Annotated in this window: 33 protein-coding genes, 1 tRNA gene and 1 riboswitch; of the genes, 15 read left to right on the forward strand and 19 right to left on the reverse strand. The window is 66.6% G+C overall.

Annotated features, from left to right (window positions below; translation table 11 throughout):
* Positions 1–161: 161 nt before the first annotated feature.
* From N0K08_RS02595 to N0K08_RS02610, 4 genes are all read left to right on the forward strand, one after another.
* Positions 162–1,211, forward strand: coding sequence for a bifunctional riboflavin kinase/FAD synthetase (locus N0K08_RS02595; RefSeq protein WP_261498420.1), 1,050 nt, complete (start codon positions 162–164; stop codon positions 1,209–1,211).
* Positions 1,212–1,313: 102 nt separating this feature from the next.
* Complete coding sequence (gene ileS, locus N0K08_RS02600; protein WP_261498421.1) at positions 1,314–4,166, forward strand: isoleucine--tRNA ligase; 2,853 nt, start codon at positions 1,314–1,316, stop codon at positions 4,164–4,166.
* Positions 4,166–4,678 carry a signal peptidase II gene (gene lspA / locus N0K08_RS02605; protein ID WP_408642888.1) on the forward strand — a complete coding sequence of 171 codons (513 nt, stop codon included), beginning with the start codon at positions 4,166–4,168 and terminating at the stop codon, positions 4,676–4,678. The genes ileS and lspA overlap by 1 nt, the downstream gene beginning before the upstream one ends.
* Before the next feature lie 110 nt (positions 4,679–4,788).
* Positions 4,789–6,444, forward strand: coding sequence for a Na/Pi cotransporter family protein (locus tag N0K08_RS02610; RefSeq protein WP_261498423.1), 1,656 nt, complete (start codon positions 4,789–4,791; stop codon positions 6,442–6,444).
* A 128-nt stretch (positions 6,445–6,572) separates the two neighbouring features.
* Here N0K08_RS02610 and N0K08_RS02615 read toward each other — a convergent pair whose 3' ends face one another.
* The 15 genes from N0K08_RS02615 to N0K08_RS02685 form a co-directional block, all read right to left on the reverse strand.
* Entirely contained in the window at positions 6,573–7,385 is an 813-nt protein-coding gene (locus N0K08_RS02615; RefSeq protein ID WP_261498424.1) for an NUDIX hydrolase, read from the reverse strand.
* Positions 7,382–8,362, reverse strand: coding sequence for a quinone oxidoreductase family protein (locus N0K08_RS02620; RefSeq protein ID WP_261498425.1), 981 nt, complete (start codon positions 8,360–8,362; stop codon positions 7,382–7,384). Before N0K08_RS02620 ends, N0K08_RS02615 begins: the two co-directional genes overlap by 4 nt.
* A gap of 63 nt (positions 8,363–8,425) precedes the next feature.
* Complete coding sequence (locus N0K08_RS02625) at positions 8,426–11,089, reverse strand: putative bifunctional diguanylate cyclase/phosphodiesterase (RefSeq protein ID WP_261498426.1); 2,664 nt, start codon at positions 11,087–11,089, stop codon at positions 8,426–8,428.
* A gap of 96 nt (positions 11,090–11,185) precedes the next feature.
* The gene (locus tag N0K08_RS02630; protein WP_261498427.1) at positions 11,186–11,983 is read right to left on the reverse strand and encodes an SDR family oxidoreductase; all 798 of its coding nucleotides are present in this window, start codon (positions 11,981–11,983) and stop codon (positions 11,186–11,188) included.
* A gap of 54 nt (positions 11,984–12,037) precedes the next feature.
* The gene (locus N0K08_RS02635) at positions 12,038–13,342 is read right to left on the reverse strand and encodes a DUF3422 family protein (RefSeq protein ID WP_261498428.1); all 1,305 of its coding nucleotides are present in this window, start codon (positions 13,340–13,342) and stop codon (positions 12,038–12,040) included.
* Between the two features lie 54 nt (positions 13,343–13,396).
* Positions 13,397–15,118, reverse strand: coding sequence for a methyl-accepting chemotaxis protein (locus tag N0K08_RS02640; RefSeq protein WP_261498429.1), 1,722 nt, complete (start codon positions 15,116–15,118; stop codon positions 13,397–13,399).
* Between the two features lie 176 nt (positions 15,119–15,294).
* Positions 15,295–15,387: riboswitch (cyclic di-GMP riboswitch) on the reverse strand.
* Positions 15,388–15,645: 258 nt separating this feature from the next.
* Positions 15,646–17,157 carry a tripartite tricarboxylate transporter permease gene (locus tag N0K08_RS02645; RefSeq protein WP_261498430.1) on the reverse strand — a complete coding sequence of 504 codons (1,512 nt, stop codon included), beginning with the start codon at positions 17,155–17,157 and terminating at the stop codon, positions 15,646–15,648.
* Positions 17,158–17,170: 13 nt separating this feature from the next.
* A complete protein-coding gene (locus N0K08_RS02650; protein WP_261498431.1) occupies positions 17,171–17,659 on the reverse strand; it encodes a tripartite tricarboxylate transporter TctB family protein in 489 nt (162 codons plus the stop codon).
* Between the two features lie 193 nt (positions 17,660–17,852).
* Entirely contained in the window at positions 17,853–19,667 is a 1,815-nt protein-coding gene (locus N0K08_RS02655) for a GspE/PulE family protein (RefSeq protein ID WP_261498432.1), read from the reverse strand.
* A 90-nt stretch (positions 19,668–19,757) separates the two neighbouring features.
* Positions 19,758–20,093 (reverse strand): FlxA-like family protein, encoded by a 336-nt coding sequence (locus N0K08_RS02660; RefSeq protein WP_261498433.1) that lies wholly within the window; start codon positions 20,091–20,093, stop codon positions 19,758–19,760.
* Positions 20,094–20,123: 30 nt separating this feature from the next.
* Positions 20,124–20,891 carry a spermine/spermidine synthase domain-containing protein gene (locus N0K08_RS02665; RefSeq protein ID WP_261498434.1) on the reverse strand — a complete coding sequence of 256 codons (768 nt, stop codon included), beginning with the start codon at positions 20,889–20,891 and terminating at the stop codon, positions 20,124–20,126.
* The gene (locus N0K08_RS02670; RefSeq protein WP_261498435.1) at positions 20,888–21,523 is read right to left on the reverse strand and encodes a DNA-deoxyinosine glycosylase; all 636 of its coding nucleotides are present in this window, start codon (positions 21,521–21,523) and stop codon (positions 20,888–20,890) included. The genes N0K08_RS02665 and N0K08_RS02670 overlap by 4 nt, the downstream gene beginning before the upstream one ends.
* 40 nt (positions 21,524–21,563) lie before the next feature.
* A complete protein-coding gene (locus N0K08_RS02675) occupies positions 21,564–22,379 on the reverse strand; it encodes a TatD family hydrolase (RefSeq protein WP_261498436.1) in 816 nt (271 codons plus the stop codon).
* Positions 22,380–22,389: 10 nt separating this feature from the next.
* Positions 22,390–23,073: a lipoprotein-releasing ABC transporter ATP-binding protein LolD gene (gene lolD, locus N0K08_RS02680; protein ID WP_261498437.1), complete on the reverse strand. Its 684-nt coding sequence runs from the start codon at positions 23,071–23,073 to the stop codon at positions 22,390–22,392.
* Positions 23,066–24,319, reverse strand: a complete 1,254-nt coding sequence (locus N0K08_RS02685; protein WP_261498438.1) for a lipoprotein-releasing ABC transporter permease subunit — start codon at positions 24,317–24,319, stop codon at positions 23,066–23,068. The genes lolD and N0K08_RS02685 overlap by 8 nt, the downstream gene beginning before the upstream one ends.
* A gap of 75 nt (positions 24,320–24,394) precedes the next feature.
* Here N0K08_RS02685 and N0K08_RS02690 point away from each other — a divergent pair, with 75 nt between their 5' ends.
* The 4 genes from N0K08_RS02690 (at position 24,395) to N0K08_RS02705 (ending at position 28,766) form a co-directional block, all read left to right on the forward strand.
* Entirely contained in the window at positions 24,395–25,429 is a 1,035-nt protein-coding gene (locus N0K08_RS02690) for a phosphoglycerate mutase (RefSeq protein ID WP_261498439.1), read from the forward strand.
* Entirely contained in the window at positions 25,426–27,147 is a 1,722-nt protein-coding gene (gene recJ / locus N0K08_RS02695; protein ID WP_261498440.1) for a single-stranded-DNA-specific exonuclease RecJ, read from the forward strand. The genes N0K08_RS02690 and recJ overlap by 4 nt, the downstream gene beginning before the upstream one ends.
* Before the next feature lie 86 nt (positions 27,148–27,233).
* The gene (locus N0K08_RS02700; RefSeq protein ID WP_261498441.1) at positions 27,234–28,094 is read left to right on the forward strand and encodes a 3',5'-nucleoside bisphosphate phosphatase; all 861 of its coding nucleotides are present in this window, start codon (positions 27,234–27,236) and stop codon (positions 28,092–28,094) included.
* 36 nt (positions 28,095–28,130) lie between these two features.
* Positions 28,131–28,766, forward strand: coding sequence for an L-threonylcarbamoyladenylate synthase (locus tag N0K08_RS02705; RefSeq protein WP_261498442.1), 636 nt, complete (start codon positions 28,131–28,133; stop codon positions 28,764–28,766).
* A 19-nt stretch (positions 28,767–28,785) separates the two neighbouring features.
* Here the strand turns inward: N0K08_RS02705 and N0K08_RS02710 are convergent, their stop codons facing one another.
* Positions 28,786–30,039 carry a methyl-accepting chemotaxis protein gene (locus tag N0K08_RS02710; RefSeq protein ID WP_261498443.1) on the reverse strand — a complete coding sequence of 418 codons (1,254 nt, stop codon included), beginning with the start codon at positions 30,037–30,039 and terminating at the stop codon, positions 28,786–28,788.
* A gap of 453 nt (positions 30,040–30,492) precedes the next feature.
* On the opposite strand from N0K08_RS02710, the gene N0K08_RS02715 reads away from it, so the two are divergent.
* From N0K08_RS02715 to N0K08_RS02735, 5 genes are read left to right on the forward strand one after another with little or no spacing between them, the layout of a single operon-like run.
* A complete protein-coding gene (locus N0K08_RS02715; RefSeq protein ID WP_261498444.1) occupies positions 30,493–31,161 on the forward strand; it encodes a site-2 protease family protein in 669 nt (222 codons plus the stop codon).
* A 37-nt stretch (positions 31,162–31,198) separates the two neighbouring features.
* A complete protein-coding gene (locus N0K08_RS02720; RefSeq protein ID WP_261498445.1) occupies positions 31,199–32,500 on the forward strand; it encodes a tryptophan--tRNA ligase in 1,302 nt (433 codons plus the stop codon).
* A 16-nt stretch (positions 32,501–32,516) separates the two neighbouring features.
* The gene (locus N0K08_RS02725) at positions 32,517–33,239 is read left to right on the forward strand and encodes a response regulator transcription factor (protein ID WP_261498446.1); all 723 of its coding nucleotides are present in this window, start codon (positions 32,517–32,519) and stop codon (positions 33,237–33,239) included.
* A gap of 54 nt (positions 33,240–33,293) precedes the next feature.
* Positions 33,294–35,075: a FecR domain-containing protein gene (locus N0K08_RS02730; protein WP_261498447.1), complete on the forward strand. Its 1,782-nt coding sequence runs from the start codon at positions 33,294–33,296 to the stop codon at positions 35,073–35,075.
* 14 nt (positions 35,076–35,089) lie between these two features.
* A complete protein-coding gene (locus N0K08_RS02735; RefSeq protein WP_261498448.1) occupies positions 35,090–37,438 on the forward strand; it encodes a CHASE2 and HATPase_c domain-containing protein in 2,349 nt (782 codons plus the stop codon).
* A gap of 219 nt (positions 37,439–37,657) precedes the next feature.
* Here N0K08_RS02735 and N0K08_RS02740 read toward each other — a convergent pair.
* Both N0K08_RS02740 and N0K08_RS02745 read right to left on the reverse strand, forming a co-directional pair.
* Positions 37,658–37,734 (reverse strand) — tRNA-Arg (locus N0K08_RS02740).
* 78 nt (positions 37,735–37,812) lie between these two features.
* Positions 37,813–39,288: a CYTH and CHAD domain-containing protein gene (locus N0K08_RS02745; protein ID WP_261498449.1), complete on the reverse strand. Its 1,476-nt coding sequence runs from the start codon at positions 39,286–39,288 to the stop codon at positions 37,813–37,815.
* A gap of 213 nt (positions 39,289–39,501) precedes the next feature.
* Here N0K08_RS02745 and N0K08_RS02750 point away from each other — a divergent pair, with 213 nt between their 5' ends.
* Positions 39,502–40,905: an MATE family efflux transporter gene (locus N0K08_RS02750; RefSeq protein WP_261498450.1), complete on the forward strand. Its 1,404-nt coding sequence runs from the start codon at positions 39,502–39,504 to the stop codon at positions 40,903–40,905.
* Positions 40,906–40,945: 40 nt separating this feature from the next.
* Entirely contained in the window at positions 40,946–41,662 is a 717-nt protein-coding gene (locus tag N0K08_RS02755; RefSeq protein ID WP_408642889.1) for a metallophosphoesterase, read from the forward strand.
* On the opposite strand, the gene acs is transcribed toward N0K08_RS02755, so the two are convergent.
* The gene (gene acs / locus N0K08_RS02760; protein ID WP_261498480.1) at positions 41,659–43,599 is read right to left on the reverse strand and encodes an acetate--CoA ligase; all 1,941 of its coding nucleotides are present in this window, start codon (positions 43,597–43,599) and stop codon (positions 41,659–41,661) included. The two genes, N0K08_RS02755 and acs, sit on opposite strands and share 4 nt — an antisense overlap.
* Between the last annotated feature and the right edge of the window lie 3 nt (positions 43,600–43,602).

Genomic DNA, 43,602 nt, shown 5'->3' on the forward strand with positions numbered 1-43,602 from the left:
CTCCTTTGCAATCACCATCGCCAAAGGGAAAGCGGCCCTACCCAAGCCTAGCAAGCGGTCCGGGCCGTCCAGTCTCTGGCAATATACTCTCTTTCCATTGAGAATCAGTAGCCTGCGCTGGATGGGCATGTGCACGTCGCTATCAAAAATAAAGCATATTGATGAAGATTTTTCGTGGCTTCCACCATTCCGGACGTGAACCGGCCTGCGCCCTGACGATTGGCAATTTCGACGGTGTGCACCGCGGCCACCAGGCCATGCTGTCCCTGCTCGCAGGCGAAGCCCGGCAGCGCGGCGTGGCCACCTGCGTGCTGACCTTCGAGCCCCATCCGCGCGATTACTTCGCCCAGGTGCTGAGCCAGCCCGCTCTGGCGCCGGCGCGCATCTGCACGCTGCGCGACAAGCTCACGGACCTGGAGCGCTGCGGCGTCGACCAGGTGGTGGTGTTGCCGTTCAACCACGCGCTGGCCAGCCAGTCGCCGCAGGCCTTCATCGACGAAGTGCTGGTGCAGGGCCTGGGCGCACGCTATGTGCTGGTGGGTGATGATTTCCGCTTTGGCGCCAAGCGCGCGGGCGACTACGCCATGCTGGACGCGGCCGGCCAGCGCGCCGGCTTCGATGTCGCGCGCATGAACAGCTACGAAGTCCACGGCCTGCGCGTGTCCAGCTCGGCCGTGCGCGAAGCCCTGGCCGCGGGCCACATGGAGGCCGCCGCGCGCCTGCTGGGCCACCCCTACACCATCTCCGGCCATGTGGTCCACGGCCGCAAGCTCGGCCGCCAGCTGGCCGAGTCCAGCGCCGGCGCCAGTGACGGCTTTCGCACGCTCAACCTGCGCTTTTCCCACTGGAAGCCCGCGGCCAGCGGCATTTTTGCGGTGCGGGTCCACGGCCTGGGCGAGCAGCCCGTGCCCGGCGTGGCCAACCTGGGCGTGCGCCCCTCGCTGGACCCGAATGACGTCAATGGCGGACGCGTGCTGCTGGAAACCCATTGCCTCGATTGGCCCGACCACCTCGGGGCTGAAGGGGCATACGGTAAAATCATCCGCGTGGAACTTCTGCATAAACTGCACGACGAGCTGAAGTACGACAGTCTGCAAGCCCTGACCGCGGGTATCGCCAAGGACTGCGACGACGCACGCGCGTTGTTTTCCGCGCTGCCTGCACCCACTTACACCGAAACCCGTCGCCAGACCACGCGCGACCGAATTTGACGCGCACTCTGCGCTGCCGGGCATGTCGCCTGCGCTCCGTTTCCGCCCCGCTTTCCATGTCCGGGCCACTTCCCCGGGCAATGCTTCGCTTTGAAGGTTTCCATGTCCGATCAAGCCAAAAACACTCCGCCCGCTGCTAACCAATACCGCAGCACCCTGAACATGCCCGACACCCCGTTCCCGATGCGGGGCGACCTGCCCAAGCGGGAAGCGGGCTGGACCCAGGAATGGGAAGACAAGGGCATCTACAAGAAGCTGCGTGACGCCCGCTGCGGCGCGCCCAAGTTCATCCTGCACGACGGCCCGCCGTATGCCAACGGCCAGATCCACATCGGCCACGCCGTCAACAAGGTGCTCAAGGACATGATCGTCAAGAGCCGCCAGCTCGAAGGCTTTGACGCGCTTTACGTGCCCGGCTGGGACTGCCACGGCCTGCCCATCGAGAATGCCATCGAAAAGCTGCACGGCCGCAACCTGCCGCGTGACGAAATGCAGGCCAAGAGCCGCGCTTTCGCCACCGCGCAGATCGCCCAGCAAATGGCCGATTTCAAGCGCCTGGGCGTGCTCGGCGACTGGGACAACCCCTACAAGACCATGAACTTCGCCAACGAGGCCGCCGAACTGCGCGCCTTGAAGCGGGTCATGGAGCGTGGCTATGTCTACCGCGGCCTCAAGCCTGTGTACTGGTGCTTCGACTGCGGCTCGTCGCTGGCCGAGTTCGAAATCGAATACGCCGACAAGAAGAGCCAGACGCTGGACGTGATGTTCCCCACGGCCGAGCCCGAGAAGCTCGCCGCGGCCTTCGGTCTGGCCCGGATCGACAAGCCCGCCGCCATCGTCATCTGGACCACCACCGCCTGGACCATCCCCGCCAACCAGGCGCTGAACGTCAACCCCGCGCTGGAATACAGCCTGGTCGACACCGAGCGCGGCCTGCTGATCGTCGCCAGCGCGCTGGTGGAGAAGTGCCTGGAGCGCTGGGCGCTGACCGGCAATGTCGTTGCCACGGCCCTGGGCGAAAAGCTCGACCACCTGAACTTCCGCCATCCGCTGGCCGACGTCGACGCCGGCTACGACCGCCTGTCGCCGGTGTATCTCGCCGACTACGCGACCGCCGACGACGGCACGGGTATCGTGCACTCGGCGCCCGCCTACGGCGTGGATGACTTCAACTCCTGCGTGGCCAACGGCCTGGCCTACGACGACATCCTCAATCCCGTGCAGGGCAACGGCGTCTACGCGCCCGAACTGCCGCTGTTCGCGGGCCAGCACATCTGGAAAGCCGCGCCGGTCATCATCGAGACGCTGCGCGAAGCCGGTCGCCTGCTCGACAGCCAGACCATCAGCCACAGCTACCCGCATTGCTGGCGCCACAAGACGCCGGTGATCTACCGCGCCGCGGCCCAGTGGTTCGTGCGCATGGACGAAGGCGAAGGCGTGTTCACCAAGGACAAGGCCCCGGGCACGCTGCGCGAAACCGCGCTGGCCGCCATCGAGCAGACCCAGTTCTACCCCGAGAACGGCAAGGAGCGCCTGCGCGCCATGATCGCCGGCCGGCCCGACTGGTGCATCTCGCGCCAGCGCAGCTGGGGCGTGCCCCTGCCCTTCTTCCTGCACGTGGACTCGGGTGAACTGCATCCGCGCACCATGGAAATCATCGACCAGGCCGCGGCCATGATCGAAGAAGGCGGCATCGAGGCCTGGAGCCGCGTGAGCACCGAGGAAATCCTCGGCGCCGAGGAAGCCGCCCAGTACACCAAGAGCACCGACATCCTCGAAGTCTGGTTCGACTCGGGCTCGACCTTCTGGCATGTGATGCGCGGCACCCACCCCGCCATGCACCACGACAGCGGCCCCGAAGCCGATCTGTACCTCGAAGGCCATGACCAGCACCGCGGCTGGTTCCACTCGTCGCTGCTGCTGGCCTCGGCCATCTACGGCCGCGCGCCCTACCGCGGCCTGCTGACCCACGGCTTCACCGTCGACGGCCAGGGCAAGAAGATGAGCAAGTCGGTGGGCAACACCGTCGCGCCCCAGGACGTGTCCAGCAAGCTGGGCGCGGAAATCATCCGCCTGTGGGTGGCTTCCACCGATTACTCGGGCGACCTGGCCATCGACGACAAGATCCTGGCCCGCGTGGTCGATGCCTATCGCCGCATCCGCAACACGCTGCGCTTCCTGCTGGCCAACGTCAGCGACTTCGATCCCGCCAAGGACAGCGTGCCTTTCGAGCAGATGCTCGAAATCGACCGCTACGCCCTGGCGCGCGCGCACCAGTTGCAGACGGAAATCCTCGGCCACTACCAGGTCTATGAATTCCACCCGGCGGTCGCCAAGCTGCAGCTGTACTGCTCGGAAGACCTGGGCGGTTTCTACCTCGACGTGCTCAAGGACCGCCTGTACACCAGCGCGCCCAAGAGCCTGGCCCGCCGCTCGGCGCAGACCGCGCTGTGGCAGATCACCCATGCCATGCTGCGCTGGATGGCGCCTTTCCTGTCGTTCACGGCCGAGGAAGCCTGGAAGATCTTTGGCGACAGCGAAACCATTTTCCTGGAGAAGTTCTGCGACCTGCCCGCGGGCGACGCGGCGCTGCTGGCCAAGTGGGCGCGCATCCGCGAAATCCGCGATCTGGTCAACAAGGACATCGAAGCCGTGCGCACCACGGGCCAGGTCGGCTCGTCGCTGCAGGCCGAAGTCACGCTGACGGCCGAGCCCGAGGACCTGGCCTTGCTGGCCAGCCTGGGCGACGACCTGAAGTTCGTCTTCATCACTTCGGCCGCGCAGGCGGTGGCCGGTTCGGCCCTGCAGTCGAGCGTGAGCCCGAGCACGCATGAAAAGTGCGAGCGCTGCTGGCATTACCGCGAAGACGTGGGCGTCAACCCTGCCCACCCGACGCTGTGCGGCCGCTGCGACAGCAACCTGCATGGTGCCGGTGAAGACCGGGCTATCGCCTGATGCGCCCCGCCGCTCCCATGCTTCCCACCACGCGCGCGGCCATCTGGCCGTGGCTGCTGTGGGCGCTGCTGCTGATCGTGCTCGACCAGGTCAGCAAGCAGTGGATCCTGCAGGTCTACCAGCTCGGTGATGGCACGCCCATCACGGGCTTCTTCAACATCGTGCGCGCGCACAACACCGGGGCGGCCTTTTCCTTCCTGGCCGGCGCCAGCGGCTGGCAGCGCTGGCTGTTCACCGCCATCGGCGTGATCGCCACGGCGGTCATCGTCTGGCAGTTGCATGCGCACCGCGGCGAGCGCCTGCTGGGCTTTGCGCTGGCCAGCATTCTGGGCGGCGCCATCGGCAACGTGGTCGACCGCCTGATGCATGGCTATGTGGTCGATTTTCTCGACTTCTACTGGGGAAGCGCGCACTTTCCGGCCTTCAATGTGGCCGACATGGCCATCAGCGTAGGCGCCGTGCTGCTGGTCGTCGACGAGCTGCGACGGATGAAGAAAAAAAGCGCGCCCTGAGAGACTAGCGGGGGTGCCCTTGGCCCCCCGCCCTCAGCGCAGCAGGGCATGGCAGCATTCACTCTTGTTGCACAGGCACAACAATCGCGCTATAGTGTCTGGTTCTGCCCATGAAACACTTACTCAACCTTTTGGCCGCCGTCGCACTGCTGGTGTGGGGCACCCACATGGTTCGAACCGGGATCTTGCGCGTCTTCGGGGCGAATCTGCGCAACCTGCTTGCCCACAGCATGGGCAACCGCTTCACCGCGATGCTCTCGGGGATTGGTGTGACTGCCCTGGTGCAATCGAGCACCGCTACCTCCTTGATGACCTCGTCCTTCGTCGGACAGGGTCTGATCACTCTGCCTTCGGCCCTGTCCGTGATGCGCGGTGCCGACGTCGGCACGGCCATGATGGCGGTGCTGTTCGCCACCGACCTGTCCTGGCTGTCTCCGCTGATGATCTTTGTCGGCGTGGTGCTGTTCATCACCAGACAGGACAGCACGCCGGGGCGCATAGGCCGCGTGCTGATCGGCCTGGGCCTGATGCTGCTGGCCCTGCGCCTGGTGGTCGAAGCCACCGAGCCACTGGTCGAATCGGCCGTGATCCGCACCCTGCTGGGCTCGATGACGAGCGACATCTTCATGGAGCTGATCATGGGCGCGGTGCTGGCCGTGATGGCCTACTCCAGCCTGGCCATCGTGCTGCTGATCGCGGCCATGGCCAGCTCGGGTGCCGTGCCGCTGGATGTGGCCCTGGGCCTGGTGCTGGGCGCGAATCTGGGCAGCGGCCTGGTCGCCGTGCTGACCACGGCCAAGTCCAGCTCCGAAGTGCGCCAGGTGACCGTGGGCAACCTGCTGTTCAAGATGATGGGCGTGGCCCTGGCCGTGCCTTGCGTGGGCCTGTGGATGACCCATGTCCAGCCCCTGCTGGGCGATGGCGCGCGCAACGTGGTGCTGTTCCATCTGGCCTTCAACGTATTCAACACGGTGTTCTTCATCGGCATGACGGATATGGTCGCCAAGTGGGTCATCGCCTTGATTCCCAAGCCCGAGCCCGGCGCAGGCAGTCCGCTGCGTCCGCGCCACCTCGACCCTTCCGCACTGGCCACGCCGTCGCTGGCCATTTCCTGCGCCGCCCGCGAAGCCTTGCACCAGGCCGACGTGGTCGAAGCCATGCTGATCGGCATGCACCAGGTGGTGATCAATGACGACCTCAAGCTGTCGGCCGAACTGCGCCAGCTCGATGACACCGTCGATGAGCTCTATTCGGCCATCAAGTACTACATGACCAAGATCTCCCGGGCCGAGCTCGACGAGAAGGAGGGTCAGCGCTGGACCGAAGTCATCAGCTTCACCATCAACATGGAGCAGATCGGCGACCTGATCGAGCGGGTGCTGCAGGACATCGAAGAAAAGAAGATCAAGAAAGGCCGCCGCTTCTCGGCCGCCGGCACGCAGGAAATCAACGACCTGCATGCCCGCCTGCTCGACAACCTGCGCCTGGCGATGAGCGTCTTCCTCACCGGCAACGTGCGCGAAGCGCAAAAGCTGCTGGAAGAAAAAGCCCGTTTTCGCGACCTGGAACTGGCCTATTCGGCATCGCACCTGGCGCGCCTGGCGGACAACACCATGCCCAGCATAGAGACCAGCTCGCTGCACATCGACTTGATCAGCGAACTCAAGCGCATCAATTCGCTGCTGTGCTCGGTGGCCTACCCCATCCTGGAATCGGCCGGAGCCCTGGCGCCCAGCCGGTTGCGCGAAACGCCGGTGCCGAAGTAACCCCCCCTGAGCGGCTTCGCCGCTTCCCCCCGGGGGGACGACACCATCGCTGCGGGGCGGCCCTTGCTCGGTGTCCCCTTGCTAGGACACGCCAGTTTCTGAGGCCAGAGGCGGTGCCTGCACCATGTTCACCAGCCCCAGAAGCCCGCCCAGACCAGGCCGGCTTCGGGGGTGAACTGCTCATTGGCCGCCCAGGCCTGAACGACTTCGGGGGCCAGCAGTGCAAAGCCCTGGACTTCGCCGTCCTGGTTGTCCGGTGCCACGCCGTCGGGCACGGTCACCACATACCAGTGGATGCGCTCGTGGATGTAGCCGCAGCCATCGCCTTCGTCGCTGGGCTGGGCCAGCTCGAAGAATCCCCCGTAGCGCAGATCCTCCAGGGCCGCCAGGCGCAGGCCGGCCTCTTCCCAGGTCTCGCGCGCGAGCGCGGTGTCCGGGCTGTCGCCGGCCGAGACCATGCCGCCCATCAGCGTGTCCCAGCGGTTGGGAAACATCGCCTTGTCGGCCGCACGCTGCTGCACCCAGAGCCGTCCATCCGGCGCGACACCGACCAGGTGCACGGCCTCGGTGGGAACGCCGAGCACGCGCACCGCGCCACGCTCCACGGTCGCAATGCACTCGCCTTCGGGGTTGCGCACCGCCAGTTGTTCATTGCGCCACGGGCCGCAGCGCCCGTCAGCGCGCAACACCTGCGCCAGCCGATTCAGCGCCAGCGTGGCACTGTCGCCGGCTTCGGCTTGCAGCCACCAGCTGGCATCGCGCTGCACGACATCGATGCCCATCGCCTGCAGATTGTCCAGGCCCAGATCGAGCAGCAGCCCGCGCTGCACCGACCCGACGGCCTGGCCGGCGACGTACAGCACTTCGCGCGGCTGCAGCGGCGGCGCGCAAGCGATGGCGCGGGAACGCGCGACCCAGTCAGGAACGGATGCCGTATTCATAAGGTGAGAATGGTCGAGCCCGTGGTCTTGCGCGCTTCCAGGTCGCGGTGGGCCTGCTGCACGTCACGCAGCGCATAGCGCTGGGCGATATGGATCTTGACGGCGCCGCTTTGCACCACGGCGAACAAGTCGTCGGCCATGGCCTGGCAGGATTCGCGCGTGGCGATGTGGTTGTAGACCGTCTGGCGCGTGACGTAGAGCGAGCGCGCCGCCAGCAGCGAAGGCGCGAACGCCGGCACCGGGCCCGACGCATTGCCAAAACAGACCAGCAGGCCAAAAGTGCGCAGGCATTTGAGCGAGCCTTCCCAGGTGTCCTTGCCCACCGAGTCGTAGACGACTTTCACGCCCTGGCCTTGCGTGATCTCATGGACCCGTGCGGCAAAGTCCTCGCGCCGGTAGTTGATCGCATGGGCTGCGCCATTGTCCAGCGCCAGCTGGCATTTCTCGTCGCTGCCGGCGGTGGCGATCAGGCGCAGGCCCAATGCCTTGGCCCATTGGCAGGCAATCAGGCCGACGCCGCCAGCCGCGGCGTGAAACAGCACGAAGTCCCCCGCCTCCAGCCCTTCCACCGGGCGCGATTTCTTGAGCAGGTATTGCGCCGTCAAGCCCTTGAGCATCATCGCCGCGCCGGTCTCGAAACTGATGTCGTCGGGCAGGCGGCATACGCGGTCGGCCGGCATGACCCGGACTTCGCAATACGCGCCCGGGGGATTGCTGGTGTAGGCCGCGCGGTCGCCGACCTGCAGGTGCTGCACGCCAGGCCCCACGGCTTCGATCACGCCGGCCGCCTCCATGCCCAGGTTCAAAGGCATGGGCAGAGGGTAGAGACCGCTGCGCTGGTAGACATCGAGAAAATTCAGCCCCACCGCCTTGTGCCGGATGCGCACTTCGCCGGCGCCGGGTGCGCCGACGGCGACTTCGACCAGCTGCATCTGCTCGGGACCGCCGGGCTGCGCAATTTGTACCGCCATGTTCATTGCATCGTCTCCTGGAAAAAATCGACTGAAAGACCAGCCTGCATCCTGCCATGGAACCGGCCGTCAGCTGCGCACCACCGACGCCTTCAGCAAGGCATCGAACGCAGCGATGGGCAGGGGCGGGCTGAACAGATAGCCCTGGAAAAACTCGCAGCCATAGGCCGCCAGCAGGTCCTTTTGCACCGGCGTCTCCACCCCTTCGGCGATCACGTCCAGCCCCAGGTTGCGGGCCATGCCGATGATGGTCTGCACGATCACGCCATCGGTGTGCTGCGTGCCCAGATGGCGCACGAACGACTGATCGATCTTGAGCTGCTGCAGCGGCAACTGCGTCAGATAGGTCAGCGACGAGTGGCCGGTGCCAAAGTCGTCCATGGAAAAATGCACGCCCTGGGCGCGCAGCAGTTGCATCTTGGCGATCGCGCCCTGCACATCCTCGATCACCAGCGACTCCGTCAGCTCGAGCTTGAGCAGATGCGGCTGCACGCCCGTGGCCTGCACCACGTCCATCACCTGCGGCACAAAGTCGGCCTGGCGGAACTGGCGCGCGCTGACATTCACCGCCAGCTGCAACTGTTGCAGGCGCGGATCGCGCTGCCACAGCGCCAGCTGCTCGCAGGCCGCGCGAATCACCCACTGGCCCAGCGGCACGATGATTTCACAGGCTTCGGCGACCGCGATGAACTCGCCTGGCGATACCAGGCCGTGCTCGGGGCGCTGCCAGCGCAGCAGCGCTTCGGCGCCCAGCACTTCGCCTTGCAGCGTGTACTGGGGCTGGTAATACAGGCAGAACTGCTGCTCGGCCAAGGCCACGCGCAGATCCGCTTCCAGATCCACGCGCTGCTGGATCTTCTGCTGCATCTCGGGATCGAAGAAGCACAGGCCGTGGCCATTGCGCGCCTTGATCTGGTACATCGCGATATCGGCCTGCTTGAGCAGCTCGATCGGCGGCTGGACCTGCGGGCCATACAGCGTGGCCCCTATGCTGCAGGCGCTGCGGTGCACATAGCCGCCCAGGCCATAGGGCTGGCTCAACTGGCGCAGTATCTTCTCGCCGACATGCCGCGCCCAGGCGGCCGCCTCGCTGCGGTCCGACGACAGGCGGGTCAGCATGACCACGAATTCGTCTCCACCCAGGCGGGCCACCGTATCCGAAGAGCGCAGCACGCTCTGCAGCCGCTGTGCCACCTGCTGCAGCAGCAGGTCGCCGACCTCATGGCCCTGGGTATCGTTGAGCATCTTGAACTGGTCCAGGTCCAGGAACAGCAAGGCCCCCACCCAGCCTTCGCGCGCGGCCAGTGCCGTGGCCTGGCCCAGCCGGTCCAGCAGCAGGCGGCGGTTGGGCAGGCCTGTCAGCGGATCGTAGAAGGCCAGGTTTTCAATTTCGGCGCTGGCTTCGCGCATCTCCGTCACATCGTGGCAGGTGATCACCCAGCCACCGTCGCGCGTGACACGGGCGGACATCTGCACCCAGCGGCCCGTGGGCAGCTTTTGCTCCAGCGGATGCTCCGGATAGTCCAGCAGATGCCGGTACACGCGCTGGTCCTGCGGACCATACTCTGCAGCGCTCATTCCCGCGCCGCCATCGGCCTGGAACAGGCTTTCCCATGCAACGCCCGGTATCAAGGCGCTGCACTGCCAGGGGAACATTTCCTCATAGCGGCGATTCCACTGCACCACGCACCGCTGGCTGTCGAGCAGCAAAAAGCCGCTGACCATGCTGTCCAGCGCCTGGTCGAGCGTGGCCTGCGCCTGGCTCACCTGCCGCTGCGCCGCCTGCAGACGCCGCAAATGTCTTTGCACCAGCAAACCGACTCCGCCCAGCAGCAGTGCAAACAGCAGCACGCCGCCGGCCAGCCAGGCACAGGCCTGGTACCAGTCCTGGTAGACCGCCGTCATCGGCAGGCTGGCCGTGATCCACAAACTCCCATGGGCCAGCGGATGGGACACGACCATCGCCGGGACCTGGCTCACGCGCGCGGGGGCGAGGAGCACGCCGGGCGCCGGCCTTGGCGCCGCCCCGCGTGTGGCGAGGGCACGCTCGGGAATGCTCAACAGGGTTTCACCGCTGCCGCGCTCCAGCGTGATTTCCAGTCCATCCAGGTTTCCGCCCTGCTGAAGCACCGCGCTGACCGCAGTCCAGGGCACTTCGGCCACCAATGACCAGCCCCGGTCGGTCGCATAGCTGCGCAAGACCTGGCCCACATACAGGCGGCGCCCGCCGGGTCCTGGCGCCAGCTCGGCCCAGTCGGCGGCCACGCTGGCATTCCTGCGCGCGGCCAGGTCCTGCAACCAGCTGGGCGGGAAGCGACTGTTCTGTCGCTCGGCACGCAACAAATGGCCGGCCGCCACCAAGACCTGCCCCCGGTCATCGACGATGAACAGCGAACGCACCATGGCGTTTTGCTGCATGGCGCTTTCCAGCACTTCGGCCACGGAAAGCCTCTCGCGGCGGGTGTTGTCTTCGCTATGGGTCAGTGCCAGCAACTCATCGCTGGAAGTCAGCAGACTGCTGATGGACGAAAAACTGCGATTGGCCGCGACTTCCGCGCCGAGCACAAAGCGCTTGAGCCGCATCTCGGCGTCCTCGGCCGTGGCCTGGCGCAAAGCGCTGGCCAGCCATACCGCGGCCACGCAGATCAGCCCCAGCAGCAGGCCTACCAGCGCCCAGGCCGTCTGACGCAGCCGTGAAGACGGCAGGCCGGCCAGGGGGCTGGTTTGCTTCATGCGGCCGCCTCCCGCTTGCGGCCAGCAATGCTCGCCGCCCGCTGCCTGCACACAGCCTGTTCACGGTGAGGTCCGCAAGAGGCCATGTGCCTGCTCTCAGAAGCTGCCCGGGTACAGGCCGCCGTCCACCAGCACGTTCTGTCCGGTCATGTAACCGGAGTGCACGCTGCACAGGAAAGCGCAGATGGCACCGAACTCCTGCGGGTTGCCGAAGCGGCGCACCGGCACCTGGCTCTGCTGGCTTTCACGCACGGCATCCAGGTCCTTGCCCGTCTTGGTCGCTGCCACCTGCAAGGTGGTCTTCAGGCGATCGGTGTCGAACTTGCCGGGCAGCAGGTTGTTGATGGTCACGCCCTTGCCGGCAATCGCGCTGCGCGCCACGCCAGCGACAAAACCGGTCAATCCGCTGCGCGCGCCGTTGGACAGGCCCAGGATATCGATCGGTGCCTTCACGGCGCTCGACGTGATGTTCACGATGCGGCCGAAACCACGTGCCGACATGCCGTCGACCGTGGCCTTGATCAGCTCGATGGGCGTGAGCATGTTCGCATCCACGGCCTTGAGCCAGGCGTCGCGGTCCCAGTCGCGGAAATCGCCAGGCGGCGGGCCGCCGGCATTGGTCACCACGATGTCGAAGTCAACGCCCGGGCCGCCGGCCACAGCCAGCACGGCCGCACGGCCTTCGGGCGTGGTGATGTCCGCCGCGGCCGCGATCACTTTGCCTGCACCGGGCAGGGCCGCGAGGCGCTGGGCCGCTTCGGCCAGCACTTCGGGGTTGCGCGCGTTGATCACCAGATTCACACCTTCGGCCGCCAGCGCCTGCGCGCAGCCATAGCCCAGACCCTTGCTCGCGCCACACACCAGCGCCCACTTGCCTGCAATACCTAAATCCATGAAAACCTCCGTCTGCGATGGGAAAACCGGGGCCAGCCCCGGCGGAAAAATGTCTCAGGCTCGGGCGTGGAACAGACGGTGGTGCAGCCTGCGCAGCGACCACCATACGCCCAGCGCCACCACCGGAATCGCCACTGCCGCCGAAGATTCGGGCGACCAGGGCCAGCCGATTTTCTGCGCGCCTTTGGCCAGGTAACTGACCAATCCGACAATATAGTAAGTGATGGCCGCCACCGACAGGCCTTCGACGGTCGACTGCAGCTGCAGTTGCATGCCCTGGCGGTGGTTCATGGTGCCCAGCAAGGCCTGGCTGCTTTGCTGCTGCTCGATTTCCACCCGGGTGCGCAGCAGGTGGCTGACCCGCGAAACACGTTCCGACAGCGCATTTTGCCGTCGCGTGGCCCATTCGCAAGTGCTGCGCGCGGGCGAAAGCCGGCGATCCATGAACTCCTGGATGGTCTGCAGGCCTGGCAGGCGCGACTCGTTGATGTCCTTGATGCGCCGGTCGACCAGTTCGAAATATGCCAGGCTGGCCGAAAAACGCGAGTGCGTGGCGGCGTATTCGCTTTCCACCTGGGCGGCCAGACGGGTCAGGCGATCGAGCAGCAAAGGCTCGCTGTCACGGTCGGCCAGGCGGATGGCCTGGGCCAGTTCGGCGAGGTCGCGCTCGGCCGTGGCCAGCACGGCCGCCGCATGGCGCGCGGCCGGCAGGCCCAGCAGCGCGGCCATGCGGTAGGTTTCGATTTCCAGCAGGCGCTGCACCAGCCGGCCCAGGCGCCGCGGCGACAGCTGCTCGCCGGCAAACACCAGCATGCGCGAGCAGCCGTCGGCATGGATGGAAAAGTCGGTGAACAGCTGGGCGTTCGCATCGGCCACGCCACTGGCCACGACGTTTTCCTCGTGCAGCATGTGGCGCACCAGGCGCTGGCTGTCCACCGTGTCGGCATTCAAGGCCCACAGGTGCAGGCTGCTCAGGCACTGACCGGGCAAGGCAGCCAGCCACTCCTGCGGTACCTTGCCCAGGGCGGTGCGCGGCGCGCGCGCATCCAGGCCGGACGCGGGGTCCAGCGCGATGGTGAAGGTCCATGAAACGAATTCAGTGTGCAGTTCCCAGCGCAGGCGAAAAGCGCCGAGGTCGCAGCGCAGATGGGTAATGCTGTCATCGGGCTGGGACTGGTGGTGGTCGCGCAGCAGCCGCGCCACATGGGCCCGGCTGGCTTCGCGCTGCGCGGCATCGGCCAGCATCACGATCTGGGTGATGGCCAGCGGGGCGGCCATCACTTCGGCCGGGCGCGCATGGATTTCATTGTGCAGCTGCACCCGCTGGGGGTGCTGTGCAAAGGGGGTCGGAGCAAGCATGCAAACCTCGTTGTACGAGGTGTGTATTGTGGCCTGTCCAGCCCCGGCCAGCGCTTAAAAGGCTTCCCAGTCGTCGCTGCCGGCCCGGGCCGGCGCAGGTGCCGCTGGCGTAGGCTTGGCCACGGGCAATGCCGGGGCGGCGCTCGCCTTCGCCGGCGTCGCACGTGGAGACTGCACGCGCGCTGCCTTGCCTGCGGGCGCGAGCGCCGGAGCAGGCCGGGTCACCGACGTCTGGCCGACCTTGAAAACCGCCACCACGTCGGCCAGGCGTTGTGCCTGCTCGCTCATGGCCGTGGCCGCAGCGCTCGACTCTTCCACCAGGGCCGCGTTTTGCTGCGTCATCTGGTCGAGATTGGTCACCGCCTGGTTGACCTGGTGAATACCGTCGCGCTGCTCGCCAGCCGAGGCCGTGATTTCGCTGATCAGGTCGCTGACACGGCGCACGCTGTGCACGATGTCGTCCATGCTGCGGCCGGCTTCGCTGACCTGGGCCGATCCCGCCTGGACATTCTCCACGCTGGTATCGATCAGGCCCTTGATTTCCTTGGCGGCTTCGGCGCTGCGCTGCGCGAGGCTGCGCACTTCGCTGGCCACCACGGCAAAGCCCCGGCCCTGCTCGCCCGCGCGCGCCGCTTCCACGGCGGCGTTCAGCGCCAGGATATTGGTCTGGAAAGCAATGCCGTCGATCACGCCGATGATGTCGGCGATCTTGCGGCTGCTGTCGGTGATCTGCTGCATGCTGGCCACCACGGAATTGACCACGGTGCCGCCGCGTTCGGCGGCTTCGGCGGCCGTGGCGGCCAACTGGTTGGCTTCGCGGGCCGTGTCGGCCGACTGGGTGACCGTGGCAGCGAGCTCTTCCACGCTGGCCGCGGTTTCTTCCAGGTTGGCCGCGGTCTGCTCGGTGCGCGCCGACAGATCCTGGTTGCCGGTGGCAATCTGGCCCGCGGCCGAAGACACCGATTCCACGCCCGTGCGCACTTCGCCCACGACGCTGCGCAAGCGCTCCGCCATGCCGCCCATGGCGTCGAGCAGCTCGCCAAATTCGTCCTTGCGGTCATGGCGCACGGTCGCCGTGAGATCGCCGGCGCTCAACTGGCGGGCCAGATCCACCGACTGGCGCAAAGGCTGGACAATGGAACGCACCAGCATCGCGGCCAGCACCATGGCGACGGCGACCACCAGCAGGGAGATGGCCAAGCCCACCAGCGCGGTGTTGCGGCTGTCCGCGTCGGCTTCGGCAATGCTCGCATCGCGCTGCGATTCCTGCAGCGTGACAAAGGCTGCCAGCGCTTCGCGGTAGGCATTGGCCTTGGGCAGAAAGTCATTGAACGCGAAATCGCGGCGGGCCGTATAGGCATCCGAAGCCCGCACATCGGCTAGTTGCTCCAGCACCTTGTCCATGTCCGCGCGCGCGGCATCCACCTTGTCGAGCGCAAGCTTGTCCTGCGGCGTGCTCAGTACCTGCTGGATCTGCTGCTTGACCTGGGCGGCTTCGGTGACGCTGAGCTTCACACGCTCGGTGAACAGCTTTTCGATGTGCTCTTCATTGGTGGCAACGCTGGCCAGCGTGCGCTCGATGTAGTCGCCCATCACGCCGCTCCACTGCACGGCGCGCCGGATCTGGGCTTCGTACACGCTGACGTCCTGCAAGGCCTGGTGCATGGCGCTGTTCATGCGCGACTGGGTCAGCAGGCTGGCGGCCAGCATCAGGGCCAGCATGCCCAACAGGGTGGCCCATAGCTTGGACGCTACGCGGATATGGTTCATCTTCATGGTGTTCTCGTCTTTCGTCTCACGCGCGCTGCGCATCAGGCAGCACCACGCAACCGGCCCCAGGCCAGTGCAGACGTCGAAGACAAGGAAGTCGCCCACCCCAGGCGCTGGCATGCCAGCAGGGGGAGCCCCGCGCACGGGAGCCGCAGCGCACACAGCGCCCCGCCTTCCATTCGTTTTGCAGCCTCGCAATCGTGGCCTCTGGAATGCAGGCGGTAGACCGATGGCTTTGCGACTCCGCCTTTCGAACGGGTGTGCCTTTGTCAAAACGAAAATTCTAGGGGTAATCACTGATTCCCCGGACGCCACGCGCAATGCCCCAGGCATGCGCAGAGGCATCATTCGTAACTCTTGACACTTTTTGAAACAACCTGGGTAAATCTGGTGGCTGATGCGGAATGCACTGGATTTCTTGGCAGGTCGCCTTGGGGCTGGGGCGGTTTCAGGGCAAAAAAAACGGCACCCGAGGGTGCCGTTTTTGGATGCTGTTCCACGTTCCGTCAGGAGCGTGGAGCCAGGTCACATCGTCATTCTTCGACGAATGCTTCCTCGCGGCGGTTCTTCACCGCAGGCATCAACACGATGACCAGCAGCAACACGGCAGCGATCAGGAAACCAGCGGAGATGGGACGGGTCACAAACACGCTCCAGTCACCACGCGACAGCAGCAGAGCGCGACGCAGGTTTTCTTCCATCATTGGACCCAGGATGAAGCCCAGCAGCAGCGGTGCGGGTTCGGTGCCCAGCTTGTGGAACACATAGCCGACGAAACCGAAGATACCAACCATCCACACGTCGAACTCGCTGTTCTTCGTGCCGTACACACCGATCGCGCAGAACAGCACGATGGCGGGGAACAGCCAGCGGTAAGGAACCGTCAGCAGCTTGATCCAGATACCGATCAACGGCAGGTTCAAGATGATCAGCATCAGGTTGCCCAGCCACATCGAAGCGATCAGGCCCCAGAACAGTTCCGGGTTGCTCGTCATCACCTGGGGACCAGGCTGGATGTTGTGGATCGTCATCGCGCCCACCATCAGCGCCATCACGGCGTTCGGGGGGATGCCCAGCGTCAGCAGGGGAATGAACGAAGTCTGCGAACCGGCGTTGTTGGCCGACTCAGGAGCACACACGCCACGGATGTTGCCTTGACCGAAAGGAACTTCGCCCGGCTTGAGCTTGGTCTTCTTTTCGATGGTGTAGGCAGCAAAAGCCGACAGCATGGCACCGCCACCAGGCAAGATGCCCAGTGCCGAACCCAGGATGGTGCCGCGAATCATGGCGGGCCACATGCGCTTGAAGTCTTCCTTCGTAGGCATCAGACCCGTCACCTTGGCGGTGAACACTTCGCGTTCGTCTTCTGGCTTGGACAGGTTGGCAATGATTTCGCCGTAACCGAACACACCCATGGCGATCACGACAAAGTCGATACCGTCGGTCAGTTCAGGAATGTCGAAGCTGTAACGTGCCACGCCGGAGTTCACGTCGGTGCCGACCATGCCGAACAGCAGACCCAGCACGATCATGGCGATTGCCTTGAGCAGCGAACCCGAAGCCAGCACCACAGCGCCGATCAGGCCCAGGGTCATCAGCGAGAAGTATTCAGCAGGGCCGAACTTGAAGGCGACTTCCGTCAGTGGAGGAGCGAACGCAGCCAGAATGATCGTGCCCACGCAACCAGCGAAGAACGAACCGATACCAGCCGCGGCGAGTGCAGGACCCGCTCGGCCTTTTCGCGCCATCTGATAGCCGTCGATCACCGTCACCACCGAGGAGGATTCTCCAGGCAGGTTCACCAGAATCGCAGTCGTCGAGCCGCCGTACTGGGCGCCGTAGTAAATACCGGCCAGCATGATCAGCGCCGCCACCGGAGGCAGGGCGTAGGTCGCAGGCAGCAGCATGGCGATGGTCGCCACTGGGCCGATGCCCGGCAAGATGCCGATAAGAGTGCCCAACAAACAGCCGATGAAGCAGTAAATCAGGTTTTGGAAGGTAAAGGCAACGCCGAAGCCGAGTGCCAGATTGTCAAGAAGTTCCACGAACGATGCTCCCTTAACCCGTGATGAAGCTAGGCCACACGGGGAACTGCAAATTCAGCGCCCAGACGAAAGCCACATAGCTGCCCACTGCCAAACAGGTTGCCAGGATGGCCACTTCCTTCACATTGAAGGTGTAGCCCGCCAGGCTGGCAATGAACACCAGGCCGTAGATCGCAACGATCAGACCGAACTGCGGAATGCCCAAGGCAGGAACACCCACCAGCAAGACGCCGAAAGCGAAGTTGGCAGCCAGGATGAAGAAGACTTGCTTCCAGGCCCACTTGCCGATCTTGTCGCCATCAGGCGTTTCCACGATCAGACCCTTGGCGCCGATTGCGATGCCCAGAATGGACATCAGCACGCCAAGAATCATCGGGAAATAACCAGGACCCATGCGGGCACCCGTACCAATGTTGTAGTCAATCGCACCGATCGCAAAAGCGAGGCCGATGGCCAAGAACATCAGCCCGGAAAAAAAGTCTTTTTGACTCTTGATTTTCACAAAAATGTCTCCTAGACGGAAATCACGATGGCGCGATTGTGCAGCCTCAATAGTTGTGTCCGGATGTGGATTCCACCTACAAAGGCGATTCCTTACGGCCTACCTTCCGACCCTAGAAATCGGGCTACAGCCCGCATGCAGCCTGGGTTTCGGAAATTTCAGCAGGCCTTTTCGCGCAGACCATCAAGGGTTTTCACTGAGCGAGCGTAGGCGTGCCGGCGACGACTTCGGACAGCGTAGTCATGCCTTCGGCCACGCGCAGCGCACCGGCCAGGCGCAGCGGGCGCATGCCGTCGGCCACGGCCTGGCGGCGCAGGTCGTCGATGGAGGGCGCGACATGGATGCGCTCCTTGAGCGCTTCGCTGACGGTGAGCAGCTCGTACAGGCCCGTGCGGCCACGAAATCCCGTCATGCGGCAGTCCGTGCAGCCCACGGGCTGGAAGGGGCGGTAGCCGCCGTTGAGCTTCCAGGGTTTGACGGCTTCGACCAGGCTTTCCGCGCCCGCCTGGTCATCGGGCTGCTTGCACTGTGCGCACAGCGTGCGCACCAGCCGCTGGGCCAGAACGCCCAGCAAGGTGGCGTTGATCAGATAAGAGGGCACGCCCAGCTCCATCAGGCGACTCACCGCGCTGGGCGCGTCGTTGGTGTGCAGCGTGGAGAACACCAGATGGCCCGTGAGGGCCGCCTGCACCGCCATTTCGGCCGTCGCCAGGTCGCGGATTTCGCCGACCATGATGATGTCCGGGTCCTGGCGCATCAGGGCCCGCAGGCCTTCGGTGAAGCCGAAATCGAGCTGCGTCTGGACCTGGGTCTGGTTGAAGCTGGGCTCTATCATTTCTATGGGGTCTTCCACCGTGCTGACGTTCACGGCTTCGGTGGCGATGCGCTTGAGCGTGGCGTACAGCGTGGTGGTCTTGCCCGAGCCCGTCGGGCCCGTCACCAGGATGATGCCGTGGGGGCTGCGCACCAGGGACTCCCAACGCTGGGCGTCGTGCGGCGAGAAGCCCAGAGCCGCCAGGTCCTTGACCGCATTGTCGGGATCGAAGATCCGCATCACCATTTTTTCGCCGAAGGCCGTGGGCAAGGTCGACAGCCGCATTTCCACTTCATCGCCGCGTGGATTGCGGGTCTTGATACGGCCGTCCTGGGGGCGGCGCTTCTCCATCACATCGATGCGTCCCAGCAGCTTGATCCGCGCCACCATGGCATTGAGCACGCCCATGGGCAGGTGGTAGACCGGGTGCAGCACGCCGTCGATGCGAAAGCGGATCACGCCCTGCTCGCGCCGGGGCTCCAGATGGATGTCGCTGGCGCGCTGGTCGAACGCGTACTGCCACAGCCAGTCCACCACCTTGACCACGCCCTGGTCGTTGGCATCGAGCTGCTTGTTGGCATTGCCCAGCTCCACCAGCTGTTCGAAGCTGACGGTGCTGGCTGCGCCGCCACTTTTTTGCGCCGCGCGCACCGACTTGGCCAGCGCGAAGAACTCGACCGTCAAACGCTTGATTTCCAGCGGGTTGGCCATCACCCGGCGCACCTTGCGCCTTGCCTGGCGCTGCACTTCGGCCACCCAGTCATCGACCAGGGGCTCGGCCGTGGCCACCACCACTTCCTCGGCCGTGACCTGCACCGGCAGCACCTTGTGGCGCTCGGCGTAGCTCGCGCTCATGGTTTCAGCCACCCGGCCGGCATCGACGCGCAGCGGATCGATGCGCAGATAGGCCAGGCCGCAGCGCTGCGCCACGTACTGCGTCAGCGCTTCGACATCCAGCGGCGGCGCGCCATCGGCACGCTCCATGGCCACATGGGCCAGCCGCACCAGCGGGTGCAGACTGCTTTCGGCCTGCGAGCAGCGCAGTACCGTGCGCTCGGCCTCTTCAGCCGAGATCACGCCGTCGGCCTGCAGCCACTGGACGATGCGGCGCCACTGCAGCGGCCCGGTTTCAGGCGGCGTGGCGCCTGCCTGGGCCTTGGCGTTTGCGGGGGAAGAAAGCGAAGAGGAGGACATGGGGCAGCCAGGATGTTCCACGGCGCCGGGGACAGTCCGCCGGCGCCTGGCCTCCCACTGTAAACGCAGCCGCGCCTGCGCGCGACGCTGTCAGGCGAAGGTATCGACCTGCGAACCCAGGGTCGTCGCCGCCCGGGCGCGCTCGCCCGTGGCCGGCTCGACCGGCGCGGGAGGCTCGGAGCGCATCTTTTGCTCCTGCGCTTGCTGCTGTGCGCGCTGCAAGGCACCGATCTGGGCCTGCACCGCCATCATTTGCGCCTGCAGCAGTTCCTGCTGCATCTTCTTGGTTTTGGCATCCACATCGGACGTGGCCAGCGACTTGAGCTTCTGCGTCAAGGATTTGAGCTGCGTCTGCAGTTGCGCTATCTGGCTGGCCGTGTCGCGAGCACTGCTGGCCGGCATGGAAGAAGAAGAGGAGACTTGCATGCTCAGCATTGTGCCCGTATACGTCCTCGCTCAGCGCTTGACCACGGGTTTGAAGCCGCGGGGCCACTTGGCGGCGGGCAGATCCCAGCGGGCCTGGATCATTTGCGCGCGCTCGTCGAGCACGGCACGCGTGGGGCGCGAAGCCGTGCGCTGGGCCAGCACCACGGTATTGCCTTCGCGCGTGGGCTTGAAGGCCCACAAGGCGTCTTCGCCAAAGGCTTCGGCCATCTTTGCCAGGCTTTTCTCAAAGCTCGACGAGCGCCCGAACAGGTTCACCGTCATGCAGCCGTCTTCGGTCAGCAGCGCCCGGCAGTCGGCATAGAACTCGGCGCTGTCGAGCACCGGCGCGGCCGCGTCGTGGTCATACAGGTCGACGGCCAGCGCATCCACCTGGTTTTCCCAACCGGGGCGGCGGATTTCCTCGGCCGCGTCGGCCAGCACCACCTGCAGGCGCGGGCCGTTGTGCGGCAGCTTGAACCAGCTGTGGCACACGGCGATCACCTGGGGATTGAGTTCGATGGCCGTGGTCTGCATGCGCAGTTTCTTGTGGCAGAACTTGGTGATCGCACCGGCCCCCAGGCCCAGCTGCACGGCGTAGCGCTTGGTCACGCTGGCCGGATCGACAAACAGCAGCCAGGCCATCATGCGCTGCACGTACTCCAACTCGAGCGCGAACGGCTCCTTGATCCGCATCGAGCCCTGGATCCAGGGCGTTCCCAGGTGCAGATGGCGCACTTCACCATCGTCCGAGACACTGACTTCGGGCAGCTCTTCGCTGTCGGTTTTATTGCGGCTCACTTCGTCACCAATCCAAAAGCGGCCAGGGCATCGTGCCAGGCCATCCGTTTACGTTCAAAACTCCAGGCCGCATTCGCAGGGCTGGTCGAAGGCAGCTTGAAGGCCTGCAAGGGCACGCTCGCCCCTGGCGGGTATGCCCCAGGCGGGTATGCCCCGGCCTCGTTCAGCGCTGCCAGGGCTGCGCCCGCATGGCGAAAGCTCTCGGCGCCGTTGTGCGCCAGGCCCCGCAATTGCGGGCAGCGCGCGCGCAGCGCGGCGAAATCGTTGACCTGCGGGCGGCGTATGGCCGCGTCCAGGCTGCCCTGGCGCTCGCAGCTGTCATACACGTCCCACAGGCCCAGCCCGCGCTCCAGCAACCAGGCACAGCGCCCGGCGTAGTCCTGCGGCCCCGGCTGGGGGTGCGCCGGCCACAGCGCCTGCAACAGGCGCCAGAACTGGTTTTGCGGGTGAGCATAGTACTGCTGGACGGCCAGCGAGGCCACGCCCGGGAAACTGCCCAGCACCAGCAACTGCGTCCGCGGCCCGACCACCGGCGCCAGCCCCTGCAGGCGGGCATCCGCGCCCTGCACCGGAGCCGACAAGGCAGGCGCAGTTGCGGGAGACAGGTGAGGGGTCACGGACATGGCCTGCATTCTGGCCCGAAACCAGTCCTGCACGCTGGGCAGGCAGTATTCAGAGCAAGGCGGCCAAGCCCGGCAGAGCGGCGCAGGCATTGGCCGTCGTGGCCTGGGCCAAGTCTTCTACAGGGATGCCGCGCAGTTCGGCGATGACCGCCGCAATGCGCGGCAGCTCGGCCGGGCTGTTGCGGCCCTGGGGCTGGCCGGCGGAGCGTTGCTCGGCCGTGGCATAGATCCAGTGGGGCGGGATGTCGGGGGCGTCGGTTTCCATGACCAGCGCCGACAGCGGCAGCTCGGCCGCGAGCCGGCGCAGCTTGAGGGCGCGCTCATAGGTCACGGCACCGCCAAAACCCAGCTTGAAGCCCAGGTCGACAAAGGCCTGGGCCTGTTGCGCGCTGCCGTTGAACGCATGGGCGATGCCGCCGCGAACGGGCGCAGCGCGCAGCACCTGCAGCAGGCGGTCGCTGGACTGGCGCACATGCAGGATCACCGGCAGGTCGAAGCGACGCGCCAGCTGGATCTGCGCACGGTAGATCTGCAGCTGCTGTCCGGCATCCAGCCCGGGCACGAAGAAATCCAGCCCGATCTCGCCCACGGCCAGCAGCCGCGGGTCATTGCGCTGCGCGGCCAGCGCCTGGGCCAGATGGTCGATATCGTCCGCGCCCGCCCGGGGCGTGAACAAGGGGTGAATGCCCAAGGCATAGCTGTCGCCCTGGGCATGGGCCAGGTCGCGCACGGTCTGCCAGTTGCCGCGCTCCACGGCCGGAATCACGCAGTGGCCCACGCCCGCGCCGCGGGCCGCGGCGCGCACCGCCGCCCGGTCGGCGTCGAATTCCGACGCGTCCAGGTGGCAGTGGCTGTCTATCCACATGGGCAAAGCCTCAGTTCAACTGCCCCTGCACCAGGCGCACCACCCGGTCGCACTTGGCGGCCAGCGATTCGTCGTGCGTGACCATCACGAAGGCCGTGCCCTTGTCGCGCGCCAGGCCCAGCATCAGCGCGAACACGCCGTCGGCCGTGCTGCGGTCCAGATTGCCCGTGGGCTCGTCGGCCAGCACGCAGGCCGGCTCGGTCACCAGGGCACGGGCAATCGCCACGCGCTGGCGCTCGCCGCCCGACAGTTCGGAAGGGCGGTGCTGGACCCGGTCCTGCAGGCCCACGGCCGTGAGCATCTGGCGCGCACGCTCGCGGCATTCGGCCACGGGCAGGCGGCGTATGCGCAGCGGCATGGCCACATTGTCCAGCGCGCTGAACTCGGGCAACAGGTGGTGGAACTGGTAGATGAAGCCCAGGTGCTGGTTGCGCAGCTGGCCCTGCTCCGTCGGCGACAGCTGCTCCAGTGCCTGGCCCTTGAGCCAGACGCTGCCGTCGCTGGGCGCATCCAGGCCGCCGAGCAAATGCAGCAAAGTGCTTTTGCCCGAACCCGAGGCACCGACCACGGCCAGGGTCTCGCCCGCGGCCACCGACAGATCGACGCTGCGCAGCACCTGCACATCCAGGCGCCCTTCGGTAAAACGCTTGCTCAGCGCACGCGCCTGCAACACTACGGCTTGGGAATTATTCATAACGCAGCGCCTCCGCCGGGTTCACGCGGCTGGCGCGCCAGCTGGGATAAATCGTTGCCACAAAGGACAGGATGAGGGAAATCACGGCAATCGGCGCGATGTCCGAGCTTTGCGGCTCGCTGGGCATCTTGCTGATCAGGTAAATGTCCTTGGGCAGGAAGCTGGCGTTGAACGCATGCTCTATGGCCGGCACGATCACGTCGATGTTCAGCGCGATGCCCAGGCCCAGGGCCAGTCCGCCCAGCGTGCCGATCACACCGACCATGGCCCCCTGGACCATGAAGATGCCCATGATGCTGCGCGGGCTCGCGCCCAGCGTGCGCAGGATGGCGATGTCGGCGCGCTTGTCGGTCACGGTCATGACCAGCGTCGACACCAGGTTGAACGCGGCCACGGCGACGATCAGCGTGAGGATGATGAACATCATGCGTTTTTCCAGCTGCACGGCCGAGAACCAGGTCTTGTTCTGCTGCGTCCAGTCGCGGATCAGCAGGTGGTCGCTGAGCGTGTCGGCCAGCTCGCGTGCCACCTTGGGCGCTTCGTGCAAGTCCTTGAGCTTCAGGCGCACGCCGGTCGGGCCTTCGAGGCGGAACAGCCGCTCCGCATCCTGGTAGTGCAGCAGCACCAGCGCCGAGTCGTATTCGTAATGGCCGGAATCAAAGGTCCCGGCCACCGTCATCTGCTTGAGGCGCGGCACGACGCCGGCCGGTGTGACCTGGCCGCCGGGCACGATCAGCGTGACGGCATCGCCGCGCCGCACGCCCAGCGAGCGCGCCAGTTCACTGCCCAGCACGACGCGGAACTCGCCAGGCACCAATTGGGCCAGCGCCTGGGCATTGGCTTCGGCCAGCTCGGTGACTTCGGCTTCGCGCGCCGGATCGATGCCGCGCACCAGCGCGCCTTTCATGTCTTCGCCGCGCGCCAGCAGCGCCTGGGAAGCGACGAACGGCGCTGCGCCTATCACTTGCGGGTTTTGCTTGGCTTCGGCCAGCGTGCGCTCCAGGCTGGGCAAGGCCGCGCCCTGGGGCGCGAAGATTTCAATGTGCGAGACCACGCTGAGCATGCGGTCGCGTACTTCCTTCTGGAAGCCGTTCATCACGCTGAGCACGATGATCAGCGCGGCCACGCCCAGCGCAATGCCCAACATGGACACGCCGGAAATGAAAGAAATGAAGCCGTTGCGACGCGTCGCGCGCCCCGCACGGGTGTAACGCCAGCCCAAGGCCAGCTCATAGGGTATTTGCATGGTGTCGGCATTGTGGCATTGCCGCGCCAAGCCCCTGCGCTTGCGCTGGTGACCCGCGCCCGACCCTTGCCCGGCATGCGACACGCCCGCTGCCCGACAATAGCGGCCATGCCCGTGCCCACGCCCCCTACCGATTCCCTGCCCTCCTCCGCCGGCCCTGCCGCTGACATCGCCCCCATCGTGGCCTTCGCCAGCGCGGCCTCCGAAGGGGCCATGGCCCTTTGGCCCACGCTGCGGCTGCCCCATCTGCAGCAACTGCTGCAGCATGCGCGCGTGGTGCACAGCGACCAGGGCGACGAAGCCGATTTCTGCCCGCCGCACGAGCGCGCCTGGGCACGCCAGCTGCAGTTGCCCATGTCGCACGGCTGCGTGCCCTGGGCCGCCTGGCAGCAGCAGGCCGCCGATCCCGCGCCCCAGGAGACGGCCTGGGCCTGGCTCTCGCCCTGCCATTGGCGCATAGGCGCCGACACCGTCCACATGGGTGACCCGGCCCAGTTGGCGCTGGACGAGGCCCAGTCGCGCGCGCTGCTGGACATCCTCGCGCCCTGGTTCGCCGAAGACGGCATCACACTGCAATTCCAGCGCCCCGACCGCTGGCTGGCCCGTGGCGCGCCGCTGGACGGCCTGTGCACGGCGTCGCTGGACCGGGTGATAGGCCGCGATGTGCGCCGCTGGCTGCCCGACGCGCAGACCGCGCGCACCATCAACCGCCTGCACAGCGAAGTGCAGATGCTGCTCTACACCCACGCGTTCAACGACAGCCGCGCCAACCATGGCCTGCCGCCCGTCAATGCCTTCTGGCTGCACGGCGCGGGCCGGCTGCAGGCACCTGTACCTGTGCAGCCACGGCCGGCCCATGCTGAACTAGCAGCGCTGCGCGACGCCGCCTTGCAGGAAAACTGGGCCGCCTGGGGCCTGGCCTGGGAACAGCTCGACGCCAGCCTGCTGCGCGAACTGCTCACGGCCCACCAGGGCGGCGCGGCCGTGCAGCTGACGCTCTGCGGCGAACGCAATGCCCTGACCTGGCAGCCCCAACGCCCCGGTGCCTGGCAAAAAATCCAATCTGTTTTCAAGCCAAAGGGCTTGCCCGACCTGCCCTCCATGCTATGAAAATCATTGAACGCAATATTCCCGCCGCCATGCTGACGGCCTTGCAGCAGGCGGGCATACACCCCTTGCTGGCCCAGCTGTATGCCGCGCGCGGCGTGCATTCGGTGGAAGAGCTCAACGACGCGCTGGCGCGCCTGCTGCCGCCGTCGGGCCTGCTGGGCATGGACGCCGCGGCGCGGCTGCTGGCCGATGCCATCGCCAGCGACAAGCGCATGTGCATCGTCGCCGACTACGACTGCGACGGCGCCACGGCCTGTGCCGTGGCCGTGCTGGGCCTGCGCCTGCTGGGCGCGCGCCATGTGGACTACCTCGTGCCCGACCGCGTGGTCGACGGCTACGGCCTGACGGCCTCGATCGCGCGGCGCGTCAAGGAACGCGGCGCCGACCTGCTGATCACCGTCGACAACGGCATCAGCAGCGTCGATGGCGTGGCCCAGGCGCGCGCGCTGGGCATGCAGGTGCTGGTCACCGACCACCACCTGCCCGGGCCCGAGCTGCCCCAGGCCGATGCCCTGGTCAACCCCAACCAACCGGGCTGCGGTTTCGAGAGCAAGTCCATGGCCGGCGTGGGCGTGATGTTCTACGTGCTGATGGCACTGCGCGCCGAACTGCGCACGCGCGGCATCTTCGACAAGGACAGCCAGCCCCGGCTCGAGCCCCTGCTGCCGCTGGTGGCCCTGGGCACGGTGGCCGACGTGGTCAGGCTCGACGCCAACAACCGGCGCCTTGTGGCCCAGGGCCTCAAGCGCATACGCACGGGCCAGATGCAGCCCGGCATTGCCGCGCTGTTCCAGGCCGCGGGCCGCAAATCACAGGTGGCCACCACCTTCGACTTCGGCTTCGCCCTGGGCCCGCGCATCAATGCCGCCGGCCGCCTGGCCGACATGACGCTGGGCATTGAATGCCTGCTGACCGAAGACCGGGGTCGCGCGACCGAGCTGGCCCAGGCGCTGGACGCGATCAACCGCGAGCGCCGCGTGATCGAAGGCGGCATGCGCGAACAGGCCTTGCTGATGGCCGAAAGCCTGTTCGCCGAAAGCGAGGAAGCGCCGCCCGCGATCAGCGTGTTCGATCCCGACTTCCACGAAGGCGTGGTCGGCATCGTCGCTTCGCGCATCAAGGACAAGCTGCACCGCCCCAGCTTCGTCTTCGCTGCCAGCGCCGCGCCCGGCCACGAGCACGAACTCAAAGGCTCGGGCCGCTCGATTCCGGGCTTTCACCTGCGCGACGCGCTGGACCTGGTGGCCAAGCGCCATCCGGGCGTGCTGCTGCGCTTTGGCGGCCACGCCATGGCCGCGGGCTGCACCATAGACAAGCAGCATTTCACGCTCTTCGAGCAAGGCCTGGCCCAGGTCGCCCAGGAATGGCTGGACGCCGCCACGCTCACCCGGCGCATAGAGACCGACGGCCCCCTGGCGCCCGAATACTGTGACGCCGACCTGGTGGACAAGCTGCACCAGGAAGTCTGGGGCCAGGGCTTTGCGGCGCCCACGTTCAGCGAGGAAGTGGAAGTGCTGTCCCAGCGCCTGGTCGGCGAAAAGCATTTGTCGCTCAAGCTGCGCCACCAGGGCCTGCCCGTGGACGGCATCTGGTTCGGCCACACCGAGCCGCTGCCCGAGCGCGTGCTGATTGCATTCCGTCTTGACGTCAACGAATGGCGCGGCGAGCGGCGCGTGCAGTTCCTGCTCGAAGGGGCGGAAAAAAGAGGCACCCCCTGAGCCGCTGACGCGGCATGGGCCGCCCCGGCTTCCCCCTCACAACCTTCGGTGCCGGGGGACGGCATCGGCCGGCCTACAATGGGTCCGTGCCCACTTACCTCAACGCCGACCTGCATTGCCACTCCGTTTTCTCGGACGGCACCCTCACTCCCGAAGAACTGGCCGTGCGCGCGCACGCCAATGGCGTGGAGCTGTGGGCGCTGACCGACCACGACGAAATCGGCGGCCAGCAGCGGGCCGCGGCGGCGGCCAAGGCCCAGGGCCTGGCCTACCTCAGCGGCGTAGAAATCTCCGTCACCTTTGCCAATGAAACCGTCCACATCGTGGGCCTGGGGTTCGACCCCGCCAATGCCGCGCTCGACGCGGGCCTGGCCCAGACGCGCGGCGGCCGCGGCCCTCGGGCCCTGGAAATGGCCCGCCAGCTGGAGCTGGCCGGCATTCCCGGCAGCTACGAAGGCGCGCTGCGCTACGTGGGCAACCCGGCGCTGATCTCGCGCACCCATTTCGCCCGCTTTCTGGTCGAAACCAAGGTCTGCCGCGACATGGGCGAAGTGTTCCGCAAATACCTGACCGAAGGCAAGCCGGGCTTTGCGCCGCACCGCTGGGCACGTCTGCAGGACGCCGTGCAGTGGATCACCGGCGCTGGCGGCGCCGCCGTGATCGCCCACCCCGCGCGCTACCGCTTCACGGCCAATGAGGAATACGCGCTGTTTTCCGAATTCAAGACCCATGGCGGCCAGGGCGTGGAAGTCGTCACCGGCAGCCATACGGCGTCGGAATACCTGACCTATGCGGGCATGGCCAAGGAATTCGGCCTGGCCGCCTCGCGCGGCAGCGACTTCCACAGCCCGCAGGAATCGCGCACCGATCTGGGGACCCTGCCCCTTCTTCCCGGAGCGCTGACACCCGTTTGGGAACTGCTGGCCGAGCGCGTACAGCAGCCCTGATTTCCCCCGTCCATCCTCGACACGGAGCGCTTGCAAATGGCCCAGTACTTTGAAGCCCACCCCGACAACCCCCAGCCCCGCCTGCTCAAGCAGGCCGTCGCCCTGCTGCAAAAAGGCGGCGTGCTGGCCGTTCCCACGGATTCGAGTTACGCCCTGGTCTGCCACCTGGACGACCGGGACGCCGTGGAGCGCATACGCCGCATCCGCCAGATCGATGAAAAACACCATCTGACGCTGCTGTGCCGCGACCTGTCGGAACTCGCGACCTACGCCCAGGTCGACAACCGCCAGTACCGGCTGCTCAAGCTCGGCACGCCCGGTCCCTATACCTTCATCCTGGACGCGACCAAGGAAGTGCCGCGCCGCGTCAGCCACCCGCAGCGCAAGACCATAGGCCTGCGCGTGCCCGACCGCAAAGGCCTGTTGCTGCTGCTGGAGATGCATGGCGCGCCGCTACTGGCCACGACCTTGATTCCCGCCGGCGAGACCGAAGCGCTGAACGACCCGCAGGAAATCCGCGAGCGCTATGAAAAGCTGCTCGACGGCATCGTCGACTCCGGCGGCTGCCCGCTGGAACCCACTACCGTGATCGACCTCACGGCCATGACCAATGGCGGCGACCCCGTCGTCGTACGCCAGGGTCGGGGCGAGTTGCAGCGGCTGGGGCTGTAAGCGACCGCCCCGCCGCGCCTCAGTCCGTCAGGGCCAGAATGCGCACCGCGTTGCGCTGCGGACCGCGCGCGGCGGTCCGCTCCAGCGACGGGCGGTAGGCGACGGGCGCGGGAGCGGGCTCGTCGTCCAGCTTGAACGCTCCCACGGCCAATTGCAGGTCCTGCGCGCGCTCCGACAAGGCCTGCGCGGCCTGCCCCGCCTGTCCGACCAGGCTGGCGTTTTCCTGGGTCGCACCATCCATGTGGGCCACGGCCAGATTGACCTGGGCGATGCCTTCGCTTTGTTCATGCAAGGCCTGCGATATTTCGCCCAGCAGTCCCGTGACCTGGCCTACGGCACCCACGATTTCCTGCATGGTCTTGCCGGCCTGACCGACCAGGCCCGAGCCGCTTTGCACCTGGTCCACGCTGGCCGTGATCAGCGCCTTGACCTGCTTGGCGGCTTCCGCCGAACGCCCGGCAAGGCTGCGCACTTCGCTGGCCACCACCGCAAAGCCCCGGCCCTGATCGCCGGCACGCGCGGCCTCGACGGCCGCATTCAAGGCCAGGATATTGGTCTGGAAAGCAATGCCTTCGATGACCTGGATGATGTCGACGATCTTGCGCGAGCTGCTGCTGATGGCTTCCATGGTCTGCACCACCTGGCCGACCACCACGCCGCCGCGTTCGGCCGTGGCCGATGCGCCCACCGCCAGGCCGCTGGCCGAGCGTGCCCGGTCGGCGTTCTGGCGCACCGTCACGGTGAGCTGCTCCATGCTGGCTGCGGTTTCGGTCAGCGAAGCCACCTGGTCTTCTGTGCGGCGCGACAGGTCGACATTGCCGGCATCGATTTCCGCGGCCGACACCGTGATCGAATCCGTCGACTGCTGAATGCGGCCGACCAGCTCCGTGAGCGTGTCTTCCATGGTTGCCAGCGCGCCCAGCAAGCGACCGAAATCGCCTTGCTCGTTCGAACTGAATTCCTGGCTCAGATCGCCCGCCGCCACGGTCTCGGCGATCAGGATGGCCTGCTGCAACGGCCGCACAATGCCCTGGCGCAGGCTGACCCAGGCCGCGGCCGCCAGCACGCAGACCGCGCCGCCCAGCCCCCAGACCCACCAGCGCACGCGCTCCAGCGCGGTCTGTGCCACGTCGGTCGCGCCTCCGGCCTGCAGCGCATGCTCGGCGGCCCCCAGCGACCAGCCGACCACGGCCATCATCGCCACCATCAACGCGCAAATCCCGCCAAAGGCGATCACCAGCCGCGTGCCAATCTTCCAGCTTCCGAATCCCATGTCTGCCCCTCGCCGCGCCTGGCGCGTCTGTCTCGGTGTTGTATTGGTTTTAAGAGCCTGTACAAGGTCTTTTCCGGGGATGCGTTGCCCCCTCCTGGCGGTTCAGGCAAGGCGCACGCCGCAAGATGCACTGGTGTGCATCGAGGACGGGCAACGCAGCATGGGCCGTCAGGAGGGGGCAACCCGAAGGGCATGCAGCCCACGCCACGCCCTTCGTCGTTGCCCACTTTGCCCATACTGACGTATGGGCTGCAGCGTGCGCCTAGAAGGACGCGCCGTGGACTACATGCGCATCCGCGGAAAAGATCTTGCACAGGCTCAAGGATTGATCTAGCGAGATCGCCGACAATCCACTTGCATTCTGCAACAAATTGACAAAACCACCTCTACGGACTTGCCCCGCCCAAGCGCCCGCGCAGCACGCTCCTGGCGCTGGTCTGAGACAATCTGCGTGTGAATTACACAGAACTCCTTCAAACCGTCCTCATTTATGCCCTGCCCGTCCTGTTCGCCATCACGGTGCACGAGGCCGCCCACGGCTATGCCGCGCGCCACTTTGGCGACAACACGGCCTATATGCTGGGGCGCATCACGCTCAACCCGCTCAAGCACATCGATCCCGTCGGCACCATTCTGATGCCGCTGATGCTGTACTTCGCGACGTCGGGCGCTTTCCTGTTCGGCTATGCCAAGCCCGTGCCGGTGCGCTTCGACCACCTGCGCAACCCCAAGCGCGACATGATCTGGGTGGCGCTGGCCGGCCCCGCGTCGAATTTTGTGCAGGCCATCCTCTGGGCCGTCGTGCTGGTGGTGCTGGTGACCACCGGCGTGCAAGAGCGCTTCTTCGTCGAGATGGCCCGCGCCGGCATTGCGGTCAACCTGGTGATGTGGGCCTTCAACCTTTTCCCGCTGCCGCCGCTGGACGGCGGCCGCATCCTGGCCGGCCTGCTGCCCTGGAGACAGGCGCAATGGCTGGAGCGCATAGAACCCTATGGCTTTTTCATCGTGATGGCCCTGGTGATCTTCGGCATCGTCGGCAGCCTCTGGCTGCGTCCCCTGATGAACCTGGGCTACGGCGCCATCAACTGGCTGCTGACACCGCTGCTGATGCTGCTGCGCTGATCCTCTCTCTTGTTTTTGCGAAATATTGCTGTCTCCCATGTCTACTACCCGCTTTCTCACCGGCATCACCCCTTCGGGCACGCCCCATCTGGGCAACTACGTGGGCGCCATCCGTCCGGCCGTGTTGTCGAGCCAGCGCGCCGACGTGCAGAGCTTTTACTTTCTGGCCGACTACCACGCGCTGATCAAGTGCTCCGACCCGGCGCGCGTGCAGCGCTCGACGCTGGAAATCGCCGCGACCTGGCTGGCCGCCGGGCTGGATCCGGAAAAAGTCATGCTTTACCGCCAGTCCGACGTGCCTGAGATTCCCGAGCTGTGCTGGTTGCTGACCTGCGTCACCGGCAAGGGCCTGCTCAACCGCGCCCATGCCTACAAGGCCTCGGTCGACAAGAACGTGGCCGCGGGCAACGATGTCGACGCCGATGTCACGGCCGGCCTGTTCATGTACCCGGTGCTGATGGCGGCGGACATTCTGATGTTCCAGGCCAACAAGGTCCCCGTGGGTCGCGACCAGGTCCAGCACCTGGAGATGGCCCGCGACATCGCGTCCAGCTACAACCACCTCTACGGCGAATTGCTGGTGCTGCCCGAAGTCGTGATCGACGACAACGTCGCCACCTTGCCCGGCCTCGACGGCCGCAAGATGAGCAAGAGCTACAACAACACCATTCCGTTGTTCACGCCGCGCGAGCAGTTGCGCAAGCTGATCAACGGCATCACCACCGACTCGCGCGCGCCCGGCGAGCCCAAGGAAGTCGAAGGCTCGGCCCTGTTCCAGCTCTACCAGGCCTTTGCCACGCCGGAGGAAAGCGACGCCCTGCGCCAGCAGTACGCCCAAGGCATCGCCTGGGGCGACGCCAAGCAGCTCGTCTTCGAGCGCCTGGATCTGGAAATCGCGCCCATGCGTGCGCGCTACGAAAGCCTGATGGCCGATCCGGCGCAGATCGAAAAAGTGCTGCTCGCTGGCGGCGCCCGCGCCCGTGCGCTGGCCACGCCTTACATGCACCAGCTGCGCCAGGCGGTCGGCCTGCGCAGCCTGGCCAAGGTCGATGCCCCGCAGAGCGCCAAGGCCCACAAGTCGGCGCTGCCCCAGTTCAAGCAATACCGCGAAGCGGACGGCAAGTTCTATTTCAAGCTGCTGTCCGCCACCGGCCAGTTGCTGCTGCAAAGCACGGGCTTTGATGCGCCCAAGGAAGCCGGCCAGAGCATTGCCCGTCTGCAGCAGCAGGGAACGGCGGCACTGGCCGAGCTGGCGTCGCGCCTGGCGCCCGTGGAAGGCGTGGGCGGCGAGGACGTCGCCCAGGCCCTGGACCAGTTGCTGGCCGCCGCCAACGCCTGAACACAAAGGAACCCTGATGCGCCGCATTGCTGCCTTGGACGATGACCCCTTGCATCTGGAAATGATGCAGCGTGTGGTGCAGGGCGCGGGCCACATCTGCCGCACCCACGCCACCAGCGCTTCGCTGATGCAGGACATGCGTCGCGAGACTTTCGACCTGCTGATCGTCGACTGGGAACTGCCCGACATCTCCGGTCCGGAAGTGGTGCAGTGGGTGCGCGCTCAGGAAGGCCTGGACCTGCCCATCCTGTTCATCACCCACCGCAGCGAGGAAAGCGACATCGTCGCCGGCCTGGCCTGCGGCGCGGACGACTTCATGGTCAAGCCGGTGCGCGTGGGCGAGCTGACCGCGCGCATCCAGGCCCTGCTGCGCCGCGCCTATCCGAAAAGCCAGGATGACGTGCAGGAGTTCGGCCCCTACCGCTTCACCGCCTCCATCCAGTCGCTGGAGTTCAACGGGCAGCCGGTCGAGCTGACCCACCGCGAATACGCGCTGGCGCTGCTGCTGTTCCAGAACGAAGGTCGGCTGATGTCACGCGACCACCTGCGCGATGCGATCTGGGGACAAAGCGCCGAAGTGCTGTCGCGCTCGCTGGACACCCACATCTCGCGCCTGCGCCAGTTGCTGAACCTGCGCCCTGGCCAGCAATACGCGATTTCCGCCATCTACGGCTATGGTTATCGGCTGGATATGCACGTGCCACCCGCGGCCTTGACCGATACCGCGGCGGCCCCTTAGCCCGCAGCAAACATTGGCGGCCTGGCCGCCTCTTTTTTTTGAAAAGCCCCGCCCATGATTGTCCTTCGCCCCGTTGTACCCGCCCATCCCCCGCCGACCACGGCGCGGACCACCCCCAAGGCCCTGCAGCAGGCCTTGATGATCCTGGCACTGGGGCTGGGCTCGGCGGCGCATGCGGCGCCGCCGCTCATGGTGGACGGGCTGATTGCCCACCGCGTGGCCCCTGGCGACACGCTGGAGCAGATCGCGCAGCACTACCTGGGCGACCACCGCCTGTGGCCCGAACTGCAGTCCTTCAATCGCGTGGCGAATCCCTTGCGACTGCAGCCGGGCTTCACCCTGCGCTTTCCCGACAAGCTGCTGCAAATGGCCACGGCCTCCATCGAATTCGTGCAGGGCCGGGCGGTGGCGATCTCGCCCGCGCGCCACAGCGCCGACAGCCGTGACCTGCCCGCCCAGCGCCGCAACCTGCAGGTGGGCGAAGTGGTGCAGGAAGGCGATCAACTGCAATTGGACCCCAACGCTTTCGTCGCCGTGCGCCTGGCCGACGGCTCGCTGGTGCGCGTGCAGGCCCAATCCGACGTGCAGCTGCAGCAAATGCGCCGGCGTGGCCGCGCCGGCAGCCTGCAGTCGGTGCTCGAGTTGCAGTCGGGCGGACTCGACGCGTCGATCACGCCCGAGCCGGCCAACCCCCGCCGCTTTGAAATCCGCACGCCCGTGGCCTCGACCAGCGTGCGCGGCACCCGTTTTTCCGTCCAGGTCGACGCGACCGGACGCACCATCGCCGCAGTCGATGAAGGCGCCGTGGCCGTGGCTGCGGCGGATGCAGCCAACGCTCGCCGCCGTGGCGCGGCGCCAGAGCCGGTGCTCACCGCCGGCCACGGCCTGGCCATCGCGGCCGACGGCCGCCAGGGCCCGCCCAGCGCCTTGCTGGCCGCCCCCGATGTGACGGGCCTGCCCGAACGCTTTGAAGATGCCTACTGGCTGGACATCGCCTTGCCCGCGATCGCCAGTGCCAGCAGCTACCAGCTGCAAGTGGCCAGGGATGCGCAATTCAGCCAGGTGGTGCGCAGCGCCACCAGCGACAGCCCCCAGGTACGCATGGCCGCCGTCGACGACGGCGACTACCTGCTGGCCGTGCGCGCCATCGACGCCCAAGGCATTCCCGGGCGTGTGGCGCAACGCAGCATCCGCGTCAAGACCCAGCCCGTGCCACCGCTCTACCAGGCGCCCGCTGCCGCCGGCATCCTGCCGCTGAATGCCGGCACGCTGCAATGCACCGGCGTTCCCGGTGCCGTCGCCTATCGCATCCAGGTCGCGGGCGCTGCGGGATTTGCCCAGCCGGTGCTCGATGGCCAGGCCAGCGAATGCCAGCTGTCCGTGGCCGCGCTGCCTGTGGGCAGCTACCAGTGGCGCGCCGCCAGCATCCGCAGCACGCCCACCCAAGCCGCCGACCAGGGCCCGTTTGCCGCCGGCCAGGCGTTCAGCGTGGCCTCGCCGCCACCGACCCTGTCGGCCGCCGATCTCGACCTGGGCAGCGCGGGCGACACCGCCCGACTGAGCTGGCCCGGCCAGCCAGGCCAAAACTACCGCCTCAAGGTGGCCAGCGACCTGAACTTCAGCGATGTGCTGTTCGACGCCGTGCTCGACGAGCCACGCTGGTCCGCCAGCACGCTGGCGCCCGGCAACTACTACGTGCAATTGCAAGTCATTGATGCCAACGGTCTGCGCAGCCGCTTTTCCGAGGCCCGCGAGTTTGCCGCCGGCAGCACCGTGCTGGACGGTTCCGGCCAGCGCCTGCGCAACGGCGCCGGACTGTTTGTGCACCGGCCCTGAAGGCTGCGCCGTCCTTGTCCCCCACCGCCCCCAGCCGCCGCCGAGGTTTTCGCTGGCAACGCCTTGAATGGGCGGCGCTGGCCGCGGCCATTTTTGCGCTGGTCCTGTGGTTCAGCGGACCCGGGCACTTCGACCGCACCAATGCTGCCGTGCAGGACGTCGCCAGCGGGCTGTACCAGCCCCAGGCCTCGCCCGACATCGTCATCATCGCCATCGACGACGCCAGCCTCGCCGCCATAGGCCGCTGGCCCTGGCGGCGCGCGCTGCATGCGCAACTGCTGCAACAGATTGCCCCGCAAGCCCCCTTGGCCATAGGCATGGACATCCTGTTCAATGAAGAAGACCTGGACTACCCCGGCGATGATTTGCTGCTGGCGCGGGCGATTCAGCGCAGCGGCCGCGTGGTGCTGCCCGTCGTGCAAGGCAGCTACGGCTCGGCAGGCATGACAGGCTCCACGGATCTGCCTCTGGCCGCCCTGTCCCGAGGGGCCGCGGCGCTGGGCCATGTCCATGTGCAGGTCGACACCGATGGCGTGGCGCGCAGTTTCTTTGCCTGGCAAGGCCCGCAAGGCAAGCCCTGGCCGCATCTGGCCCTGGCCATGCAGTGCCTGGCACAAACCGCGCCAGACATCTGCGACCCGCCGGTGCAGGCCAAGCCTTCCGGCGGCAGCTGGCAGCGCCAGCAGCGCGAAATCATCAATTTCGCCAAGGCCGATCCACCGTTCACGCGCTACTCCTACATCGACGTGCTGCGGGGCACGATTCCGGCCGCGGCGTTTCGCCACAAATACGTGCTGATCGGCGCGACCGCCACCGGCCTGGGCCAGGGCTTTGTGCCCCCTTCGGGCACCGGCCTGCGACAACTGCCCAATGTGGACATGGTCGCCCATGTACTCAACGGCACGCTGCAGGGCAGCCACCTGCAACCCGCATCGCCCTGGGCCAACCGGCTGTTCAATGCCGTTCCCGTGCTGCTGGCCCTGGTCGCGCTGACGGTGCTGGGCCCGTCCACGGCGCTGATGGTCTGCGCCGCCCTGGTCGGCCTGACCCTGTTGGCCACCGGCCTGGCGCCGCTGGTGGCGGGCGTGCAGTTCGCACCGGCGGCCGCCTTGGTGGCCCTGGTCTTGATTTATCCGCTGTGGAGCTGGCGGCGCCTGAATGCCGCAGCCCACTTCCTGGGCCTGGAAATGCAGGACCTGCAGCGACAAGGCCTGCCCCTGATGCAGGCCGGCGGCCTGGCGCGGGGCGATTTCCTCGAGCGCCGCATCAGCGCCGTCGAGCATGCTTCACGCCAACTGCGCGAACTGCACCACTTCGTCAGCGAAAGCCTGCTGCAGTTGCCGTCCGCCACCTTTGTCTGCGACGACCAGGGCCGGGTACTGCTGGCCAACACCCTGGCCCAGCAGTACGCCGCCAGCCTGGACCAGCAAGAGATCGTCGGCCTGGGTCTGCCCGCGCTGCTGCAAGACCTCAAGGACCGCGACAGCGGCGCCCCGCTGCTCACGCAGGACAGTCTGCGCGCGGGCCAGCCGCCCACGCAGGCCGAAGGGGACGACCGTCTGGGGCGCAGCCTGTTGCTGCTGCGCAAGCCCCTGGCCACGGGCACCACCACCGGCTGGATCGTCACCCTGGTCGACCTGAGCGACATGCGGCGCGCCCTGGCCCAGCGCGACCAGGCCATGCACTTCATTTCGCACGACATCCGCGCGCCCATAGGTTCCATCCTTACCTTGCTGGAAATGCAGCGCGCCTATGGGGCCCAGGTGACGCCCGAGCTGACGGAACGCATCGCACGCTACGCCCAGTCTTCGCTGACGCTGGCCGACGATTTCGTGCACCTGGCACGCGCCCAGCACCAGCCTTTGCGCCAGGAGAGCGTGGACCTGGCCTGGGTGCTCGAGCAGGCCATAGACGACAGTTGGGCACAGGCCAGCGCCCAAGGCATGGTGCTGGTCCACCAGCCATCGGAACAGGCGGCCCTGGTCTGGGGCGACGCTTCGCTGCTGCGCCGCGCCATCGCGAATGTCATAGGCAATGCCATCAAATACGGCCAGCCGCCGCCGCAGCGCCGCAGCCAGGCCGCGCCCAGCATCGAATGCACGCTGGTCGCGCGCGATGCGGCCTGGGCCCTGTCGGTGCACGATGCCGGCCCCGGCATTCCAGCCGAGCAGCAAGGCCGGTTGTTCCAGGCCTTCGACAGGCTGCAGCACCAGCACGATGCGCAGACCAGCGGCGTGGGCCTGGGACTGACCTTTGTCCAGACCGTGGTCGTGCGCCACGGCGGACAGATCGAAGTGCTCAGCGGGCCCGACACCGGCACCACGTTCACGCTGGTGTTCCCCAGGAGCGGCAGCACCCCCTGAGCCGCTTCGCCGGATGGCAGGCCCCGTCTTCCCCCTCTCATCCTTCGGTGGAGGGGGACGGCACCCTCGGTGCGGGGCGGCCCTTCCTCGGTGCCCCTGACCTGGGACATGCCAGTCTGAGCGACTGCGGATGGCGCTAGCGCTACGGATCACTGACTCCGTTTCCTGGCGTGGAAAACGAAAAAACCTCAGAACATTTCTGTTCTGAGGTTTGTCGTTTGGTGCGGCTGGCAGGAATTGAACCCACGACCCCTTGGTTCGTAGCCAAGTACTCTATCCAACTGAGCTACAGCCGCTAAGCTTCGTATTCTAACCCTGGTTTTTCGACCCTTCAGGGAAAAATGCTTATTTATTTGCAATAGCCACTATGATGCTCACCAGAAGACCGGCGCCTTGGCCCATTTCTTCAGGCTGCGCCGTGAGGCATCCAGCAGGTCCGGGCGCCGCGCCGCCAGCCAGCCCAGCGCAAACCAGGCCTGGGGCTGGCCAGGCAGCATGCGGGTGAACACCTGCTCGGCCACCACCAGATCGTTGTACTGGCCCAGTGCATCCTGGGCCGGCTTGAGGCGCTCCAGGAAGGCGCTCACCTTTTTCGCGCCAAACAGGGATGACGCGAACTCAATGCCATAACGCAGGCGCTTGAGGCGCCGGCGCGTGCGGTGGCGCTGGGCATCGTCGAACGACGCATAGGCCTTGGCATCCTTGGCCAGTTGGCGCTGCAAGTGCTTGAGCCGGGCCGCGGCCAGTGCCCGCAGGGCGGCCGCCGACGCAGGCTCGGCAGGCTCTGGCTGCGCGGCATTGGAAAACGCAATCAGCGCCAGCCAGACCAGGGTGGTGGCCGGCGCGCGCAAAGCATCGTCCACCGCCGTGTCGGCCGCTTCGGCGGGCAGTTCCGCCAAGGGCGCTCCCGCCGCCTGCAGCGCCGGCAGCAGGTCGGCTTGCAGCGCATCCCGGTCCCGCGCCGCGCCCAGCTGGCCGAACAGCTCCGCCAGGGAGGGACTCCAGTTGACATCCACTTCGGGCGACCAGTCGCCGTAGATGCGCAAGGCCGTGCGCAGGCGGCGCAAGGCCACCCGGGTCTGGTGCACATGCTCGGGCTCCGCCACCCCGCCCGCCACTTCGGCCGCATTCGGCAGCAGATGGGCCAGGCAGGACCCCACCATCTGCCGCAGCGCGGCGTCGGGCGAGTGCGGTTCCTTGAGCACCACCTGCTGGCCATATTGCGGCGCGATGGACTTCTCGCCCCGCGCCAGCTGCTGGCCGCGCTCGGCCTTGCTGACCACATCCAGCCACAGGCCGTGGCGCTCGGTCCAGCGCGCCGCCAGCGCCACCAGCCCCGCCACCGTGCCCGCCTTGAGCTCGAACTCGATCTCGTACAGCTCCCGGCGTTCGCTGCCGGCACGGATTTCGCCAATGTCCAGCGCCACTTCGGCCAGCACGCCCGGGCTGCGGATCAGGCGCAAAGTGCGCTGTACATCGGTCTCGTAATACACCTGCAGGCTCGCGGCCTGGTCGCCCAGGGCGGCGGCCAGCAGCTCGCCCGCGGCCGTGCCCGCATGCAGCGCCAGGTCCAGCACCGGCTCGCCCGAGCCATCCAGTGGGGTCACGCGCGGCACTTCATGCTCCAGCCGACTCCAGCGGTTGGCACCGGGACACTTGAGCGTCTGAACCCAGACCTCTCCCTCCTGGCGCAGGCGCAGCGTGACATGGGCCGTCGCCAACCGCCGGTCGGGCGTGTCAAAGTATTTCGCCTGCAGTCGCAGGGTCTGCGCCTTGGCCGTGGCCACCGCCCGGCGCAAGGCCGCGCGCCGCGCCAACGGCACCTGGAATTTCAGTTCGATTTCGGTCATTTGATTGTTCCAATCCTCCAGAGGGTGCGCTGCGCGCCCTGCTCCCATCTTGTTTTCTGACTATAGCGGGGGGCGCGAAACGCCGCGTCCTCATTTCGCAGCATTGGGTAACAATGATTCCTACCAACACATAACAAGGGACAAACACATGAGCAGCACGCGGCAAGGCTTCAGGGTTTCACGCCTCATGATCCGTTGGGCGCGGACCACGCCATGAGTGCCATCGATCCGCGCACGCGCCTGCTGCTGGAAGCACCCATCGTGCCAACGGTCCTGCGCATGGCGGCGCCCAATGTGCTGGTCATGCTCACACAGGCGTCCATCGGCCTCATAGAAACCTATTTCGTCGGCAAGCTCGGCAGCGACGCGCTGACCGCGATGGCGCTGGTGTTTCCGCTCGTCATGTTGATGCAGATGTGCTCCTCTGGCGCGATTGGCGGCGGCATCGCGTCGTCGATTGCGCGGGCCATAGGCGCACGCCGCCTGGACGACGCCAATGCGCTGGTGCTGCACGCGCTGGTGATCGCGCTCGGCTTCAGCCTCGCGTTCAGCCTGGCGCTGCTGCTGGGCGGGCCATGGCTTTACCGGCAGATGGGCGGCAGCGGCGCGGCACTGCACGGCGCGTTGATCTATTCGAACATCGTCTTTTCCGGCGCGGTGCTGGTGTGGGTGTTCAACGCGCTGGCGGCCATGATTCGCGCCACCGGCAACATGCTGATGCCTGCCAAAGTGACGGTGGCGGGCGCGCTGGTGCTGATCCCGCTGTCGCCCTTGCTGATCTTCGGCTGGGGTCCGCTGCCCGGCATGGGAATCGCCGGCGGCGCCGTCGCGCTGCTGCTCTACTACCTCGGTGGCACGCTGGTCTTCTGGCGCTACCTGCGCTCTCCCAGCAGCCTGCTCAAGCCGCGGCTGGCGGGCGCACGGCTGCGCTGGCCGCTGTTCCAGGACATCTTGGGCGTAGGCCTTATCGGAGTGGTGTCCACCGTGGCCACCAACCTGTCGATCAGCATCGCGACGGCGCTGTCAGGGCATTTCGGCCCCGACGCCATTGCGGGCTACGGCACCGCCGTGCGCCTCGAATACCTGCTGGTGCCGCTGTCGTTCGGCTTTGGCGCACCGCTGCTGGCCATGGTCGGCACCTGCATCGCCGCCGGCAACCGCGAGCGGGCGCTCAAGGCCGCGTGGGTCGGCGCGGCCATGACCTTTGCGATCACCGAAACCATAGGCCTGACCGCGGCGTTCTTCCCCTACGCCTGGCTGAACTTGTTCGGCACCGAACCTGCCATGCTGGAAGCCGGCGCCGCCTACCTGCGCGTGGTCGGGCCGCTCTACGGCTTCTTCGGCCTCGGGCTGGTGCTGCACTTCGCGTCGCAAGGCGCAGGGCGCCTGCAGTGGCCCGTGATCGGCAACCTCCTGCGCCTGGCCGTAGCCGGCTTCGGCGGATGGCTGGCCTTGCGCTGGGGCGGCGAGCTGGTGCATGTGTTCATTGCGCAAGGCGTGGCGATCATGGTCTACGGCCTCTTCATCGCGGCCACCGTCGCCGGCGGCGCATGGTTTGGCCGCCTGGGCTGGCCATGCAGCACGGCCACGCTGCTGCGGCGTTTGCCCGTGACCTGACGCCCTTCGAGGGATGGCCGGGGCTTGTAATATCCCGCCCATGAGCTCCCTCGCCACACGCCATCCGGCCAACCCTCAGCTGATGCATATCGGCATCAACACCCAGGGTCGCGACTTCGCCGTGGGCGATATCCATGGCAGCTTCGGCGCGCTGCAGCGCGCGCTGGACCGCATCGGTTTTGTGCCCGGTCAGGACCGGCTGTTTTCCGTCGGCGACCTGGTGGACCGCGGACCCGAGTCCGATCAGGTGCTGGACTGGCTGGACCGTCCCTGGTTCCACGCGATCTGCGGTAACCACGACTTCATGGTCTGGCGCACGGCACTGGGCGACCCTTTCCCGGACGTGAATTTCCTCGACCATGGCGGCACCTGGTTCAATGCCCTCGCCCCCGAGCAGCAGCGCCAAGTCGGCGAGCGGCTGGCGGCCCTGCCCCTGGCCATGGAAGTGGAAACGCCCCAAGGCCTGGTCGGCATGGTGCATGCCGACTGCCCCTGCGACGACTGGCTGGACATGCAGAACCGGCCGCTTTCGGCCAATGCCCAGGACTACTGCCTGTGGTCACGCAAGCGCGTTCAACGCGGCGACACCAGCCCCGTGCGCAACGTGCGCGCCGTCATCCATGGCCACACGACACTGGCCCGCATGCAGACGCTGGGCAATGTGTTCTTCATCGACACCGGCGGCTGGCGCCCAGGCCATGGGCATTTCACTTTTGTGGAACTGCACACGCTCAAGGCCTTGCAAAGCCCGGCCTAGTTGGTCTGCGACAGCTGCGCCAGAATCGCCGGATTCTCCAGCGTGCTGGTGTCCTGGGTGATGGCTTCGCCCTTGGCCAGCGCGCGCAGCAGGCGGCGCATGATCTTGCCGCTGCGCGTCTTCGGCAGGTTGTCGCCAAAGCGGATTTCCTTGGGCTTGGCGATGGGGCCGATCTCCTTGGCCACCCAGTCGCGCAACTCCTTGGCTATCTGCTTGGCCTCCTCGCCCGTGGGACGGGGGCGCTTCAAGACCACGAACGCACAGATCGCTTCGCCCGTCACATCGTCGGGACGGCCGACCACGGCGGCCTCGGCCACCAGATCGGTCTTGGCCACCAGCGCCGATTCGATTTCCATCGTGCCCATGCGGTGGCCCGAGACATTGAGCACGTCGTCGATGCGGCCGGTGATGCGGAAATAGCCGCGATCGGTGCTGCGCACCGCGCCGTCGCCGGCCAGGTAAAAGCCTTTGAGCTCTTCGGGGAAGTAGCTTTTCTTGAAGCGCGCCGGGTCGTTCCAGATGTTGCGGATCATGCTGGGCCAGGGGCGCTTGATGACCAGAATGCCGCCCGTGCCGTTGGGAATGTCATGGCCCAGCTCGTCGACGACGGCGGCGGTGATGCCCGGCAGCGGCAAGGTGCACGAGCCCGGCACCAGCGGCGTCGCGCCCGGCAGGGGCGTGATCACATGGCCGCCGGTCTCGGTCTGCCAGAAGGTGTCGACGATGGGGCAGCGCTCGCCGCCCACATGACGGTGGTACCACATCCAGGCTTCGGGATTGATGGGCTCGCCCACGCTGCCCAGCAAGCGCAGGCTGGAGAGATCGCTGCGGTCCGGGTGCACGGCGGCATCGCCTTCGGCGGCCTTGATCAGCGAGCGGATGGCCGTGGGCGCGGTATAGAAGATGGAGCAGCGGTGGCGCTCAATCATCTGCCAGAAGCGTCCGGCGTCGGGGAAAGTGGGCACGCCCTCGAAGATGATCTGCGTCGCGCCCGCGGCCAGCGGCCCATAGGCCACATAGGTATGGCCGGTGATCCAGCCGATGTCGGCCGTGCACCAGAACACGTCGTCGGGACGCAGATCGAACGTCCACTCCATGGTCAGCTTGGCCCACAGCAGATAGCCGCCCGTGCTGTGCTGCACGCCCTTGGGCGTGCCGGTGGAGCCGCTGGTGTAGAGCACGAACAGCGGGTGCTCGGCACCCACGGCCACGGGTGCGCAGTCCTTGGACTGGCCGGCCATGACTTCGGCGAACGTCTTGTCGCGCCCGGGCTGCATGGCGCAGGCCGTGGCCGTGCGCTCATAGACCAGTACCTGGCGCACCGTGGTGCACAGGCCCGACGCCAGCGCATCGTCGACGATGGCCTTGAGCGGCAGCTCCTTGCCGCCGCGCATCTGGTAGTTGGCGGTGATCACCGCCACGGCGCCGGCGTCGATGATGCGTTCCTGCACCGCCTTGGCCGAGAAACCGCCGAACACCACGCTGTGCGTGGCGCCGATGCGCGCGCAGGCCTGCATGGCCACCACGCCTTCGATGGTCATGGGCATGTAGATCACGACCCGGTCGCCCTTTTGCACGCCCTGCGCCTTGAGCGCATTGGCGAACTGGCTCACGCGCTCGAGCAGCTCGCGGTAGCTGACGCGGGTCACGGTGCCGTCATCGGCCTCGAAAACAATGGCCGTCTTGTGCTCCGCGGGCGTGCCCATGTGGCGGTCCAGGCAGTTGGCGCTGGCGTTGAGCTCGCCATCGGCAAACCATTGGTAGAACGGGGCATTGCTCTCGTCCAGCGTCTGGCTGAACGGCCGGCTCCACTGCAGGTTCTCGCGCGCCAGCCGCGCCCAATAGCCTTCGAAATCAGCCTCGGCTTCGGCGCACAAGGCCTCGTAGGCCGGCATGCCGGAAATGCGGGCCACCTGGGCAGCCCGTGCATCGGGCACGAA

It is taken from the genome of Acidovorax bellezanensis, assembly GCF_025421555.1.
Taxonomy (GTDB): domain Bacteria; phylum Pseudomonadota; class Gammaproteobacteria; order Burkholderiales; family Burkholderiaceae_C; genus Comamonas; species Comamonas bellezanensis.

Coding starts and splice junctions, on each gene's coding strand:
- N0K08_RS02755 (WP_408642889.1), top strand. CDS start 40,946: ATGAGCTCCCTCGCCACACGCCATCCGGCCAACCCTCAGCTGATGCAT.
- ileS (WP_261498421.1), top strand. CDS start 1,314: ATGTCCGATCAAGCCAAAAACACTCCGCCCGCTGCTAACCAATACCGC.
- N0K08_RS02630 (WP_261498427.1), bottom strand. CDS start 11,983: ATGGATTTAGGTATTGCAGGCAAGTGGGCGCTGGTGTGTGGCGCGAGC.
- N0K08_RS02690 (WP_261498439.1), top strand. CDS start 24,395: ATGCGACACGCCCGCTGCCCGACAATAGCGGCCATGCCCGTGCCCACG.
- N0K08_RS02730 (WP_261498447.1), top strand. CDS start 33,294: ATGATTGTCCTTCGCCCCGTTGTACCCGCCCATCCCCCGCCGACCACG.
- lspA (WP_408642888.1), top strand. CDS start 4,166: ATGCGCCCCGCCGCTCCCATGCTTCCCACCACGCGCGCGGCCATCTGG.
- N0K08_RS02750 (WP_261498450.1), top strand. CDS start 39,502: ATGAGTGCCATCGATCCGCGCACGCGCCTGCTGCTGGAAGCACCCATC.
- N0K08_RS02655 (WP_261498432.1), bottom strand. CDS start 19,667: ATGTCCTCCTCTTCGCTTTCTTCCCCCGCAAACGCCAAGGCCCAGGCA.
- N0K08_RS02660 (WP_261498433.1), bottom strand. CDS start 20,093: ATGCAAGTCTCCTCTTCTTCTTCCATGCCGGCCAGCAGTGCTCGCGAC.
- N0K08_RS02745 (WP_261498449.1), bottom strand. CDS start 39,288: ATGACCGAAATCGAACTGAAATTCCAGGTGCCGTTGGCGCGGCGCGCG.
- N0K08_RS02685 (WP_261498438.1), bottom strand. CDS start 24,319: ATGCAAATACCCTATGAGCTGGCCTTGGGCTGGCGTTACACCCGTGCG.
- N0K08_RS02720 (WP_261498445.1), top strand. CDS start 31,199: ATGTCTACTACCCGCTTTCTCACCGGCATCACCCCTTCGGGCACGCCC.
- N0K08_RS02610 (WP_261498423.1), top strand. CDS start 4,789: ATGAAACACTTACTCAACCTTTTGGCCGCCGTCGCACTGCTGGTGTGG.
- N0K08_RS02725 (WP_261498446.1), top strand. CDS start 32,517: ATGCGCCGCATTGCTGCCTTGGACGATGACCCCTTGCATCTGGAAATG.
- N0K08_RS02710 (WP_261498443.1), bottom strand. CDS start 30,039: ATGGGATTCGGAAGCTGGAAGATTGGCACGCGGCTGGTGATCGCCTTT.
- recJ (WP_261498440.1), top strand. CDS start 25,426: ATGAAAATCATTGAACGCAATATTCCCGCCGCCATGCTGACGGCCTTG.
- N0K08_RS02635 (WP_261498428.1), bottom strand. CDS start 13,342: ATGCTTGCTCCGACCCCCTTTGCACAGCACCCCCAGCGGGTGCAGCTG.
- N0K08_RS02675 (WP_261498436.1), bottom strand. CDS start 22,379: ATGTGGATAGACAGCCACTGCCACCTGGACGCGTCGGAATTCGACGCC.
- N0K08_RS02705 (WP_261498442.1), top strand. CDS start 28,131: ATGGCCCAGTACTTTGAAGCCCACCCCGACAACCCCCAGCCCCGCCTG.
- N0K08_RS02625 (WP_261498426.1), bottom strand. CDS start 11,089: ATGAAGCAAACCAGCCCCCTGGCCGGCCTGCCGTCTTCACGGCTGCGT.
- N0K08_RS02615 (WP_261498424.1), bottom strand. CDS start 7,385: ATGAATACGGCATCCGTTCCTGACTGGGTCGCGCGTTCCCGCGCCATC.
- N0K08_RS02620 (WP_261498425.1), bottom strand. CDS start 8,362: ATGAACATGGCGGTACAAATTGCGCAGCCCGGCGGTCCCGAGCAGATG.
- N0K08_RS02670 (WP_261498435.1), bottom strand. CDS start 21,523: ATGCAGGCCATGTCCGTGACCCCTCACCTGTCTCCCGCAACTGCGCCT.
- N0K08_RS02595 (WP_261498420.1), top strand. CDS start 162: ATGAAGATTTTTCGTGGCTTCCACCATTCCGGACGTGAACCGGCCTGC.
- N0K08_RS02640 (WP_261498429.1), bottom strand. CDS start 15,118: ATGAAGATGAACCATATCCGCGTAGCGTCCAAGCTATGGGCCACCCTG.
- lolD (WP_261498437.1), bottom strand. CDS start 23,073: ATGAATAATTCCCAAGCCGTAGTGTTGCAGGCGCGTGCGCTGAGCAAG.